This window comes from Nostoc sp. (assembly GCF_036917315.1).
Lineage (GTDB): Bacteria > Cyanobacteriota > Cyanobacteriia > Cyanobacteriales > Nostocaceae > Nostoc.
The window spans coordinates 173,015-230,685 of the sequence record NZ_JBALDR010000050.1; the positions used below are offsets into that span (position 1 = coordinate 173,015).

A 57,671-nucleotide genomic window follows, 5' to 3' on the forward strand; every position below is an offset into this window, starting at 1 on the left:
ATTAACCACCAACCGTGTGGTACAAAACAGAATAGCCCATACCATACCTGATTCGGCCACATCCACAACCAAGGCATCAAAAACGCGCCCCAATTCCAACCGATAATTTCCTGTGGGACTGTTTCATTCTGATTACTTATGCCGCATCCAGAATTGTTGATTATTTCTTTTAGCGGTAAAAGCTGATTCTTGTTTGCAGATGTGACAGTCAAACCAGATTTGAGAGCATTTAGCGCTTGGTTAGCACTAGTAAATCTTTGTTCGGGAGCGGGTTCTATCAACTTTTGTAGCCAACTGACAAAACTGGGACTGAGGTTAACTCGGTCTGTAAATTGCAGTCGCAAATCCTGCTGGGGTAAATCAGAAGGAGAAGTTCCAGTGAGCAAATGAATCAAAGTCGCTCCCAGTGCATATAAGTCTGAAGCCGCAACCGCTCGACCACCAAATTGTTCCATTGGGGCATAACCATAAGTACCGACAACAGTAAAAGTAACGCCCTCTCTTGCCGCTTTATCTTGAACTGCGCCAAAATCAACTAAATAAATCCGATTATCGTCGCCCCAGATTAAATTACTTGGTTTAATATCTCTATGCAACACTCCAGGATTCAACTCATGTAAATAGGTGAGAATATTTAAAACCTCAACAGCAATTTTTCTCGCTCGTTTTTCACTAAACCTTTTGCCAACAGCAAGTTTATCCTTAAGCGACTCACCAGGGATATATTCTTGGATTAAGGCAAACCAGAGTGTGCGATCGTCGATACAAAAATAATCTATATATCGAGGGATGCGGGGATGATTTAACTGTTTAAGAATTTGTGCTTCCCTCTCAAAAAGTTTCAGGTCATCCCACTGTACAGTACCGCCAAAGGCCAAAAGTTTGACCACAACGATAGAATTTTCGCCATCAGAGGCTTGTAAATCCAATGCTTGCCAAGTTTGGCGAATTCCATTGTTGCCGAGTTGGCGCTGGATTTGATAACGATCTTGTAATATCTGTTCTGGTTGCAGCATCTTAACACCTGCTGGCAATTTACGTTGATCTGATTCCCTTATATTCAAGGATAGTCATTATCTAGAGAAACTGTGGGAGCCAGAGAATTTTATTAAAAAAGGAGTATCTCAGCCGTGAGAAAATTTAGAACACTTGATGAATTTGAAGAAGAGTACTTACGCAAGCACCCGGAAGAAATTGACGATTATTTGACCGAGATATTTCAGGAATATGCACAATATAAGGATTCCGGTGCATTGTTGGCATCCTTGCGCGTCGTTGCTACTGTGCGGGAAATTAGTGACACTATTGGGTGAGGAAGGTGGGTTACAAATAATTTTTGCGATAGTAAGCTTGATATTCCGCAGACAGCAAAGGCTCCCACCAATCACGATGATTGAGATACCATTCAACTGTTAAACGTAAACCCTCCGCAATTGTTACTGAAGGTGTCCAACCAAGCTGAGTTTTTATTTTGTTTGCATTAATTGCATATCTCCTGTCGTGTCCCTGTCTATCCTTAACAAAAGTAATCAACTGCTTTGCTGGATGTATTGGTAAATCAGGTGCTAATTCATCCATCATTTGACATAAAAGTTGGACGAGGTTAATATTTTCTACCTCATTGTTGCCACCAATATTGTATGTTTCTCCTGGTTGACCATGATTGATTACTACATCTAAAGCACGGCAATGATCGCCCACATAAAGCCAATCCCGTACATTTTTACCATCACCATAAACAGGTAATGGTTTGCCGATCAAAGTGTTGATACACATTAGGGGAATTAGCTTTTCGGGAAACTGATAAGGCCCGTAATTATTAGAGCAATTTGTGATAATGGTTGGCAGTTGATAAGTATGATAATAAGCACGGACTAAATGATCGCTACCCGCTTTGGAAGCTGAATAGGGACTATTGGGAGCGTAGGGTGTGGTTTCACAAAAAGCTGGGTCATCTGCGCCCAGGCTACCGTAAACTTCATCAGTAGAAACGTGCAGGAAACGATAATCAGATGGTTGTGCTTTTGCCTCCCAATGTTGCCGAAAAGCTTCCAGCAGAGTGAAAGTTCCGACTACATTAGTTTGCACAAAAGCAGCTGGGCCAAGAATCGAACGATCGACATGAGATTCAGCGGCAAAATGGGCGATGATATCAATATTTTCCGTTGATAATAGGTTGTCTATGGTGGTGCGATCGCAAATATCCCCCTGCACAAACCGAAAATTCTCTTTTCCCTCAACCAGCGCCAAGTTCAGACGATTCCCCGCGTATGTCAGAGCATCTAACACCACCACGCGATCGTCTGGATAAACCTGACACCAGTGATGCACAAAATTCGCCCCAATAAACCCCGCACCCCCAGTAACTAATAACCGCCGATTCATTCAATTTCCTCTCTTCTCTCTGTGTTGCGCCAGTTGCTACCCTTCGGGAACGCTAAAAGCGAACAAGTCGGGGAACCCGCCCAACGCACTGGCTTCTCAGTGCCTCTGCGGTTTATCTATGATGATTTATACTACTTAAAATATTTCTTCCTCAGCTTCCCATATATCCTCTGAGTGAGTAATTTCGCCATCCGTATTTTAGTCAAACCCTTAATATTAGATGGCTGCTGAATCTTGTGATCGAAAAACTCATTTAACTCATTCAGAATAACTTGGAAACGCTTAATAATATTTTCAGTCCGATGCTCAACCAAAAAATCTTCAGACAAGCTAAAAACTACTGAAGATTCAATCACCTTCATAATACGTTGCACATCATACTCTTGAGAATATCCAGCAATTTTATAACAATTAAATCCAGGGTCTAAGTAATCAGCTAGTCCACCGTTGACACTAGAAAATACTTGACAACCACAAGCAAGAGCCTCCATTGGTTGTAGACCAAATCCTTCACTAACGCGCTGTTGTGCCCAGTACTCAGCAGAATCATAGAGATAAACTTTAGCTCGGTTGAAGAGTCCGGGTAAATCCTCTACATAAGAGTCAACAACCAATACTTTACAACGTTTTTGCAACGCCGGAATCAATTCTTTAATTAAATACTCAGAAGACTTCCGAGCTTGAACTAAAACATCAATATCCCGTTCCAAACCTAAATTTTGAAACTCATCAGAAATTTGATTGGGCAAATAATAAATCAGAGAATTGGGTGATTTTTCTCCCCAATATCCCATTGTATAGCGGCTAACAGTCATGATTGGAATACTTGCAGGTAGTCTAAATGAATAACCTGGACTATGTGCATGGTAAACGACATTATATTGCTTAAGTTTAGCCACGAGTTGAGGTATATCAAATCCCCAACTGATTACAAAAATTACATCATTTAAATTTTTCTGTTTTAGCAAATCATCAATAAAAAGCTTATCTTTCTCCCGTTGACGGTAAGTTACAACTTCAGCGCTACAGAAATTCTGAGCTAGATTAAGTGCTTTTAACTCAGCCCAAAGACCACCACAGGCAAATTTGCTATCTGTACCGGGAAGTAAGAAGTAAAGTTTTCTCATAATTTTTTAGGGGAGTGGGAGTAGGGAGTGTGGCGAGATGGGGGAGACAATAGAGAAAATTTTATCTTGTCCCCTTATCTCTTCTTACTCTCTTCATTCTTGCCAGCCCACTCTAACAAAATGTGCGTCACGCCCCCAAACGTCGCGTGTACGGGTAATATTTTCAATTGCTAGGTTAAAAGGAATGGCAGTTGTTAGGTAACGCTGTGCCATAGAACCTACATCAGGTGCAAGTTCTGCGGCTGTCGTTGCCGCTAACCCCAAACCTATAAGTTGCTCGATTGGTCGAAATGGTAACAATAGATGCACACCGACAGCTAGTCCAGCCGTTAAGAGCATTGCTACTGATAAATTTGTGCCACAACGGGGATGTACAGCCAAATCCCATTCTCCACTGGTGATGCGATGTCGAGCAAGTGTGACTGCACGCCGCAAATCACTAATATTTACCTCACCATAAAGGTAGAATCCCTGCTCAGTAGATAAACCGCCTAATAGTTCATTATCTAGTTGAACATTAGTGGATTCTGCTAGAGCAGAATAGGTGCTTTTTGATTCGCTAAGAACCCAAACAGTGGCATGTTCTAAAGCATGAACCTGCCGCAGCATCAAAATTTCTTTCAATCCTGGAATAAACGATAGCTGTCTGAGTAAGTCGGCATCTTGTGTGGGTTGCGGAAAGTCTGAAGATCGATCTTCCAGACTTGGAACCTTTTCAGATACAGGTATCGTAAAATCAAAGTTAAAAAATTCAAAGGGAGACGAGCTACCCTGAAAAGAAGCGGAAGTATTCATTGGAACACTACTCCCAAAGCCGATGGGGCAACATAGATTTCTTTCAAATGTAACGCTTGCACCACTGAATTGTTGCTAATTTTTGTAGATGATTGTTTAGTTAGGGCATAGGGCATGGGGCACTTGTACTGAGCGTAGTCGAAGTATTGGGCATTGTAGATGCTTCTCCCCAGTCCCCAGTCCCTAATGCCCAATCCCCCGTCCTATATCTGTTCTGCTGAATTTGAGAAGGAATTCCGATCTTTATAGTTTCCGAGTCCGAGGGTCAGCTGGCTCCACTTACATAAACTCCGGCTGAGTGATGGACTCGGAACTTTTGGTAGAGTGTTCACACTGAAAACTTAGGCGTAAAAAGGGGAACAATCAGTAAAACTCAAAATTGGCTTGTAATTTACTAGACCAAAGCAATTACGCTTCTACTAGTAAATTGTTTATTCAATCTGGTTAGGCAGAGTACAGCAATTGACATCATTCAAACAGACTTTGCCCCACTGTAAAGCCCAGCGGACAAGAGCTACTCGATTATCTGTCTCAGTCTTCGTGAGAATATTACTGATATGGTTATCAACTGTACGCTTGCTAATCTCCAGTTTTCCTGCAATCTCTTGGTTAGTTAAGCCAGCGGCCACTAGGTCGATAATTTGCAGTTCTCTGTCTGACAGACTAACGGGGGTCTCAGACTTGCCACCAGCCATGACTATTTCTATCCTCCCTTGGTATATGTACTTAATCGCTCTTTCTAATTCTAGAAGATTCTTTTCTTGGTAGGGGTTTCAAGTGTTAGCAGTAATATGATTGTCAATATTTTCTTTGGATTTCAAGTTGGCAAAAATATAACCTACGTGACCTTCTAAGTAACAAATATAGCTAATTTTGAGGTACTTGTCATCTCAGCACTGAGATAAAATAAGCGGACATTAGAAGCACCTACATGCTATAGGAGTAGTAAAAATTGCTATTTAATTCTATGAAGGACTGGCGACAGATTAGTAGAAACTATTGTAGATTTTATACTGTAAATTCCTAATCCCAAATCGAAATCTAAAATTGAAAATGAGATGAGCAATCCCCGTGTTTTGTGCCTTGGTGAAATTTTGTTTGATTGTTTAGCCGATCAATTAGGGCTAAAGCTGGAAGAAGTGAAATCTTGGACTCCTTATCCAGGAGGAGCACCAGCTAATGTAGCCTGTGCTTTAGTCAAGCTGGGAATGTCAGCAGGATTTGTCGGAGCTGTTGGCGAAGATGAGCCAGGAAATGCACTGGTAAATTTATTACAAAATGTAGGCGTAGAGACTACAGGAGTACAACGCCATCCCACAGCACCAACGCGGCAAGTTTATGTTACACGGGATCTAGCTGGCGATCGCACCTTTGCCGGATTTGGTCAGTACGATACCGCAGAATTTGCCGATACTCGCCTGCAAGCTAAACAATTGTCAGATTCGCTGTTTCAACAGGCAGATTTTCTAGTTTTGGGTACTTTGGAATTAGCCTATCCTGAAAGTGAAGCGGCAATTCACCGTGCTTTAGAGTTAGCAGAACATTACGACTTAAAAATTGTGCTGGATGTCAACTGGCGTCCTGTATTTTGGAAAGAGCCAAACATCGCCCATCAAAAAATTCCAGAATTAGTTAAGCGAGTCGATTTCCTCAAACTCTCCAAAGAAGAAGCTGAATGGCTATTTGAAACCGCAGATCCCGGAGCCATCACTTATCGCCTAGCTTCGATTGAGGGGGTACTAGTGACAGATGGGGAAAACGGCTGCACTTATTGTCTGGGTGAGAACGAAGGCAAATTACCCTCGTTTTCCATCCCTGTAGTTGATACAACTGGTGCAGGAGATAGCTTTTTGGCAGGATTCATCCATCAACTGAGTCAGTATGGTATCCACAGCTTGCGGGATGCAGAAACAGCCAAACGCATTGTTACTTATGCCAGTGCTGTTGGGGCACTGACTACTATTAAACCAGGTGCGATCGCTTCTCAACCTACTGCTGCTGAAGTCGAAGCTTTTCTAGCCGCACATCAACTCTAGAAACTAGCATCAGTAATATCATGTCCGCATAATTAGTTATGCTAACCACAGTCATTGCACCCCACACGCCAGTCGCTCATGGGGGAAACCCCCAAGACCGCGCTGGCTCCCCTTAATCCCCTCCCCGCAAGCGGGGAGGGGAGACAAAGCGTAGCTTTGGCGGGGGTGGGGTTCTTCGGGTTTAATAAGCAATCAAGCGGACATGATATTACTGGAATATCAGCCTTTGGTGGCTGATACTCCCAGAAAATGTACGAAAATCTTCATGCCATTCTGCGGTCATATTAAACAATAAACGCAGCTGGAGAAGTGTCGGTACTAGGTTAACGCGCTCAATTTTTACTTTTAGAAGTTCTGAATTATCCTCAGTGCATAAGAGGAATGCACTCAGGTTAGATAGATTTTAAAATTCGTTAGTTAAATACAGCAGAATTCAGTAGTAAAACACGCTTTCTACCTGGGTAACAGACGAATAGTTGTGTACCTCACTTTCCTTGAAATCTGCAACAGTTCACACGTTTGTAATTGATTAATCCATTCAGTTGCACAAACAGGAAGGTGTCGCAGTCTATGTGCAAAAAAATATTAAATCTTTACACTTTTATTATCTGCATAAACAGTAATGCTGATATCTATAAGTGAATAGAAAGTATAAGTGAATAGAAAGTTTAGATTAGCTTAAGGTATTGGTGAAGCATTATGAAAAACATCACAAAATGGCTTTTGGGCTTGGCGATTGTTCCTGCAAGTTTGGTATTAGCATCTAGTCATGCTAAAGCCAGTCAAATTGCTGGTGAGTGGTTCTTTGGTCTCTGGGATTGTAATATTGACGGTAGACCAGCGAAAATGCAGTGGAAAGTAGTCGACGATCCACAAACTAGTTGTAACGGTGATGTTTGCTCTACTACTTCTGGTGTCCGTCTTGTCGGGCGGTTTAGTGATAACGGTAGTGCGTGGGTTCCTCTAGGAAAACGTTTTTCTAGCAGACAAAAACAGGATTTAGGTATTCGTTATTTAGGTGCAGAGCAAGATAACTGGTATCTCAAATACAACAGTCGTACTAAAATAGCAGATGGTTGGACGACATGGCGGGGTAATCGCTATCCACTACAATGTCGTAATCGCAGATAAACATTTGCCAAATTATGCAAAATATGTAAATAAGCGATCGCTAACTTTGAGTACTAAACACGCCAGTACCACATTTTTATTTAACTTGACAGGCTAATACTTTAGTTAGCCTGAGTTTGCTGCCATAGAGTATCAACAGTTACAAACTGATAACCTTGTTGTAGCAGTTGTGGAATGAGAATTTGAATTGTGGCAGCAACATCTTGTCCACCGCAAGCACCATCATGCAAAACAATTATTGAACCATTTTTCACCTGCTGCATAATTCGCTGTACCACGGTGGCGACACCTGGACATACCCAGTCTTCTGGGACAACGCTCCACATAACTGGGCGGTAATTCCACTGAGAGAACAATTTTAAAGTAGCAGGTGTAAAGAAGCCATTGGGGGGGCGGACATCTCGCACTTGTTGAGGTTGCAGGTTGCAGGCATTGTAGATGGCAGCTTGGGTTTTTTCTAAACTGTCCTTCAAGTTATTTGGGGAAAGCATGGGAAAAGAGCGATGATCGTAGCCATGCAATCCGATCCAGTGTCCGCGATCGCTAACGGCTTTAGCAATGGCAGGCGAACGGTTAACGCAGACACCCAACCAAAAAAAACTCGCTGTAATCTTGTAACGGTCTAACACTGCCAAAACTTCGGGTGTGTATTGCGGATGAGGCCCATCATCAAATGTGAGTGCGATCGTTTTAGTATCGGGATTTCCACGCCAAAGGCAGTTGGGAAAACTCGGTTGGAGAATGCGGTAGAAAATTGGGAAGAGGGGAGCTAGTTGCATTTTGCGTTTATCTACTTTGTAACAAAATTTGTAACAGCAATACTATTTGAGCTATTACTCGTCTAGATTGATGAGAAATCTAAGGGTAATCCCTGAATTAAGGGTTAATGCTGCTAAAAGATATACGAGATTATCAGATTTTATTTCTGGGCTTATTCTTAGTCTTGGGAATCGGTACACGAGATTGGACGCTGCGACCAGAGTTGATTGGGGTAGCGATCGCCACAAGTCTAGCAACTCAATTGATATTGTCATTGGTCACTTGTACTGAGCGTAGTAGAAGTATTGGTCATTGGTCATTAGCAAATGACAAAGGACAAAGCCCAAATTTTCGCAGTGCTTTAATTACCTCACTGGGACTCAGTTTACTGTTGCGGGCTGACCACTGGACGACAATGGCAATAGCCGCAGTTCTTGCGATTGTCAGCAAATTTATCTTCCAAGTCGGCGATAAGCATTTCTTCAATCCCGCCAATTTTGGCATCATATCTGCCTTGATTCTCACCCCCGATGCTTGGGTTTCGCCGGGACAATGGGGTGAAGAGTGGTGGTATGGGCTATTATTTCTCGGTACTGGCGGCATGATTTTGCAGCGCATTGGTCGCTGGGACACCACAGCAGCTTTTTTGGGTTCTTATTCTTTGCTGGAAGCCATTCGCAATTTATGGCTGGGTTGGACTTGGGATGTTTACTGGCATCGATTGATGAGTGGATCTTTGCTGCTGTTCGCCCTATTTATGATTACCGATCCGCGATCGATTCCCAATTCCCGAATTGGGCGTATAGTTTGGGCAGTTTGCATCGCCGGATTAACCTTTATCCTGCGAAATTATTTCTTTGTTTCCACAGCAGTTTTTTGGGCGCTGTTTGCCCTTGCACCGTTGAGCATCTTGCTAGATGGTTTCTGGTTAGCCCCAAGGTTTACTTGGCAAGAGAAAGATAAAGAAGCAGGGGTAGAACTCCTAACTCCTAACTCTTGTACAGACGCGATTCATCGCGTCTCTAGTCTCTAGCACTAAAAAAGTAGAGGTATAAAATGAAGTTTTTCCGACTTTTAACACCATTATTGTTAGCAATTGTAGCTGTTTTGTGCTTTGCACCCGCAGCTTGGGCATTTTGTGGATTTTATGTAGCCAAAGCTGATACAAAACTGTATAACAAGGCTTCTCAGGTGGTTATAGCGCGGGATGGCGATCGCACTATCATGACAATGGCAAACGATTTTCAAGGCGAAGTCAAAGATTTTGCAATGGTAGTACCAGTACCAACGGTGCTGCAAAAAGAGCAAGTTCGCGTTACTGAACCCAAGATTATCGAGCGGCTAGATGCTTTTAGTGCGCCGCGATTGGTAGAATATTTTGATCCAGATCCTTGTGCCCCAGTTTACGATAGAGAGTTATCAGCAGCACCAGCGCCAGCAGCAGCGAGAAGTGAAGCGGGGGGTGCAAGGGACGATGCTAGTTTGGGTGTGACAGTCGAAGCACGTTTTAACGTTGGCGAATATGACATTTTGATCCTCAGTGCCAAAGAATCTGGTGGATTGGAAACTTGGCTTAAACGCAATGGCTACAAAATCCCCAGAGGTGCGAAACAGTTACTTCAGCCTTACATTCGCTCCTCAATGAAATTCTTTGTTGCTAAAGTCAATTTGGATAAATTCGAGCAATCTGGCTACCAGTTCCTCCGTCCGTTACAAATTTCCTATCAATCACCTAAATTCATGCTGCCAATTCGTTTGGGCATGATCAATGCTAAGGCAGAACAAGATTTGATTGTCTACATTCTCTCGCCCGAAGGACAAGCAGAAATCACTAATTATCGGACGGTAAAAATTCCCTCCGACGCGAACATTCCCTTGTTTGTCAAAGATGAATTTGGTGAATTCTACAAATCCATGTTTCAAACTGTCTACACGAAAGAAGACAGGAAAGTTGGTTTTTTAGAATACGCTTGGGATATGGGTAGTTGCGATCCTTGTTCTGCCGAACCCCTGACTCCAGAAGAACTCAAGCAAGCAGGTGTATTTTGGCTAGATGATAATTCTACAAGTAATGTGCCAGTACCCCCTAGTTTTCGTCGTCCCTCTCCTAGAAGTAACGTCTTCATCTCTCGATTGCATGTTCGCTATACCCGCGACAAATTCCCTGAAGACTTGATATTTCAACAAACTGCCAACAGTGAATCTTTTCAAGGACGCTATGTTTTGCAACATCCGTTCCAAGGGGAACTCAAATGTCAGGCTGGCAGACAATATAAGCAGTCTTTACCCAAACGTTTTGAACAAGAGGCGCAAACTCTAGCTAAACTAACCAACTGGAAAATCCAAGATATTCGCAACAAAATGAAATTGAGTGTAGGTAATCTGCAATATTCTTGGTGGGAAAATGTCCTATCCTGGCTGGGATTATATTAAACAGAGTCAGGAGTAAGATAAAAATCAAATCTGATACAGCAGAATTCAGAATTCAGGAATAAAACCAGCTTTATATTTGAGTAATAGACTGTGTACCTCCCTTTCCTTGAAATCTGCTGTAATTTACTTACCTTACTTTTTCTCAACTGATAAAAAGTAAGGTGTTGTTAGAAATACTCTTTACAGAACCTCTAAAATCCCAAATTAGCTAATCTTAGTTATTCATATCGCTCCGTTTTTTCCGATTGAATAATCCAGACATACTTATCCCTGTCACCAGTAGACCAATCAATCCCAATCCATTAAAAATTGGGTAAATTGCTTCTAGATGTAAAATTTCTCCTGTATGAATTCTTAACAGCAAACTAGAAGAAAGCCCAGTATTAATTGGCCATTCTCTAACAATAGTCGTCAACATTCCCGTCAATACAGTTAACATTAAAGGTAGACAAATTATGATGCCAATCGTGCGGTGATACTTGCGAAATGCTCGTTTCATAGTCATTTGCTACAAAGGTTATTATTTTTATACTAGTGTTTATTAAAATCCGACGCTGCTGAATTATGGAAAAATCATATTTTTATCCTGCAATTTGAGTTTTCGATGTATATTTTTACTTTTGCAAACTTATTCTATAAATAAGTATAGGGTTAAATGATATATTTATCTAGGAAAAAGTAGCTCCAGAAATGTTGCTATTAATGCTGGGAAACAGCAGACTATTCACTTTCGTCAATTACAGCTTAATAATGAATGGAGGAGTTTTACAATGAAGAGTTTTCAACTAATGTCGAGCGTTGCGGGTATAAGCTTGATAGCTTTGCTAGGCTGCAACAATCCCGAACAACCTACTACCCAAACTACCCCAGCGGTGACTCCTAATGCTAGCGCAGCATCAGCCCCAGCAACAACATCTACTACAAGTAATAGTAGTTTATTAACTATAGTATCCAAAACTAAAGCCGCAGTTACATCTGGCAACTTTGTTCAAGCTAAAAAAGAATTTGACAAATTTGAGGATGCTTGGGAAAAAGTTGAAGACGGTATCAAAGTTAAGTCTCGTAATAATTATGAAACTATAGAGACAAATATGGATCGGGTTACAGGAGAACTTAAAGCTTCTAAACCCCAAAAAGAAAAATTATTGACAACATTGCAGTCATTAGAAAAAACAATTACTGCTGTTTCAAAATCTTAACTAAATGTGCATTCAAGTCATTTTGAATGCATCGCTGTCCTCCCTACCCCCAATCTACGGTGTAGGTGCAAGTCTTTCTGACCCGCTCTAACTCCCCTGATGCCTTGGCTACGGTGTACACACAAGTCTGAAATAGCTGATTAACCAAGGTTTTACCCCACCCTAACCCTCCCCGTATGTATTGGCTACGGTGTACACACATCTTTTTGCTGGGTGCAAAATGTGTATCGATCCCCCTAAATCCCCCTTAAAAAGGGGGACTTTGAGAGCTTTTTGCCCCCCTTTTTAAGGGGGGTTGGGGGGATCAAAAGCTTATGGGGCAACTCTTAAAGACTTGTGTGTACACCGTAGGTATGTATTGGGGAGGGAACAAAATATCTGATTTCCCCCCAATATATCGGGGGGATTAAGGGGGGTAATTCGACTTGTGTGTACACCGTAGGATGCCTTGGGAAAGAACTGGATATTTCCTCCCAATGCATCGGGGAAATTAAGGGGGGGTAAATCCAGAGTTTAGCCTTCATTACCAAGATATGTGTACACCGTAGCTACCCTGAATGTACTCATAGGGTAGGGATAAGAGCGGTAAATTGAGTGTATAACCAAGCTCTACGAGCAAACGTGGTGAGTTTGAGAACCCAAGCAACCAGGATATTAAGGCGCTCGATGTCTTAAGAATTTCCGTCGCTGAGGAACAGAGAGTGTCAAATTTAAGTACAGCTTTGCATAAAAGCGTAGCATTAACAATCCAAGCCAACGCATTAACATTGTCGTGTATTGCCAATTATAATTCGGTACGGATTAATGAAATGCTGTACTAAGTTCTATTTACTTCAGAACCTCAAATTTTCCAATAGTCTATGTCCGTTCTCCACTTCCTTTTCAAAAAGATGCAGTATCTTGAGGAAAGGTAATTCTTCGGGTGTTGTTATACGCAATACTAAGATATTCTTGCTTTCTTCGCCAAGATTGTCATGGTTCAATTCGATGAACAGCTACGCCGCTTAGTTACAGAAGCCTGTGGACACCAACCTGGAAGCCCTCAGCGTCAGAAGCTGCTCACGCAAATTATTCGCTTGACAGCAAATAGACTCTGGAGAGAAACTACTCCCTACTATCAAGACGCACTGCAACAAACTTGGTTGTATTTCTGTCGCAATGTTTGTGAAGGTTTGACAGGTCAAATCTACGATCCAAATTATGGCAGTGTGATCACCTGGCTGAATGCTTACCTAAAACGGAGACTACAAGACTTTTACCTTAATCAGAACCGAGAACAAGCCACAACAGTCCCTCTGAGAATTCGTCAGTCTACATCGGGTGGAACAAGTGAAACCATCGATCCTGTAGATAATCTACCGGCTAGCCCCCAAGCACCTCCGATTTTGGAAGACTTAGAAATATGGGCGAAGACAGATTCGGATGGGGAACTGTGCCGTACTTACATTAAAGGGCGTCCAGATGTGAATTGTCAGGTGTTAATTCTCAAACGCTTACCCCCAGAAGTTAGCTGGAAAGATTTATCACAGGAATTTGGGTTGTCAATTCCGACATTAAGCAGTTTTTATCAACGCCAATGTTTACCGCGTTTGCGTAAGTTTGCAGAATTGGAGGGATTATTATGATCGGTACTGTTTCGGTGAGTTTTTGGTTAAGGTTCGCGATCGCCTTTTAACTATAGCCAATCAAGTTTCACTGCGATCGCCATAAATAAGAAAATTGTGGAAGCTCAAAGATTGATGAGGAATGGGAATGGTAACATTAGCCTGTTAGCCTATGTGTTTCTGGTTATCACCTACCTCTCGTCATGCTTATGGCTAAAACAACTAGGATTTTTGGCGCGAATTCTCTAAAGTTTAAAAGCAGGGGTCGGAAAACGGCAGGGACGCGCTGGCTCACTCCCCTAGCTCACTGTTTACGTTTGCCTTTGTACTTCCTGATCGCTTTGCTATGCATTGTCGGTTCACCAGTGCTAGCAAAAGTTCCTAGCTCTATCAATTCTTTATCCCAATTGCCAATAAATAGTCTAACATCGCTGGCTGTGCCCACTGATGCCGCTTCACTCCTACAGCAGGGCAAAGTTTTATACAGTAATGGCAAATTTGCCAAAGCTGTAGAAGTTTTACAACAGGCTGTCCAAATATATAAGCACACTTCGGCATTGCTCAGTGACCAGCAAGGGGAGAGTCTTGCACTAGCAGCCACATTGAGTAATCTTTCCCTAGCTTACCAGCAACTCGGTGCATGGAGTCAGGCGCAGCAGGCAATTACAGAAAGCTTAAATTTACTTCAAGAACCGGATAAAAACCAAAATCTACAAATATTTGCCCAATCACTAGATATTCAAGGTCGCCTGCAATTGGCAATGGGAAAGCCCGAGGCAGCTTTGGCAACTTGGCAGAAGACAGAAGAAATTTACAAACAAGTAGATAATCAAAGTGGCGTGGTGCGATCGCTAATCAATCAAGCACAAGCGTGGCGCACCCAAGGATTTTACCCGCGAGCGTTCAAAACACTCGATCGAATAAGTCAGACGTTAAATTCTCAACCAGATTCTCTAGAAAAAACAGTGAGTTTGCGATCGCTCGGTGATGCCCTTTTGGTATTGGGCGATTTGAAAAAGTCACGCCAAGCATTAGACGAAAGTCTGATAATTGCTCAAAATCTCCAATCAAGCGCTGATATTGGAGCTAGTCTGTTCAGCTTGGGGAATAATGCCCGTAAACAAAATCAAAAGGAACAGGCGATCGCCTATTATCAACAAACAGTCGCAGTATCTCCCTCACCCCTCACAAAAGTCCAAGCACAACTCAATCACCTCGGACTACTGATTAAAGATAGAGAATGGGCAAAGGTTCAAACTCTTTTGCCGTCGATTGAGTCCCATCTTAAGCAACTTCCCCTCAGCCGTGGGAGTATTTACGCTCATGTTAACTTTTCACAAAGTTTAGCAAAAGTCAAGAGTGGTGTATTGCAAGCATCAAGTCACAAGTTTTACTCAGGATCGAGTACAAAAGACTCAGCAAAATTACTCGCTAGTGCCATCCAGCAATCCCGCAGTTTAGGAGACAAGCGGGCAGAGGCTTATGCTTTGAAGAGTTTAGGCGGCTTGTATGAAGAAACCAAACAGTGGTCAGAAGCGCAAGACCTGACCCGGCAAGGATTAGCTTTGGCACAGAGTAGCAATGCACCAGAAATTACCTATAGCTTGGAGTGGCAGTTAGGTAGATTGCTTTGGGCACAACAAGATATTAATGGTGCGATCGCCGCTTATGATGCTGCTGTAGACACTCTTGAGTCTCTGCGCAGAGATTTAGTAGTCAATAAAGATGTCGTGAACCAGGATGTGCAATTTGACTTCCGGGACAGCGTAGAACCTGTCTACCGCCAGTCAGTAGAGTTACTGCTGCAATCTCAAAAAGGAAAACCAAATGAAAAAATATTGGAGAAAGCACGTCAGCGAATTGAAGCACTTCAACTAGCGGAATTAGACGACTTCTTTCAGGAAGCTTGTCTGCAAGGTCAGAAAGTAGCCCTCGATCGAGTAGTAGACAAAGGTAATTCCAAGGCTGCCATCCTTTATCCAATTATTCTTCGTGACGAACTCCAGGTAATTGTCAAAATTCCTCAACAACCTCTAGAAAGCTACAGTACCAAGATTTCCCAAGGAGAAGTAGAGAAACTCTTAATAGAACTGCGAAGAAATCTTGTCGATCCAACTGCTACTAAGATCGTCCAAACCCAATCGCAACAAGTTTACAGTTGGCTGCTTAAACCCATTGAGTCACAATTGCAGCAAAGTGGCGTCGATACGTTAGTGTTCGTCCTAGATGGGCCATTACGCAATTTACCAATGGCAGCTCTCTACGATGGTAAACAATATTTAGTAGAAAAATATGCGATCGCCCTGAGCGTCGGTCTACAACTCCTCGACCCCAAACCGCTGGTAAAACAGCAGCTGAAAGCGCTAACCGCAGGACTGACTCAGCCACCGCCAGGATTTCCCAAGTTTGCACCATTGCTGGCGATCAAATCTGAATTTGACGGTATTGCGAAAGCAGGAGTTTCGACAACCAGCCTACTGGATGGAGATTTTAAGAAAAAGAATTTGGAAAGTGAAATTGGTGCTGCTTCATTCAACATAGTGCATTTGGCAACCCACGGTCAGTTTAGCTCCCGCCTGGAAGACACTTTTATTTTAGATTTCGATGGTCAAATCAATGTTAAAGATTTTGATACTCTCTTCCGCAGCCAGGGTAAAACCGTAGTTGAATTATTGGTTTTGAGTGCTTGCCAGACAGCAACAGGAGACAGCCGTGCAGCACTCGGTCTAGCAGGAGCAGCTGTCCGAGCTGGGGCGCGTAGTACCATCGCTTCCCTGTGGCAAATTGATGATGAATCAACAGCGATGTTTGTTAGTGCCTTCTATCGAGAACTCAAGAGTGGCAAAATCACCAAAGCTGAAGCAGTCCATCGTGCCCAACTACAACTGCTGAAACATCCCAACTACAGAGCGCCAAGCTTTTGGTCTGCCTATGTATTGATTGGTAATTGGTTGTGATTTGGGGAGCCAATTTTCGTAAGCGATCGCTCAAATTGTCCGCTCAAAATTTGGCAACCTATCTGCTAGTTGATAAGCCGCTTTTAGCAGCTTTAAGCTATGTTGATAGAAGTATAAATACTCAAAATCTCTATCTCTCAGATGATTTCAATATACAATCTTTTAATTTTATGGGATATTTTTACCTAATCCCCAGTCCCCAATTCTCTTTTTCCAGTATTCAGTTTTTTTTTCCAGTGTTCAGTTTTGTGGCATAAATTTATTGAATGCGGGTGATATATACATAGCAGCATTGAACCCTAGAAATTGACTTATGAATAACTCCACCTATCAGCTAGATGATTTCGCTTTAACATTGCCGATTTCCCAAACAGCCCGCATAACTGCCCAGCAATTTGCTAACCAGCAACCAAATCTTGAAAAAGCAGAGCAAGTCCGGCTGAATACTTTAGCTGTATGGGTGGTGAATGACTACTTGCAGATGATGGATATTCCTACCGATGTTCAAGCTAGTGACAGTTGGAACGCCATCATGCGCCTTTGTGGAGATGTCGCTGATTTAGAAGTGCCCTCAATTGGCCGTCTGGAGTGTCGCCCTGTCCGTCTGCATCAGCAGATATGTTTTATTCCTCCAGAAACTTGGGAAGAACGGGTGGGTTATTTAATAGTTCAATTTGATGAATCGCTCGAAGAAGCAAGGCTGCTTGGTTTTATCCCTACTGTAGCAACTGAAACAGTTCCTTTAGCGCAACTGCAACCATTGGAAGCGTTTATTGACCACATCTGGCAACTGCGTCAATCCCCAGTTAATTCATTAGTGAATTTGAGTCAGTGGTTTACTGGTATATTTGAGACTGGCTGGGAGACTATTGAATCGCTGTGGAACGTGCCGGAACTCAGGTCAACTTATGCCTTTCGCAGTGTTGAAACTTTGGAATTAGATACCCTCAAACAACCAGAATCAATTACTAAACGGGCAAAAGTGATTGATTTAGGTATCCAAATCCACAACCAACCTGTGATGTTAATTGTGGAAATCAGCCCCGAAAAAGATCGACAAACTAGTATTCATCTGCAATTGCACGCCACTGGAAATCAAATCTACTTGCCACCAGGAGTTCATCTCACTGTTATAGATAGTTCAGGAGAAATATTTCTCGACGCTCAATCTAGAAAATTAGACAACTACATTCAGTTGCAGTTTCGTGGTGAACCTACAGAGCAATTTAGTGTTAGGGTAGCCTTGGATAATACCAGTATTACCGAATATTTCCGAATTTGAAATATGTAGCTATCTTCCTGCTTTGTCGGTAATTTATTAAGTCATAATTCATTAATTGAAAATTGAAAATTAAAAATCCAAGCTAGCTTTTGGGGATTTGGAAAAAATCTGGAGACGCTTGCGATCGGACATTAGAACAGGGCACGATCTTGCATGGGGAAATAGCGACGGTTATGGGTAAATTAGTGGCGATCAAATTTGGAGAGGGTAGTTTTGAGCAGGGGTTTGCTGTCACCCTCCAAATTGGTGAAGAACGCGAGCGTGCTACAACCGAAATCACCGGGAGGCTCCCTTCATTCCCGGAAATGCCGCTCTATTATAGTCATTGGCAGTCTAGTTATCGGCAGATAGGCAATCGTTATCGCCTCCATGCTGACAAAATGCAGGTGACGAATGTATCGATGGTGCAAGACTGCGAAAACGCTTCTCATATTTTGCGGGCACGCTTTAATACTTGGTTGCGAGCAGAGGAGTTTCGCCCGTTGAGGGAAAAATGGTTAGAAAGATTATCCTCCAGCGACGAAGTACGGGTGATTCTGCAAACAGAAAATAGCCAATTGCAGCTATTACCTTGGCATCTGTGGGACTTGTTAGAACGCTATCCCAAAGCTGAAATTGCCCTTTCCTCACCATCTTACGATCGCATTCACAAGCCCCGCACTCTCAATAAATTAGTCAATATTTTGGCAATTGTGGGCAATAGTAAGGGAATTGACACCCAAGCCGATCGAGCTTTACTGCAACAGTGTAGTAACGCAGAGGTGAGCTTTTTGGTAGAACCACAACGTAAGGAATTGACCGACCATCTCTGGGGAAAAAACTGGGATATTCTTTTCTTTGCCGGACACAGTTCCAGTCACAAAAATGGAGAAAGCGGACGAATTTACCTGAATAGAACTGATAGTCTTACCATTGGTGAGTTAAAGTACGCTCTCAAAAAAGCCATTGAAAATGGTTTGCAATTAGCTATATTCAACTCCTGTGATGGATTGGGGTTGGCGCGAGAATTGGCTGATTTGCAAATTCCTCAAATAATTGTCATGCGCGAACCCGTCCCAGACCAGGTTGCGAAGGAGTTTTTAAAATATTTTCTCCAAGGCTTTGCCGGTGGCGAGTCTTTATATCAAGCGGTACGCCAAGCGCGGGAACGCTTGCAAGGACTTGAAGATAGATTTCCTTGTGCGACTTGGCTACCAGTAATTTGCCAAAATCCGGCGCAGATACCACCGACTTGGGATGAATTAAGGTCTACAAAATCTGAAGGTGAAGAGCAAGCAAGTTTACCTTTGTCTAACAGACGCAAATTTAAGAGAACTGTATTATCCAGCTTGGCAGTTACAGTCTTGGTTTGTGGCGTGAGATTGGTGGGATTGCTAGAAAATCCAGAGATTCAAGCCTTTGACCTAATGATGCGATCGCGCCCTGCCGAAGGTCTCGATCCCCGACTGTTGATTATCACAATTGACGATGACGATTTAGCAATTCAAAGACAAAATGGCGAGTCCTTAATTGGAGCTTCTATTTCTGAAAAATCTCTGAATAAACTCTTAGCAAAACTGAATCAATACCAACCCCGCGCGATCGGCTTGGATGTCTACCGTGATTTTCAGGCCAAAGAGCCAGATTTAATTACTCGTCTCCAGCAAACTCAGAACTTGGTTGGCGTATGCAAGGGGAGCGATCGCACAGGAAATATCAAAGGTATTAAGCCGCCACCAGAAATCCCCCCAGGAAATCTGGGCTTCAGTGACTTTATTCACGATCGCGATGGAGTTATTCGTCGGCATCTTCTGTTCATGAATCAGGAGACGACATCATTGTGTTCTGCTCAATATTCCTTCAGTTTACAAGTAGCATCCCTTTATCTGCGCCCTTTAGGAATTCAAACAAAGTTCACCCCTGAAGGAAATTTGCAGTTGGGTAAGACTATTTTTCCAAATCTGAAGTCTCGTACTGGTGGCTATCAAAATATTGATGCTAATGGCGGTCAAATCTTACTCAACTATCGTTCTTCAAAAGAAATAGCCGAACAGGTAAAGCTAACGCAATTTTTATCTAGTCCAATTAACCCCAACGCCATCAAAGACCGGATTGTTCTCATTGGTGTGACTGCAAAGGGGGATTCTCCAGACACCTGGCCTACACCTTATGGCATTCCTTTAGATGAGCAAATGCCAGGAGTACTGGTACAAGCTCACATGGTCAGCCAGATCCTTGGTGCAGTCCAGGATGGGCGGCCTTTGCTGCGCGCTTGGTCATGGTGGGCTGAGGTCGCCTGGATTTGGATCTGGTCTTTGATTGGGGGAGTCCTAGCTTGGCGCAGACTTTCGTTACCCTGGTTGACATTGGCAATCGGTATTACTTCTAGCCTTTTGTATGTAGTTTGCTTTGGTCTGTTAATTTCGGGTGCTTGGGTGCCTTTCGTACCGTCGGCTTTATCGCTTGTAGCTATGGCGAGTTTGATGTCAATTTATAATCATTCAAAAACAAAAGTGCGGGTGGGGAATGGGGGCAGGGAAGCAGGGGGGCAGGGAAGCAGGGGAGCAGGGGAGAAGTTGCAGTAAGTTTTTCCCCTCTGCCCCTCTGCCTCTTGCGCCCAATCTAAAATCTAAAATCTAAAATCCTATGAGGTCAGGTTTCTATGAATTTAAATTCACAACCGATAAAACTATTTTTAGCAGTAGCTTTTAGCTGTACAAGTTTATTAGCTAGTCTGACTCCAGTACTAGCGAAACCAACCCCTAATCGCTCTGATACTAAAACGATCCTTGCTCAAGCCAAAATCTTTAATCAACCGCCAATTCCAGCTGGCTCCCCTCCTGGAGGTCGCGTTCGTGGTGGAGCGAAGCGCACCGGGCCGGAGGGATGTCCACTTACTAAAATTGACTTGACTGCTTTAGTAGCCTTTACTCAGGAAGCTAACTCTGTAATTAATGTCTGGGGACAAACAACAGTAGAACATCCAAGTTGGTTTTTCTATGTGCCATATACTAAAGATTCGCCATATACAGTTGAATTTGTGTTGCAAGATCCAGACGCTAACGAGGTATACAAAAAAGCGATCGCTTTATCGGATAAGTCAGGAGTCATCCGCGTTTCTTTGCCTAGCAATGCACCCGGTTTAGCAGTAGACAAACAATACCGTTGGTTTTTCACCATTAACTGTGACAAGCAAAAGAACTCGCCTCCAACTTTTGTTGAAGGGGTAATCAAACGAGTTAATCTGAGTCAATCAACAGTCAAAGAAATAGAAACGGCTGAACCTCTAAAACGCTATGCTATCTATGCTCAAAATGGGATATGGTACGAGGCACTGACGACGTTAGCTGAACTGCGTCAACAAAATCCTCAAGATGCAGCCCTGAAAGCAGAGTGGCGAAATTTGTTAGGCAGCATCCGCTTAGATGATGTTGCCGGAGAACCTATTCTTCCAGGAACACCTTAAACTAGGAAAAATTTTCAGTTAATACCAAAAATGCAACAAATAGACCATTTGTAGAGACGCGATTCATCGCGTCTTTACGCAAGGATGTGTTGCAATCATTAATTGAATTAGTATAAGCAAAAATTGATGTAGAGACGTTGCAATACAACATCTCTACAGATGTGTTGTTTAGTTTGCAGCAGCACTTACTAAACCATTGTGCCTGAGCAAAGCGATCGTACTTGGTTCGCGACCCCGGAAAGTTTTAAACACCTCCATTGGATGCTTGCTACCACCGAGTGCTAGCACCGTATCACGATACCGCCGACCTGTAGTTTTTATAGCTTCTTCATTTTCTAGCCCAGCTTCTTCAAAAGCGGCAAAAGCATCAGCACTAAGGACTTCAGCCCATTTGTAACTGTAGTAGCCTGCTGCATAACCACCCTCGAAAATGTGCCCAAAAGAACACAACATGGAATCTTCTGGGAGTGGTGGTAAAACAGTAGTAGTCTTAGCTATGCGATGACGCACATCTGCTGGAGTTTCATTGCTGCCAGAACGATAGCGGTAATGTAGTTCTAAATCAATACTGCTAAGGTGAATTTGCCGTAACATACCAGTACCACTCATATAATTACGCGCCGCTAGCAGCTTTTGATAATAATGCTCTGGTAGGGCTTCTCCAGTTTCGTAATGTTTAGCCATACCAAACAAAGTGGGTCGCTCATAACACCAGTTTTCCATAAACTGACTGGGTAGTTCCACTGCATCCCATTCCACATTATTGATACCTGCGGCTCCCGCATAGTCAACCTTGGTGAGCATGTGATGCAATCCATGACCAAACTCGTGGAACAAAGTCTCTACTTCATAGAAAGTCATCAAACTCGGCTTGCCATCTACTGGGGGAGTTTGGTTACATATCAAATAAGCCACAGGCAACCGGATGGCAGTTGCACCATTTTCAGTTTTGGCACGATTGATGCATACATCCATCCAAGCACCGCCGCGTTTTTCTGCTGGACGGCTATAGGGGTCTAAGTAGAAGTAAGCGATGGGAAAACCAGTTTCATCGGCTATTTGGAAATAACGGACATCCTCATGCCATACTGGGGCTTTACCATCGGCAGGGGTTACTGTAACACCAAACAGCCGCTTAACAAGCCCAAACAAGCCATCTAGCACTTGGGGAAGAGGAAAGTAGGGACGTAATTCTTCAGCGGTAAAGGCAAATTTGGCTTCTCGTTGGCGTTCTGCCCAAAAGCTGATGTCCCAATGTTTTAAATCTTGATATTCTTCTCCATGTGATGCAGCAAAAGCTTGAAGTTCTTTTAAGTCTTTGACAGCAGCATCATAACTGGCCTGGCGTAGTTCTTCTAATAGTGCTTCAACTGCCTCAACATTAGGAGCCATTTTACTTGCAAGGCTCAACTCGGCAAAACTCTTAAAGCCAAGTATATCTGCGAGTTCTTGCCGTAACTCTAAAATACGCACAATTAACGGGTTATTATCTAAATCGCCACTAGAAGCGCGAGTAATATGAGCTTTGTAGAGCTTTTCACGCAAATCTCGACGGGTGCTGTGCTGCATGAAAGGGCCGTAGCTGGGGAAGTCTAAAGTAATGCGCCAAGGTCCATTTTCTGGTGTGGCGTTCTCTTCTTTTGCTGCACGTGCAGCTTGGGCAGCTAAACTCACCAAACTTGGTGGTAAACCGTCAATTTCTGCTTTTGTTGTCAGGGTTAAGCTAAAGGCTTTCGTAGCATCAAGTACATGGTTAGAGAATTTAGTAGAAAGTTCTGCCAACTCCATCTGAATGGCATTGAAACGGTCTCTTACCTCTCCTTTTAAGCCAACACCAGAAAGTTCTGCATCTCGAATGGCGGCTTCCACAATGCGCTGTTGGGCTAATTCTAAAGTTGCCCAACTATCACTGCTACGGAGTGCCTTAAAAGCATTGTAGATGGGTTGGCTTTGACCGAGTTTGTTGATAAATTGTACAACTAGTGGCTGTACGATTTCATGAGCTTCGCGCAGTTCCGGGCTATTTTTAACACCCATTAAATGATTTACCGTCCCCCAACTCCAGGTAAGCCGTTCTGTCAGCTTTTCTAAGGGTTCTACTAAATCACTCCAAGTAGGCTGTACACTAGCCTCTAAGGTGGCAAGTTGCTGGTCAAGTTCTGCTAGCAACTGATTGAAGGCGGGTACTACTCGTTCTGGTTTAATCTCTGTAAATGGAGGTAAACCAGTGCCTTGGAGTAAGGGATTATCAGAAATAATGGTACTTGCACTCATAGTTTTGTGTGAACTGCGAACGAATAAAAATCAACAATGATTTTTAGTTATATATCTTCTAATGTAACGATCGCTGTGCTATTTATTATTACCATTGTGGCAAAAAAGTAAAAAAAACGATAATTCCTCACAAAAGTATCCTGATATGACTATTTTGTTTAGTTTATGAACTTTGCGATCGCATATCATAGGTACTTCTAGGTACTTCGCATCGGGAACAGGGTGTATTCACCTACCTGAATCTGACTAAAGGCGATGCCTATGGCGGGCTACGCCTACGCAAAAAGACGCGATCGTGTATTATGTCAAAGAGGTAACTCCTCCATCAGCATGGGCGTTACCTAAAAAGCAGAGTTTCAGCCCGATAATTGCACGTTTTCAAGGCGTAGAAGCGTACAAATTAACTGAGCGTCAGCGAGCGTCCTTAGCAAACCGAAAAGGAAGGCTCCAGATTTCCATATTTATGATATTATTTGGCAACTCATCTTTTTACTCGTAAAATCGAAGACAAGATCAAGGTCAGTAGAAAAGAGTCCCTAAATTAATGAATACGTTAATCAGTCAGGGTGGAAGAGCTATCACTAAATTTCAGGTGGTAGACCGGATAAACGATATAGCTTGGCAAGCTCACCAAGGCAGCGTTGCGGCGATTATTCAGCTATTGAACGAAAAGCTAGCCCAGTCGTGTGTCAGAACTAGAGCCATTTTTTCTGATGGTGTCTTACAAATTCTGTGCGAGGCAGCTAGAGTAGAGCAACTAGAGCAATCTCCCCTGGTAGAACAAATCCAGCAAATTCTTGAGTCTATCGCCCCGCGTTACATTCGCCGCGTCAAGATCAACAGTCGGATTGTTCGAGAACAACAATTGCTGTGGTTAAAAGAAATAGATAGCGATCGCGAAAACCAATTGCTTTGGTCACAGGAAATTACATTAATTCAGCCGAATATTGTAAAGCAATTAATTAAAGATTTCACAGAAGCTCAAGCTGAACTAGGAAAACCAAATTATCCTAAAACTCAAATCTCTCGTCCTTTAGTACTCATTAACAAAGAAAAATACAAAAATAAACCTAAAACAAAGATATTAGCAGCAGCTGGTTTATGCTCGCTGTTATTGCTTAGTTGGGTTGTTTATGCCCAGCTAGGTAATAAATTGAAAAACCTCATACAACCAGAAACTTCCAAATCTTTAACTACAGAAAATACTAACGATAGGAAAGCCCAAACACCATCCCGCGCTCCTAATAATAACTTTTCTGAGCCATCTGACGATCCATTTCAAATATCTGTGCGAATTGCCAACCAAGCTTCTGCATCTGGTAAAACAGCTACAACCTCAACTCAATGGTTAGAGATCGCTGCTAAATGGCAACGTGCTTCAGATTTAATGAGTACCGTACCACAAACTCACAGCCGTTATCAAGAAGCTAAGATTCGTACTCAACTATATAAAAAATACAGTGAGGCGGCACAGAAAGAAGCCGATAAGAGCAAATCTTAGTTTTTTTTGATTGGAAGACTTCGATTAGTGATTAGTATTCCAGCAGTAGGAAATGGATTATTTACTTTATTTCTCGCGCTTCACCCAAGCGCTTAAAACGAATTTAAATGCGTCGCTGCTTTTCTTGGGGAATGGGAGTAAATTCCCCACTTGAGAATATTAGTTGTGCCGCCGAATAGTCGCAAAAAGATTCTAGCTAACACATACAGCAGCTTGTAAGTAAGTGAGAGACAAAATGTAGAACTCACGCATCAGATATAAGGGACTTCCAAGAAATAAATTATCCAAATAAACGAACCACAGAGACGCAGAGAACACAGAGAGAACAGAAATAGAGAGGATTTTTGCGTCAGTTTTGGGATATTTTTTTATTTGGAAGTCCCTAAAGAGTTTCTATCTCCTACCTCAAAACTCATAACTTTCTACTTTATGTAAAAGAAAACTGCTGTATTTAATTTCTGGAGATGTCTATGAAAAAATCGACCTTATTGTGAATAAAGTCGATTTAATCAAGCAGATTAATTTGTAGGGTCAATCTAAAATCCAAAATGTGTATGTCGCCTAACTCAGGAGTTCTCCTGTTTCTTGCAGGGAGTGCAAGCGGCGGTAAATACCCTCGTGACGCAAGAGTTCATCGTGGCTACCCACTTCTACAATCTTTCCTTGCTCTAAAACGACAATTTTATCAGCTTCCCGGACTGTGCTTAAACGGTGGGCAATAACAATGGTGGTGCAAGTGCCCTGAATCGATCGCATCGCTAGCTGAATTGAACGCTCAGACTCATAATCTAAACTAGAGGTGGCTTCGTCAAAAATCAGCACGTCTGGTTCCACTAACAACGCCCTAGCAATTCCTAAGCGTTGTCTTTGCCCTCCAGATAACCTGACACCTCGTTCTCCCACAACGGTGTAATAACCTTGGGGTAAGTGCTGCACTACTTCATCGACTCTGGCAATTCTACAGGCTTCCTTAACCTGCTCCAAACTGGCATTTGTTCTGCCATAAGTCAGGTTATCCAAGATAGTACCGTTGAAAACGTCTACTTCTTGGTGAACGATCGCTAGCCTTCGTCTATACTTACCTACATTCAAAGTGCGAATATCTTGACCATCAATCAGAATTTGACCTTCTTGAGGTTCAAAATATCGCAACAGCAATTTCACCAAAGTAGACTTACCAGAACCGGAACGCCCCACTAATGCCACTGTTTGGTATGGCTCAATCAACAAGTTAATATCTTCCAAAACTTGACGGGTGGCATCATATCCAAAACTGATGTGCGATAACTCGACTTTTCCAGTAAATTTATAAGGTGATTCTGTCTGGTTACTCTCTTCTAAAAGACTAGCTGAATCAGATGTAGTTGGCTCTTGGAGAAATTCGTGAAACCGCAACATTGAAGAATAACGACGAGCAAAAATTTCTGCTAAATTGCTAATAGGTTCTAATTCGGCATAAGCCATGCTAGAAAGAGTTAAAGTCATGACAAAGTGACCGAGAGAAATTCTACCGTCTACTGTTGCTGCGAGAGTCATACCCAGAATAGTAAAGACGCAAAACTGAATTACAGTTCTTTGCCAAGTAGCCAGTTTCGTATAACCATTGTGGACACGATACTCAACCACCATTAGTTCGCGATCCAAACGTTGCTTTTGCCGCTTCAGTTCCTTAGCTTCTGTGGCAAATGCTTTCACCGTTTTGATGTTGGTGATCAGTTCAGAATTGCGACTTTCAGTATCCTCCCCATATTTATCCAGAATAGTTTCGTGCCAAATTAGCTGCTTTAAATCCTTCAAGGTAAAGCTAAGAATAAGCACAAAGGAAATCAGATATAAAATCGCAATTCGCCACTCAATCGCTAAGATAAAAACGAAAATTCCCAGCACCCGAACTAGTTTAGGAATCAACTGCCCAGCAATTTCGGGGTATGTAAAAGTGTGGTTAGAAATACCTCTAGCTATTCTTCCAGCGATGCGTCCAGGGTTATTTTCATCATAAAATTCTAGTGGTAGAGTGAGAATTTTTTCTATGGCTGTTTGGGCTTTTTGCCGACGCAACCTTAAGGTTATACCCCAGTGAAACCAATGAGTTAACCAAGGTTGTGTTGGCGCTCTCACTACGGTGACAAGGAAAACTAAACCCAGTAATACACTCAAAGATAGAGTTTTGGTAACTGGATAATTGGTGATTTCCGAAAAAGTTGCGATCGCACTTTGAAGTGGTTTGTCCAAGGGTTGAGCAGACAAAACGTTTAATATCTGCCCGATCGCATAAGGAACAACCAAATCAATAATTTCGTAAACGCTGGATGCTGCGATACTAAAGAGACTCAGCTTCCAATCAGAGCGAAAGTAATTGACAATATCTTGAAATTTTGCCATGATGCACACCGTCCAAGAGCGCGATCGTAAACTTGGAATTTATATACTACAGACGTATTACAAAGTAGTCAAGAGCTAGATGACAAATCACTCTTTGGGAGTAGTTGGTAGTTCTTGAGGAAAAAATTCGAGGCGATAGCGGTAGAGAGCAACTGGTCGAGAACCGGCTTTAAAGTAATCTGGATCTTGGGGTGAAAGATAAACAGCAGTAACTTGATCTGCTTCAATCGCCGGATTAGATGTTGGAAGTTGATGATAAGCAGTGGTAGATTCTACAGAGTTTAAATAGGGAACTGAACCACCTTTAAATAGTTGTTGAAACACTTCTGTGGTGATGAATTTGCCATCAGGGGTAGTTTCTCTGGCTCGTGCAGTCACAATAGAAACTAGTTGGCGACTGCTACGCAAGAACGTAATTTGACGATTAGGTGAATCTGGATCTACTTTCACTAATAACACTGCTTCATCCCCTAAATAAGCCCTTGCCAAATTCAAACTATTAAATGCTCTATCTGCTATTAAGTTGGGGAATTTATCATCTGTTTGAGGTAATATTTTTAACCAAGGAGTATGTGGTTGCTCTTTCACAAATCTTACTACAAAACTCACAGGCTGATTTAATTGTCGGCGATTACCTTCAAACCCTGGAGTTACAATCTCTGGTGCTAAAGGCGCAGCTAAATCTACTAAAGTACTTGTAACTTTCCAAGTACCAGCCATCCATTCAGGGTAAACCAAATCACCCGAAGCCGGTTGCACTGAAGTTAGTTTTTCCCATTGGGGGAAATTTGCTAACCTTTCAAACAACTCTCCTGCAAAAGCTTCACCACCCCAGAGAAGGAATAAAAACAGCAAGCAAAAACTCCAAATTACCTTGATTACAAGCATTAGCAGTTTTGTATTTAATGGTTATTGTTTATCGATTAAAAATTAAGTAATTTTCTGTAATAAATTAAAACTTTGTAGTGAGATAATTAGCCCTATCCTGAATTTATAGTGATAGCATGACATTGGCATTAGGCATGATTGAAGTTTATGGCGTTCCCACAGCAGTGGAAGTGGGGGATGCCATGTGTAAAGCTGCCCGTGTAACCCTTGTTGGTTATGAAAACACTGATTTAGGACGAATTACCGTGTTAATTAGAGGAGCTATAGGCGAGGTGAATGTAGCAGTGACAGCAGGATTAAAGGCGGTGCTGCGAGTTGACGGTGGCGAGGTACTTTCTAATCACATTATTCCCCGTCCCCACGAAAATTTAGAATATATTTTACCGATTCATCGCAGCGTTAATATCGAGCATTTCAGTGCAGATATCCGATTTCCTCCACCTTTATCAGTTTAGATATATTAAAGTTCTGCTGGTAAAGGTTCCCAAACTTCCCCATACTTTTCTTTTAGAGTTTCCCAAGCTTCTACTTGTCCTGGTTCATATTCTCCTGGTTTACCCCATTGCAAAAAGAGGCTTAAAGCAGCTTCTTGCTTATCATCTAAAAACCGAATAGCATAGGTTGTAAAGTTACCTCTCTTAGCTTCACCTGTTTCAAATTTCACCTGAGTGATTTTATCCATATTCAAGTGAAACTCAAAGCCTTCAGTATGCATATTCGCATACTTACCTTTAGGCAATTCTGCATAAAACAACTTTTCTAGTTTGCCTCGTGCTTCTAAAACAGCAGCACTGCTAGTAACAATTAAACGCAAAGTTCCTAAAGTCTCGCAAGTTGCTAAAAATTCTTTCAATGTTGTGGTCATTTGTCATTTTTCCTTTGTCATTTGTCGTTGGTTAAACGATGATTCATAATACCAATTCAATTAATGATTGCAACATATCCTTGGGTAAAGACGCGATGAATCGCGTCTCTACAAATGGTCTATTTGTCGCATTCTTTTTTAAAATTGGTATAACTAATGCCCAATACCCCATTCCCTATTTTTCGTATTGTTCATAAGCCGCAACAATGCGCTGAACTAGGGGATGGCGCACGACATCTTTTTGAGAAAATTCGCAAAAGGCAATGCCTTCAACGTGTTTTAGAATTTGTAAAGCTACTCCTAAGCCCGATTGTTGGTGAAGTGGTAAATCAGTTTGTGTCATGTCGCCTGTAATCACCATCCGCGAACGGAAACCCAAACGAGTTAAAACCATTTTCATCTGAGCGGGTGTAGTATTTTGAGCTTCATCGACAATTATAAAAGCGTTATTGAGAGTGCGTCCCCGCATATAGGCGAGTGGTGCGACTTCAATCACACCGCGTTCCATTAAACTGGGTACTTTTTCTGGGTCGATGAATTCATAAATAGCATCATAAAGTGGGCGAAGATAAGGATTAACTTTCTGCTGTAAATCTCCAGGCAAAAAACCGAGTTTTTCACCGGCTTCGACGGCAGGGCGAGTTAAAATTAGCTTTTCCACTTGGTTGGCAAGGAGTGCTTGGACGGCGACAACAACAGCGAGATAAGTTTTACCAGTACCGGCAGGGCCAATCCCAAAGGTGAGATCGCGTCTGCGGAGTGCGTCGATATATTGGCGTTGGCGAAAAGTTTTGGCACGGACTTCTTCACCCCGGCGACTTTTGGCGAGGACATCTCGCTGTAAATCTTGTAGTTCCCCTTGCCGATCGCTATCTATGGCTTGACGGGCTGTTAAAATATCGGCACTGGAAATAGTATGGCCTTTAATCCAGAGGTCTTCAAGCGATCGCACTAATCGAGAAGCCAGATCGATTTGCTTTTCAGTACCAGAAATCACTAATTCTTGTCCGCGTAGCACTAAAGTGGCCCCTGTTTGCCGAGATAGGATTTTGAGATTTTCTTCTCCATCTCCGGCTAGAGCGATCGCACTGGGAATATTCGGCAGCTGAATTGTTAAGGCACCTGCCATAGTATTTCTTAATTGGTGAGGATCTGTATTTGACAAAGGTTAATTTTTCTCGCTAACGGCGAAATTATGCTTTTATTACTTACATCTTGAAAAATTTTTGTAATAAATGAATCGTTTGTAGGGGCGTACAGCTTGCCCTCATCCCCTAACCCCTTCTCCCAACATGGGAGAAGGGGAAATGGAGAATTTACTCCCCTCTCCCAACATGGGAGAGGGGCTGGGGGTGAGGGCATAGCCCCTACTGGTGAAGAGTCCAAAAAAAGATTTTTAAATCTTTTTGCTACTTTCCATCGTTATAAAAATTCTGAGCGGAGGTAACAACAACCGCTCAGATTTGCTCTTTAGTTTTAACCTAGCGGAGGCGCGGTTTAACAATGGGTTTAGGCCCATCATTTGCACGCGGTTCTCTCTTAGTCGGTGGTGGCGATCGCTCTTCTGTCTCTTCATCAAAAGACATACCCTCGCGGCCCGGCGTGGTGCTGCCGTAGATATCCAGGTATGTTGATTGCCCAGCTGCGGTTGCGGCTGCGGCAATTACTGTACGGATCGCCTGAATATTGCGTCCCCCTCGACCAAACACTTTTCCTTTATCTGCGCTTTCAAAGGCGATGCGAACCCAAACCCGGTTGAGGGCCTGAGAAATTTCACAATCGACACTTAATGTCTCTGGAGATTCCAAAAACGGCTGCACCAAGAACCGAACCAGCTCAACATAGTTGGGGCTAGCTGTTGGGAGTTTTGTTCCGAAATTATGATGCGGCTGTTGCACTGACCTGCTCAAAAACATTAGCTTTTACTAGAATGCGACGAACGGTGTCAGTGGGTTGAGCGCCTTGTTGTAGTCGCTTGACGATACCGGGAACGTCTAGTCGCACTTCATCAGTTCTGGGGTTATAAAAACCCAATTCTTCTAAGGGACGCCCATCGCGGCGAGCGAGGTTGTTAATGGCGACAATGCGGTAACTTGCTTCCCGCTTTTTACCGAATCGTTTCAAGCGCAGTTTGATCATGGTTGAAGAATCATTCTCCTGTAGTTAGATATTAATTAGCAAGTAATTGGTGAGGAAGTAACCTAAATCTGGCTGCTGCCGATAAATTAAGGGTTAGTTTCCTCTGCTAATAAATTCTGAGGTCGAAATGCTAATTTTAGCACTGCCTAGCATTTGCTGCTATTTGTCATTAGTCCTTTGTCATTAGTTCTTAGTTAATGACTAAAGATTACCAAAGCCTTTTTTCTTTTTATCTTTGGGTTTTTTCTTTTTCGCGGCTGGGGCACCATCATAACCTCGCCATCCGGGGGCTGCGGGACGATTACCAGCACCTGCGAAGGCGTTGCCCATACCACCGCCACCGCCGAACATTCCCGGCATTCCAGGGAAGCCACCTTGACCCATTTGCTGCATGAGCGATCGCATTTTTTGGAAATCACCCACCAGTTTCGTGACATCTGACTCTCTATAGCCGGAACCAGAAGCAATCCGCCGCCGCCGACTGGGAGAACTGGCTAATAAATCGGGGTCGTGGCGTTCTTGGCGAGTCATGGAGTTAATCATCGCCTCACAGCGCTTTAACTGGGTTTCTCCCTGCTTGAGTTGATCGTCTGAAAGCTTGTTCATCCCTGGAATCATCTTAATCAAGCCTCCCAGAGAACCCATGTTCTTTAGCATCCGCAACTGCTTGAGAAAGTCAGTAAAGTCAAACTTTGCTGACAAAATTTTCTCCTGCATTTTCTCAGCGTCGGCTAAGTCAAACTCTTCTTGGGCTTTTTCTACCAGGGTTAGCACATCGCCCATTCCCAAAATCCGCGATGCCATGCGATCTGGATAAAACGGTTGCAGTGCCTCAACTTTCTCACCCACACCCACAAATTTAATCGGCGCTCCCGAAATTTTTCGCACTGAAAGCGCTGCACCACCACGGCTGTCACCATCCATCTTGGTGAGAATCGCCCCAGTAATTCCGATCTGTTCGTGGAAAGTGCGGGTAAGATTTGCCGCCTCTTGACCAGTCATCGCGTCCACCACCAACAGAGTTTCATGGGGTTGGACAGTTGCTTTGATGCGGGCTAATTCCGCCATCATATCTTCGTCAATTTGCAGGCGTCCAGCAGTATCAATAATTACTGTGTTGACACCTTCTGCCCTGGCGCGTTCTACACCTTGTCGGGCGATTTCTACGGGATCGGCGTCGCTTCCTAGTTCAAATACTGGTACCTCAATTTGCTTACCCAACGTTAGCAACTGATCGATCGCGGCTGGGCGATATACGTCTGTCGCCACCAACAAGCAGCTACGCTCTAATTTACGGAGATGTAAGGCTAACTTAGCGGTAGCTGTGGTTTTACCAGTACCTTGCAACCCAGCCATCAGAATAATAGTAGGCTGTTCCTCGGCTTCTGCAATGGGAACATTTTCTTCTCCCATCACCTGCACCAATTCATCATGAACAATTTTGATGAACTGTTGGTCAGGTCGCACGCCGGTAATCACCTCGGCTCCCTGTGCCTTGGCTTCGACTTCGCTAATAAAATCTTTGACTACCTGGAGATTGACATCTGCTTCCAACAGGGCGCGGCGCACTTCGCGCAATGCATCTTGAATGTTGGATTGAGAAATTTTGTCCTGTCCCCGCAGTTTTTTCCAGGCGGATTCTAAACGGTCAGATAATGCATCAAACATAATGTAATTACAGGTAGTTCGCCAATTGTGGAATTCTAAACCGCCGATGAATGCGATTTGGAATTTCCGCTAAAGTTTAAACGTGCTATCTACCAGCTTAGTATTTTTCACCGCGACTGTAGCAACCAGATACGGATTGGGGAAGAACCAGGGGAGCGGGGGAGAAGTTGCAGTAAGTTTTCCCTCTCTTCATGACGATCGCGCATTTATATGTAGCGCTTATCCGATGCGATAGATTTAGACTGAGCGAATCGCACCACTTATCTCGACAAGACACCAACTATACAAAGATAGAACTTTTTCTGGAGAAATATCAATGAGTATTTCAATGTATCAAGCTTCAGTACCAGTGTTTATTCACACACTAAAGAGCCTTGTAGGTATTCTTGAAAAAGGTGCTACATACGCAGAAACAAAAAAAATAGATCGGTATGTGTTGGTCAATAGTCGTCTATTCCCAGATATGTTTCCATTGTCAAGACAAGTACAAATTGCCTCTGACATCGCAAAGAGAGGCGCCGCACAATTAGCAGGGGCAGAAGCACCCAAGTTTGAGGACAACGAAACTACATTGCCCGAACTTATTGACCGCGTTCAGAAAACTATCTCTTATTTAGACACATTTAAACCCGAACAAATAGATGGTTCGGAAGATAAAACAATTACCATTACGCAGGGTGACAAGAGCCTATCTTTTGAAGGAATGCCATTTCTGCTATATTTTGTTTTGCCAAACGTTTATTTCCATGTCACAACAACCTATGACATTCTCAGACACTGCGGTGTAGAGCTTGGCAAAAAAGACTTTCTAGGCAAGCCTTAACGCTCCGCAATATAAGAGCGAATTGATTTCCATTCTCCGTATCGGGTGAGCGTATAGCGGCTAAATCGTTGCGTCGCCCGATAATTCCTATTATTTTTATCCAACACAGTGGGGATTGGTGACTCTGATGATTGAATATTGGCTACTGCTGCGATCGCTAATTCGTAATATTATCAGTTAGGTAGCTACGGTAGCCAAGATGTCGCAGCGAATCAAAGTATACTCATACTCGATATATCACTCGTCAAATTCATATATTGGTATCGCTCTTGCCGAAAAAGCATTGCAGGGTTTACCTGTTGATATTGAACGACGACCAATCTACATACCGAAGGAACGAGGTATAAAGGTAGCTGACCTACAAGGACGAAGTGAAAGCGCCGTGTTATCGTCCTATCACAAAGAAGATTGTCTGCGGTGGGCAAAAAAGTACGGCATTGAAATACGGCTCAAGGAATTTGAAGAATTTGGTAGGTGGGTCAAGCGCTGGGAGAAAATGAAGTTTGGTCGCGAAGAACTTCCCGCGAGAGCCTATTACGCTGCTTGTGGAACAGGGAAGGAGCATCTGCTTGATGCAGCTTTTTTTCGAGCGACGTACATTGACCTACTTGATGTCAACGATGAGTCTGTGATTAAGAAAGTTGCAAATGATGTTGGGTTGAATGGCGATCGCATTCTTGAGTTAATCTACGGGGAAGCAGCAAAACTTGCAGCAGTGGCAGCTTTGGCAGAATATGAACAATTTGGTTGTCCCGGAGTGCCGACTTGGGTAGTCGAAGGCGAGAGATTTTGGGGGAAGGATCGTGTCGATTGGGTAACAGAAAAGGTAAAACAATTATGTAATACCACTGTTACTAAAACAGTAGTGAGTGCTGAGTAAAAAAGTGATAATTTTTCAGTTTAACTGGTAAAAATCATCACTTTACCTCTTTGCTTATACCTGGTCTAACACCTTGACTTTAGCTACTGATTTTCTAGCTGCGACCTGATGAATCGGCAACTCAACCACAAACTCTGTACCTTTGCCAAGTTCAGATTGGCAGTATATCTTGCCGTTATGTTTTTCTGTGACTATCTGATAGCTGATAGACAGTCCCAGTCCTGTGCCTTTACCGACAACCTTGGTAGTAAAAAATGGATCGAACAGTCGAGAGAGGACTTTTTCATCTATGCCGAATCCGTTGTCGGCGATGCGAATGACAATCCAATCTTTATTGAGCAGAAAGGTAGAAATTTTAATTTTGCTGGGGTTTTTTGCCAGTGCTTCAGAAGATTCCTGCGTGGTTCGTTCTTCTAAGGCATCAATGGCATTGGACAGCAAATTCATAAATACCTGATTCAACTGACCGGGATAGCATTCTATTAGAGGTAAAGTGCTATAATCTTTGCTCACATGAATGGTGAGGGTATCGGCTGAGGGCTTCAAACGGTTTTGCAAAATCATTAATGTACTGTCGATGCCTTCGTGAATATTTGCTGGTTTGAAGTCAGCTTCGTCTAGGCGCGAGAAGTTCCGCAAAGAGGTGACAATTTCCCGAATGCGTTCAGTACCTACCTGCATGGACTGGAATAATTGAGGTAAATCCTCGACCAAATAAGCTATTTCGGCTTTTTTGAAGAACTCTTGGATTTCTGGTGCGGCATCAGGATAATGATGCCAATAAAGCTGCACGTAGCGAAGCAATTCTTGCGTGTATTGGTGGGCGTGTTCCAAGTTGCCGTGGATGAAATTAATCGGGTTATTAATTTCATGGGCAACTCCCGCCACCAGTTGCCCCAAACTGGCCATTTTTTCAGCGTGGATAATTTGCATTTGGGCAGTACGCAGTTCATTCAGTGCTTGGGCGAGTTGATTCGCTTCTTCACGAGTTTGACCCAGCAAACTGGATTGTTGAAACAAGTTGGCTTGACGCAGTGCTACGCTGAGTTGAGCCGCCACTTGGGTGACAAATTCCAATTCCGCTTCTTCCCAATGACGTGTATGGGTGCATTGATGAATGCACAACAACCCCCACAGTTCATCACCTTCCATCAACGGCACAATAATCTGTGCTTTGACTTGGAATCGCTCAATTACATCCAGATGAGGGACTTTGGAGCCAACGCTGTTGACATCAGATATTACTTGCACTTGCCCTTGACGATATTGGGGTGCGTATTGATCGCCGAAGCAATAGTCTTGCACCTTCACGGCGAGGGCGGAATCGAACTTGGGTAAGACATCTTCAGCAATAAATTCACCGCTGCAAAAACCGACATTCGGATCGAAGCGGAAAATGCCAACTCGATCTGTATTTAGCGATCGCCGCACTTCCTGTACTGTAGTCTTAAGGATCGTCTCTAAATCCAAGGATTCCCGAATTTTGACAACCAAATCAAATAAAATCCGCCGCTGTTCAGCCGATTGTTGCAGTTCATCAGCGCGAGTTTGAATTTGAGTCACCATTTGAGAACTTTGCAGTGCTACACCCAGTTGGCTAGCAACCTGTCCCAAAAATTCCACTTCCACGCTATCCCACTGGCGCGGTGCGGAATGTTGATAAGCAGCCAATAATCCCCACAGATTCCGTCCCACAAAAATTGGGATTAGGGCATAAGCGCGAATCTTGAACTGCTCCAAAATATCGAGGTGACAGCGCGAGTGTCCAGCTTGATAAATATCCTCTACAGCAAAATTTTCGTTGTTGCGGTAGCGTCCACCTTTGGTTTCTTGGAGATGAGTATCTTCCCAAACGAGATTTTTGCCAAAAGGATTGATGCTGTCCCACTGTGCCTCAACCATGCCGAAATTACTGACGAATTCGCCACTCCAGTCTTCATTGAAGCGATAAACGCCAACTCGCTCAACTCGCAGCAGTTTACATACTTCTTGGCAAGTAGTTTTTAGGATTAAATCAATATTCAGGGAGGAACGAATTTTCCCAACCACTTCAGTTAATGCTCGTTGCCGAGCGATCGCATCTTGTAGGGCAGAAGCTTGTTGTTTTGACTGAGCTAAATTCTCGGCTTGCTGAATCGCCACTCCCAATTGTGCCCCTACCTGTCCGAGAAACTCCACTTCGTAATTTGCCCATTGACGCGGCCCGGAGTGTTGATAGGCTGCTATCAGTCCCCACAGTTTTGGGCCGATGAAGATGGGCGCTAAGGTATATGCCCGAATCTTGAATTGCTCCAGAATGTCGATGTGACAACGTGCGTGTCCGGCTTGGTAGATGTCGTTGACAACAAAACTTTCGTTATTGCGGTAGCGTCCACCTTTTGTTTCTTGGAGGTGGGTATCTTGCCAAACTAGATTTTTGCCAAAGGGATGGATTCTATCCCACTGCGCCTCTACCATCCCGAATTGGCTGACAAATTCGCCGCTCCAATCTTCATGAAAGCGGTAAATTGCTGCCCGCTCTAACTTCAGGAGTTTGCAGAGTTCTTGACAGGCAGTGTCTAGAATAATTTCGGTATTTACAGACGAGCGAATATTTCCTACCACTTCCGTCAAAGCCCGTTGCCGCGCGATCGCATCTTGCAGTTCTGCTGTGCGTTGTTTAGTCTGTTCTAAATTTTCTGCTTGCTGCATTGCCACACCAAGATGGCTGGCAGCTTGAGCGAAGAATTCGACTTCGTGAGGATACCATTGCCGAGGAGCGGAGTGTTGATAGGCTGCCAGCATTCCCCACAATTTTGCACCAATAAAAATCGGTGCGATCGCATACGCCCGAATCTGAAACTGTTCTAATACTTCAATATGACAACGAGCGTGCCCTGCATCGTAAATGTCAGCCACAGCAAACGGCTCATTTTTGCGATATCGCCCTCCTTGGGTTTCTTGCAAATGCGAATCTTCCCAAACCAAATCCTCTCCAAAGGCAGTCAATGCATCCCAAGGATGTTCTGCAAAGCCAAAACGATTGAGAAAACTACCGCTCCAGTCAGTGTTAAAGCGATAGATTGCAACTCGCTCAATCTTCAATTGCCGACAAATATCTTGACAAGAAGTCGAACAGAGAGATTCGATGTTTACAGATGCGCGAATCTTAGCCAGAATCCTCGCCAATATTTTTTGATATTGAACCGTGAGATGTAACTGTTTGTGACACTCTTGCAGGTCTAAGTGGTTCGACGCTTCATAACTGTTCGTTGTCATAAAGTATAAAGAAAATACACTACCTGCTTTCAGTATTCCCTTGTTTATTTGTAATTGCTCAACTAGTCTTGGTTGGTGGAGAGTCTTGATTACTTGTAGCTTCCAGTGCGGTTTTTAGTTTCTGGATTTCCTTTCATAGCTCTACTATCAAGGCTTCTGTTGCCTCCTTTGATAGTTGTTCGAGGTCGGGCAGTTTTTGTATTTATTCAGTTAATCTATATATCGTCCTCTTGTTAAGAGTGTTGAGCGATTGCAAAATAAATTCATAATTAATTTTGGGTATAGAGCAGTGTAACTTCAATTATGAAAAATAGAAAACTAGTGAGTATTTTTATTCAGAGACACCGGGATTTATCTGTAGTTTAAAAATTACATAAAGAACTCATATTGATTGCGTGAAAAAGCTCAGTATAATTCAAAAAACCTTCTTGCTCTTGCCTCTTACCTACTAAACCAAGTAAGTTCTCCAAATCAAAACGGATTCCGATATTTCTCTCTTGCTGCCAACAGAATTCAAAATATAGAAAGCCTGACTACTACTCAAGATGTAATAAATATTAGGGCGCACAGCTAGCTGTGCGCCCCTACGAATTACCTATATTCCAACCTAAGAAAGTTTTGGGTTATGAAATCCAGATTACTTAGTAATGATTCAGGTTAATCCCAGCTTCTTTTGCCATTGCTTCTAACCCATTAATTTGTAGGGTTTTAATTGCTTTGGTAGACAACTTTAATCTCACCCAGCGATTTCCGGCTTCCCACCAAACACGCTTGTTTTGCAGATTAGCGTGCTGAAGGCGTTTAGTACGGCGGTGGGAGTGGGAAACAGCAAAGGCGTTATTTGCCTTCTTACCAGTTAGTTCACAGCGACGGGACATAGCAAGTATCTCCAGATTGTTATTTTAATACAGCCTTTCCATTTTAGGTCTTAGGCAGCAGAAGTGGGGAGATGAGGGGGAAGGGGAGCAAGGGAGCAGAGGAGCAGGGGAGGCAGGGGAGGCATTGGTTCAATAACTATTAGTTATTGAACCAATGCCCAATGCCCAATACCCACTCACCACTATTTACTCGCTTGTTCCGTCAGCTTGGTGAGTACCTCATTCGATCGCTCGACGAAAGATTTCATTCCCTCAGCGTCAAATCCTTTCTGAGACATCAGCGCTAAATCGTAAACGTGTTGGCAAATCAAGTTGACTAACTGATCTGTAGACGATTCACCGTCACCTTGGATAATACTACCTTGGTTCAGATTTGCCAGATTTTGAATTAGCGGGTGAGCTGTATTCACCAGCAAAATGTGATCTTCGGGAAACTCTGCTGTTCCCTGCTGCATCATGGCGTTCATTTCACGCAGGCGGCGGAGAATCTCTGGTAAAAGCACGATCGCAGGTGGTGTACCTTGAGGATCGTCTGATTTCAACGCTTCGGTACGGATGTTGAGTTTGGGTTTGTTGAGAGATTTCTCAAATAACTCTTTGATCGTCTCACTCCGAGTTTTATTCGTCTTGGGATCGACAATTTCCTTATCTTTATCTTGTTCCAGCAGGGTATTGTCTAAATCTGAGTCTACCCGCGTAAACTTGACATCCTGATATTCCCGCTCTAGGAAGTTGATAAAGTGGGTGTCAATGAAGGAGTCCATAAACAGGACTTCCAAACCTTGATTTTTGTGCAGTTCTATGTATGTAGATTGGGTTGCTTCATCGGTGCTGTAGAAAACTCGGTTTTCGTTGCGTTCTTTGTTGCGTTCTAGATACTCTTTCAGCGTAGTATAGGGAGCGCTGGGTGCTGAGTCAGAACTGGGTGAAGGAGTGACATCTTGCCAAGCATCGCCGTCTGAAGACTGTACTTCAACCACTGGCGTTTCAGCCGCAACTTTTTCTGTCAATTTGGCGGTGGTGCAGAAGACGATGATATCTTCGATTTGTTTTTTGAATTTCTCGTCGTTGAGAACGCCGAATTTTACAAAGGTGCCGAGGTCTTTCCACGCGCTAATGTATTGTTCGCGGTTGTCGCGGAAAAGTTCTTTGAGGCGATCGCCTACTTTCTTGGCAATGTAGTCACCAATTCTTCGCACGGTGCGATCGCCTTGCAAGGCACTCCGCGAGACGTTTAGGGGAATATCGGTACTATCAATCACACCCCGCATTGGCATCAGAAATTGCGGGATAATTTCTTCGCAGTTGTCGCTGACAAAAACTTGATTGCAAAATAGCTTGATCTGCCCTTTCGTAACATCTACATCCGGTCGCATTTTCGGGAAATACAGAATCCCGTTAATGATAAAGGGATAGTCTGTATTTAGATGTACCCATAACAAAGGTTCTTCCTGAAAAGGATACAGGTAGCGATAAAACTCTAAATAATCTTCTTGAGTAAGATTACTCGGAGACTCTCGCCACGGTGCTTTTTGCTTATTTATTACTTCGCCATCTAGTTTAATTGGGACTGGCAAAAAGTCGCAGTATGTCTTGACAAGATTCTTAATTCGTGCTGATTCGAGAAATTCCTCTTCTTCCCCTTGCAGACTGAGAATAATAGTAGTACCGCGAGTTGTCCGGGAAGATTCTTCGAGAGTGAAAGCTGGAGAACCATCACAAGACCAGTGAACCGCCTGCGCTCCTTCTTGGTAGGATAGGGTATCAATTTCTACCTTTTGCGCCACCATGAAGGAAGAGTAGAAACCAAGACCGAAGTGGCCGATTATTGGTTGATCTGATTTGCCTTCATACTTATGAATAAATTCTTCAGCACTAGAGAAGGCAACCTGATTGATATATTTCTTAACTTCATCTGCGGTCATCCCGATACCGTTATCGGAGATGGATAGAGTTTTCTTATCTTTGTCAATGGCAATTTCAATTTCTGGTTCGCCGATGTCTCCAGCATAATCGCCGGCGCGGGATACCATTTTTAGCTTTTGGATGGCGTCTACAGCGTTGGATACCAGTTCCCGCAAGAAGATTTGATGATCTGAGTAAAGCGACTTCTTGATGATCGGGAAAATATTATCAGTATGAATACTGATAGTGCCTTGTTCTAGCATAATTGGTAGTTTTCGATGTTAGTATCTGAAACGATGATAGTAGGTAATACAACCTAGCCATCTGTTTTCCAGGATAAACCCGGAGAACACAGAAGGACATGATACCAATTAGGATTTTAAAAGCATAGCTGAGGCGATGTCTACGACGGGCTGCGCCTACGCACCTTTTTTGAGCATTGTTTGCCGCCATTTTCTGATTCGGATTCCCCTACTTCCGACTTTCCACTCCCCACAGATTGCTGTTTAAGTATTACTAGAATTTTTCTCCAACACCAAAAAATAATGGTATGGATAAGTGGGATCGATAAATTCTTGCTTAACAGTTAACCCAGCTTTGGCAACAGAGTTTAAAATCCGCGTTTTCGGATAACCTTTTAAACCCATTTCCCAGCAGTGTTCGTCACAGACTGGCGTTGTACTCCAGAATTTGGGAACATTGAATAGTAAATGCCTTGGTCTGCCTGAGAAAGAGGTTTTGACCTGAAACGAGAGGTATTGAGTGCAATAGGGAATCGAAATCACCAAAAATTTCTTAGTTGCAATAGCAAGTTTTCTCAATGCTTCTTCTGACTGTTCGTAGGGGAAGTGTTCTAGCACTTGAAACAGGACAATCGCATCAAATTTATCTTTTGGTAAGGAAAAATCTGTAGTCAAATCCAAAATTATTTCTGGTTTGAGGCTGGGGTCAACATCAGCAGTGGAGACGTTGTATCCATTATTCTTCAAGATGTCTGTTAACAGAGAATTAAAAATCCCAATTTCCAGAACGTTTTTTACCTGATTACCCAGCGAAAAAATTAGACGCAACTGGTGATGGTAACTGATGAGGCGATTTTTGGATAAATATTCTGAATTTCTAATATCTAACGAGCTGATGAGTTGCATAAATAAGCCTACCTAAGCTGAGAGATTAATAAATTTGGTGGGTATACAACTACAGGATTCCCGAAACAATCATCAAAGTAACAGTACCTTGTTTCGTTTGTATACAATACATCTCCTAGAAGGCTACGGTGTACACACATCTTAGTAATGATGCCCAAACCCTGGATTTACCCCCCTTAATCCCCCCTTGTAAAGGGGGGAAATAATCCGGTTCTCCCCCTTGGCAAGGGCAGGGCTGTTTCATTCCCTAAAAGACTCTGATTTACAAGCGTTTCAAGCAAAAAAGTCAGGTGACTAAAAAATCTGATTGGGCAATAAAATCGCGATCGCACTTAAATTTACTCGTTGAGGTGGTAGCTTTTATTTTCCCCAATCAAGCAAATTTCTGACTCATACTCTTGACAAAATCTTTAAGAGATCGAATGAAACAGCCCTGCTTGGCAAGGGGGAGTTAGAGGGGGTGAGAAGGACTTGTGTGTACACAGTAGCCTAGAAAGAGAGAGGCTTTGAAGGCGGATCTTTAAGGGCAAAATATCACTAACACCAAGCGTATTGGGTTAACGAGTAGGATTCTACGCGCTAAAGTATTTGGCTAACGGGTGATAGGTAATAATCGCAGTGGTAGACTGTTCTGGATAAAGTTGTTCGCTTTCATCCATATACAAGTTAATCCTGTCAGTCTGCAATAACTCCAGTTGCTTGTATTGGTCTTGAATATTTGGACAAGCTGGATACCCAAAACTATACCGCGAGCCACGATAGCGTTGTGCCAACATATCCCGAATATTGTCGGGTTCTTCAGCAGCAAAACCTAACTCCCGGCGAATTCTGGCGTGTGTCCATTCAGCTACAGCTTCCGCTACCTGCACCGCCATACCGTGGAAATACAGATAATCGGTGTATTGATTGGCGGCAAACAGCTTTTGAGCGAACTCTGTGGCAATTTCCCCTACAGTCACCGCTTGCATTGGGAAGACATCAATGATTCCCGATTCCTTCGGTGCAAAGAAATCTGCTATGCACAGCCGCCTTAAAGACTTCTGTCTGGGAAACTCGAAAGTCGTAACCTGCTGTGATTGATTCTCTGAGTCATATATGTGTAGAGAATTTCCCTCAGACTGACAAGGGAAATACCCATAAATCACCTGGGGATGCAACAGATTTTCTTCAATAATTCGCTGTTTCCAAGTTTCTAAAACTGGGTATACTTTCTCAGCCAAGAAAGCCTGATATTCTTCCTTAGATTGTTCCTTTGGTTTGCGGAATTGCCATTGTCCAGCAATTAAAGCTTGTAAATCTAAATGCCAGAATATTTCCTCGATGGGAATATCGCTAGGCTGCAACAATTTCGTTCCCCAAAAAGGTGGGGTGGGACGTTCAATATCTACAGCCACAGCTTCGGAACGTCTTGTATCTACTACTTTTGGTTCAGCAGATGTTTCTTCAGCAGTTGTAGCTTTTGGTTCTTTGTGACCATTTGTCGAAACTTCAGCCGTTTCAACTTCGTTCAAAAATCCTTGCAAATCTTGCCAGTTATCAGCAGCTTTTGCTGGCATTAATTTATCCATGAAGTGCAAGTCAGAAAAGGCATCTTTGCCATAAACAACTTTACCTTTGTAGGTATTTTGGCAATCTTCATACACAAATTTGGGAGTCAGCGCCGCACCACCTAAAATCACGGGGACACTAATTCCCTTTTCATTGAATACCTCCAAGTTCTCTTTCATGAAGGCGGTGGATTTCACCAACAAACCACTCATGGCAATACAATCAGCTTTGTGCTGTTCGTAAGCGTTGATGATATTTTCCACCGGCTGCTTAATTCCCAGGTTAATCACCTTATAGCCGTTGTTGGACAAGATGATATCTACCAAGTTTTTACCAATGTCGTGGACATCGCCTTTAACTGTGGCAATGATAAAGGTTCCCTTGGCGTTGTTGCCTGATTCTGATTTTTCCATGAAGGGTTCGAGAAACGCCACCGCCGCTTTCATGGTTTCCGCAGATTGCAAGACGAAGGGTAGCTGCATTTGTCCAGAACCGAATAATTCCCCGACAACTTTCATGCCATCTAGCAAAAAGGTGTTGATAATTTCTAAGGGGGGATGTTCTTCTAAGGCTTTTTTCAGATGTTCTTCTAAGCCAATGCGTTCGCCGTCGATGATGTGGCGTTTCAGGCGTTCTGGGATGGGGAGACTTTCATCTAAGGAGCGATCGCGCTTAGTTGTCACCCCGGCAAAGGCTGTGGTAAGCTCTCCCAAGGGATCGTAAACGCAAACATTACCTTCAAATTTCCGCTCATCATAAATTAACTGCCGACAGATTTCTTGATGGCGCGCGTCAATCTTCGAGAGCGGTAAAATTTTGTTAGCGCTGACAATGGCTGCATCCATTCCCGCCGTCGTCGCCTCGTGTAAAAACACCGAGTTCAGCACCATCCGCGAGGCTGGATTCAAACCAAAGGAAATATTGGAAACACCCAAAATCACATGACATCCAGGCAATCCTTCACGAATCCGCTGGATAGATTCAATTGTGGCTTTACCGTTTTCTCGGTCTTCTTCAATCCCGGTGGAAATTGGTAACGCGAGGGTATCAAAGAATATTTCTGTGGGTGGTATGCCGTATTCTACAGCTTGACGGTATGCGCGTTGGGCGATCGCAAATTTCTTATCTGCTGTCCGCGCCATTCCATCTTCATCGATAGTACCAATGACTACACCAGCACCGTACTTTTTGGCTAAATCCAACACTTTCAAAAAGCGCTCTTCCCCATCTTCGTAGTTGGTGGAGTTCAGCAAACACTTACCACCGGCAACCTTTAAACCCGCCTCCATCTTTTCCCATTCGGTGGAGTCAAGCATTAAAGGCAATGTCACATTATTGACAATGCGCGAAACTAATTCGTGCATATCTCGCACGCCGTCGCGTCCCACATAATCGACGTTGACATCAAGGATGTGTGCGCCTTCTTTGACTTGCGCCCTCGCCATTGAAACGAGTCCATCCCAATCTTCGGCATTTAGCAAATCGCGGCACTTCTTGGAACCACTGGCGTTAAGACGTTCGCCAACAATCAAGAAAGAATTATCTTGATCGTAAGGCTGAGTGGTGTAAATTGATGCTGCTGCTGGTTCTAAGCTAGGTTGTCTAACTTTTGGCTTCAGGTCTTTAGCAAGTTCTGCCAATTGTTGAATGTGTTCTGGACGCGTCCCACAGCAACCCCCGATCACTTGGACACCCAAATCTTCAACAAAATGCATCAGCGACATCCGTAATTCTAACGGTGTTAGGCGGTAGTGCGCTTGACCGCCGACGTTCTCAGGTAAACCCGCGTTGGGTATACAAGAAACTATAAAAGGTGAATGTTCTGCCAAATACTTGATATGTGGTTTCATCAAGTCCGGACCTGTGGCACAGTTTAGACCGAGAATATCAATTGGGTAAGGTGCCAAAATTGTCAGCACCGCACTGATTTCTGAACCAACCAACATTGTGCCCATGCTTTCCATTGTCACAGACACCATCAACGGACGGCGATCGCCTTTTTTGGCAAACACTTCTTCAATGGCATTCAGCGCCGCCTTAATTTGCAGCACATCTTGGCAAGTTTCCACCAGGAATAAATCGACACCACCATCCCACAGCGCTTCTGCTTGTTCGGCAAAAGTAGCTTTCATAGTGTCAAAGTCAATATGTCCCAAGGTAGGGAGTTTCGTTGTGGGGCCGATGGAACCTGCCACAAACCGGGGTTTTTCTGGCGTGGAAAATTCCGCCGCTACACGCTTCGCCAATTCTGCGGCTGTCTTACTGAGGTAGTAGGCTTGGTCTGCCAAGTCATATTCTGCCAGCACCAGGGACGTACTGCCAAAGGTATCGGTTTCAATGACATCAGCACCAGCAGCGAGGAAGTCGCGGTGAACCTTAGCGACTGCTTCGGGTTTCGTGTGGACTAAGTATTCGTTACAACCTTCATACTGTGCGCCGCCGAAGTCTTCAGCAGTCAGGTTTTGGGTTTGTAAGTTAGTTCCCATCGCCCCGTCGAAGACGAGGACTGGGCTATCTGGACTACGCAGGCGTTCAAGGAAAGGATGAGTCATATTTTCCTAGAAGAAATGAGGATATCAAGTGAGTCTTGTGATACTCGACTTACTTTATTATTTTCCAAGATTGTGATATTTTCGGCATCTTTTCATAAAGTCTGTTTTGCTGAAACTCACTATTCGCTCATTTTGACCTGATTTCTCAAGATTGACGACGACAGAATTATGCAAAAGCCGTCAAGGAATAATTGATGAGTCCATTCTTTGTAGAGACGGCGATTTATCGCGTCTCTCTAACGTGTCAGTTTTTTAGACGCGATAAATCGCGTCTCTACATGAGGGGTTTCTGGCTTATCCCAAGCGTATTGGGATAAAACTGGTGACTTGTGTGTACACCGTAGCCAAAGCATCGGGGGGTGGGGTGTAATGACTGTGGCTAGCATAACTAAATTATGCGGATATGATATCACTCTAGAAGTCGCTGGCTCACAAACAAAGTCCTGAAAATGTTGAGTTGAGGAAGGAAACGCAACCTACATTGGAGTTATTTTTTAGGCAAAACCTACACAGTATTGGCACAGGTGGGGTTTCACTTGATTCTACATATAGTCAGATGAAATATTTCCGCCAAGTTTCTTATCTTGGAATCACAGCTTAGAGTTGTCACTGCGTTCAGCTCAAAGATGGAAAAAACACCAGGAGTATAACTTGAGTCCTACTATGGATTTAAATTCTTTGTTTAATCTAAATACATTTATTGAATTATTACTGGGGATTAGTTTGAGCGCGGCGGCTGGCTTCAGAGTATTTGTACCACTGCTAGCATTGAGTGTGGCTTCAGTTTTTGGACATTTAGATTTGCCGACTAACTTTGATTGGGTAGAAACACCTCAAGCTGTAATTGTTTTTGCAGTCGCTTGTTCGCTGGAAATTATCGGGTATTACATTCCTTGGTTGGATCATCTGCTGGATATTGTAGCCACACCTGCGGCATTTATCGCCGGGACAATTGTCACAGCATCTGTTGCTCCAGAGATGAATCCACTGGTGCAATGGACGTTAGCTTTAGTTGCTGGTGGTGGAACCGCAGGATTAACTCAGGGATTAACGAATATATTGCGGATAAGTTCTACAGGCGTTTCCGGTGGATTAACCAATCCAGTTGTGTCAACCATTGAGTTGGTCATTGCAATCGGACTGTCTTTGCTGGCGCTAGCTTTACCAGTGGTAGCAGGAACGATCGTGATTGGTTTACTGATAATAGCTATTCAAAGGCTCTGGAATTTCTTCTTGAATAAACCATCTTCTCAAATTAACGAAACCGTCTCTCCCTCAAGAGAATTGGGATAAGTAGTTATGGATTGATTTCATAGCTGCGACACCGAATAGCCCGTCGTAGACATCGCAATTATAAAGCGATCGCAGTCTTAGAGTGTGTTAGCGCGAAAGCGTAACGCACCTTTGATACTCGTGAATGAACCTCAGAGCTTCGTCGATGAACCTCAGAGCTTCGTCGATGAACCTCAAAGCTTCGTCGATGAACCTCAGAGCTTCGTCGATGAACCTCAAAGCTTCGTCGATGAACCTCAAAGCTTCGTCGATGAACCTCAGAGCTTCGTCGATGAACCTCAGAGCTTCGTCGATGAACCTCAGAGCTTCGTCGATGAACCTCAGAGCTTCGTCGATGAACCTCAGAGCTTTGTCAATGAGTCTTTTATCTCCGTTAACGAGTCTTTTATACTCGTGAATGAGTGAATGTTATTGCGAGGGTAGTGATGTCTACAACGGGCTACACCTACGCACCCTGCTAATTTAAACATTACAGCCCTTTCTATGCAGATAGAACACATTAATCTAGCCCCACTCCCCATAACCTGCGATACACTAATCTGGTAAATATCGCTACAGAGTTGGTGAGGTTTGCACGTGACAAACGAAGAACTGTTGCAAATTATTGAACGAGCTGCAAGGGAAAAGGAAACGGTGCTAGACCTCTCTTACAATCAACTCAACAACCTGCCGTCAGAAATTAGCCAACTCTCCAACTTGACTGAGCTATGCCTCTATCAAAATCAACTCAGTAGTCTGCCGCCAGAATTCAGCCAACTTTCCAACTTAACAAGGCTAGACCTCTCTTACAATCAACTCAATAGTCTACCGCTAGAAATCAGCCAACTCTCCAATTTGACTGAGCTATTCCTCTCTGGCAATAAATTGAGTAGCCTACCGCCAGAAATCAGCCAACTCTCAAACTTAACAAGGCTAGACCTCTCTTACAATCAACTCAATAGCCTGCCGCCAGAAATCAGCCAACTCTCAAACTTGACAAGCCTATCCCTCAATAACAATCAATTCAGCAGCCTGCTACCAGAAATCAGGCAACTCTCAAACTTGGCTGAGTTATACCTCTCTTGCAATCAATTGAGTAGCCTGCCGCCAGAAATCAGCCAACTCTCAAACTTGACAAAGCTAGTCCTCATTCACAATCAATTGAGTAGCCTGCCGTCAGAAATCAGTCAACTCTCAAACTTGACAAAGCTAGTCCTCGATGAAAATCAACTCAGTAGCCTGCCGCCAGAAATCAGCCAACTCTCAAACTTGACTTGGCTATGCCTCTATAAAAATCAACTCAGCAGTCTGCCGACAGAAATCAGCCAACTCTCCAACTTGACAAAGCTAGTCCTCTCTGGCAATCAATTGAATAGCCTGCCGCCAGAAATCAGCCAACTCTCAAATTTGACTGAGCTATTCCTCTCTAATAATCCACAATTAAGCTCGCCGCCGCCTAAAATTGTTGAGCAGGGAACGCAGGCAATTTTGAACTATCTTCGAGCCAGGTTAGAAGCTAAAGGATAATATCTTTCTAAACTGCTAGTAGTTGGTGAAGAGAATGTGGGTAAAACATCATTAACAGCGCTACACGATGAAGATTTTCACACCCACCAATCCACTACCCACGGCATTGAAATTAAATAGCTTTTAACAGCACCATTGCAGGGATTATCAAGGTATATTTGACTAGAATTAAGGTATTATAGCGATTATTATTTGGATACTATAAGCGGTAGGGGTTTACGGAAGTGCGCCTCTACAACTGACACGCCAGTTTAGCTATAAATTAATATCTACCGTTTTACGGGTATTATAAAAATGAAGTTTACAGACTGGGTGACTAGGGTACTACTAATCTGGCTGATGTTCGCCACTTTAATTGCAGTGCTGCTAATTGGACGAGCAACAAAATTACACAACAATCCGACAACCTCCCGTGCATCCAATCCACAGGTTACAGCTTTCAGTAAATATCCCCAGGCGCAATTTCAATCAGCGAAAGAGCCAGAGAAGAAATTTCAAAATGTTATCAAGTCCCCAGTCAAGACTAACCAGCCTTTAGCAAGGTACATAACCACTCAAGCTTTTGCACAGTACAGACCTAATTATCAAGTTGCTTCAGTCGATCCAAGTAACTATGGTGAACGTTACACCCAAGATGTTAATGGCATTCCTCTCAGCAACCAACCAATTATCGTCATCCATGAAACTGGTTATTCTGCTTCTAGCGCCATCAATTTCTTTCAAGTAGCCCATACTGATGAAGGTGTGCAAGCAAGTTACCACGCTTTAATCAAGTTAGACGGAACGGTAGTTTATCTAGTACCACCAGACAAGCGGGCTTTTGGTGCAGCTAACTCTGTGTTTGATGGTTCTCAGGGAGTGGAAACTGTGCAGACTAATCCAACTTTACCCGCGTCTGTAAATAATTTTGCTTATCACGTCTCTTTGGAAACACCGCCAGATAGTTATGACAGTGGCAGTCAACAAACCCATAGCGGCTACACGGAGGCTCAATATCATTCTCTTGCTTGGTTAATTGCTCAAAGTCAAGTTCCAGACGATCGCATCACTACGCACCATTTAGTAGACCGTTCTGGTAAAAAAGTTGACCCGATAAATTTTGATGGTCATAAATTTCTCAGCTTACTTAATACTTATCGTCAGGTTAGACCAATTTATCGAGTCAGCAAATAATTCAGATGAATAAGAGATCCCCCAACCCCCTTAAAAAGGGGGCTTTTTATATCCCCCCCTTAAAAAGGGGGGTTAGGGGGGATCGAGTTTTCAGGTTTTTGAGTGCATAAGTCCTATTTAATTTTGAATTGTTAACTTGCTCAAGAAGGCGCGATCGCGTCAAAATAAGAGTTAAGACGCTGTAATCTAACTTAACAATGACCATAACGCAGCTTGAGCAAATTTCCCCTCAACTAACGCCGCCAAATGAGCGGGGATATGAATATGATTTGGTAATTGTCGGCGGTGGGATTATTGGGTTAACTCTAGCCTCTGCTTTAAAAGATTCTGGCTTGAGTGTCTTGCTGATTGAGGCGAAAGTGGCATCAGCGGCGGTAGCCAAGGGACAAGCTTATGCAGTTCACAAACTTTCGTCGCTGATTTATGAAGGTATTGGTGTTTGGGACAAAATGTTGCCGCAAATCGCCAAGTATTGCCGAGTCCGTCTTTCGGATGCCGATCATCCCGATGTGGTGGAATTTACCACAGATGATATAAATACAGCAGAGTTGGGTTATGTGGCGGAACACCAAGCCCTGTTGCAGCCGTTGCAAGATTTCGTCCAAAATTGCCCCAATGTGACTTATCTGTGTCCGGCGGAAGTGGTAAATACGCAGTACCAGCAGAATATAGTCGCCATTGAGATAAAAATTGCCGATCGCCTAAAGATAGTTCGCAGCAAATTAGTTGTAGCAGCAGATGGATCGCGATCGCCAATTCGGCAAGCTGCTGGAATCAAAACTTCGGGCTGGAAATATTGGCAATCTTGCATTGTGGCATTTGTCAAACCAGAAAAACCCCACAATAACACCGCTTACGAAAGATTTTGGTCTAGTGGGCCTTTTGCGATTTTACCTTTACCGGGGAACCGTTGCCGCATTGTCTGGACTGCCCCCCACGAAGAAGCAAAAGCTTTGTGTGCTTTAAATGACGAGCAATTTTTGGCGGAACTAACCCGCCGCTATGGCGATCAGATGGGTAAATTGGAATTACTAGGCGATCGCTTTGTTTTTCAAGTACAACTCATGCAAAGCGATCGCTATGTTCTCCCCCGCCTAGCATTAATTGGTGATGCGGCGCACAATTGCCATCCCGTCGGCGGACAAGGTTTAAATTTGGGCATTCGGGATGCAGCGGCTTTAGCGCAAGTAATTCAAGCAGCGCACAAGGCGGGTAAAGATATTGGCGATATTAAGATTCTCAAAAGTTATGAACGCTGGCGCAAGCTAGAGAATTTGACAATTTTAGGTTTCACCGATTTGTTAGATCGGATGTTTTCTAATAATTTCTTCCCTGTGGTGGTAGTTCGTCGCTTGGGTTTATGGTTCTTGCAGCGAGTACCGATATTAAAAGTATTTATGCTGAAATTGATGATTGGCTTAAAGGGGCGGACTCCAGAATTAGCAAAACGCTAAGACTTGAGAACGCGATCGCTGATATGTTTACTTGATTAAATTTGCAAAAAGTTAGCGATCGCTTGCGGTAATGGCAGAATAATTACAATCAACAAAGCCATTGCCAGTAACCCCCAAACGTCACGTTTGTTATCCAGTTCAGTGACATCATTCAGCGCAGGTTCATCAATCAACGGCATAAATAATAAGATAATCGCCCACACCAAAAATTCTTCCCGAACTAAAGAAAGTAGCAGCAACAACACGCGAGCAATTTGACCAATTACGATCGCAGTTCGTTGTCCAAACATTGCATGGACAATGTGACCTCCATCTAATTGTCCCACAGGCATTAAATTTAAGGCTGTGACAATTAGTCCTAAAAAACCTGCTACTGCAACTGGATGCAAATCGAGGGCTGATTTTGCTGTTAACTGACTTCCCAAAGCTAACTTCGAGAGTATAGCCAGTAAAATTGAATACTTGGGATTGAGAGCATCAGGATTTAAAAGTCGGGTTTTTTCAGTCAGCGAAACTATATCAGAATGAGCTAAACCCCATATTAGTAATGGCAAGGTAATAACAAAACCTGCAATTGGCCCAGCGATACTAATATCAAATAAAGCTTTGCGGTTAGGAATAGGACTACGCATCTGAATAAATGCGCCAAAAGTTCCCAAGAAGAAAGGCACGGGAATAAAGTAAGGCAACGTCGAGCGAATCTTGTAGAATTTAGCTGTCAAATAATGCCCAAGTTCGTGAGTACCCAAAATAGCCATCAGCCCTAAAGCATAAGGTAATCCCTTGAATAGGACCTCTGGGTTAGATAGAAGTTTGAACAAAGATCCAATTTGCCAGATAGGCGGCAGAGTAACACCAGCATTTTCCACTCCCACCAAGGTAGTGGTGATCAAAGTAGCTGCTAGCAGTATCAGCGCTAATCCTGGCCGAGTTAAGCGTTCTTGGTCGCGTCGTGGTGTATTTCTCTCTTTAGCAGCTTGAACGTTAGGAACCAACACAAAGAAAGGTTTCTCATTTAAACCTTCTTGAAAAATCAGCAAGAAGCGATCGCCAAATTGTGCTTCAATATTAGTTTTAATCTGCTGGTAAGCGTTGCTGGCTTGAGTTCGCAACTGACCCCGGCAAATCACAGATTGTGGACGATACTCAATATTTTGAACGTAGTATACAGACCAAGGAAAACAATTTCGCAGTTGAGTTTCTTCGCCTGGTTCAATGGGACGCACTATTGGTTCTGGGGTAGGCTGGATAGTCGGTTGTGATTCTGAGGCTGGGGTTTGGGCTTCGGTCTGTGTATCTCTTGGTACTTGACGCCCCCATTGAAACAACATCCAGTACAAGACTGTGCAGACAAATACCGACCAGAGGATCAGCCCTGGTGGTGGAGGTTGTTTCGCCCCGTAGATTAGCGTCCATCCACTCAACAGGAATGCTGGTGTCATTAAAACCAGCCACAACAACCATACTGGTGTGCGGGTAATGAGAGCAACACTGCGCTGCACCATTAGATAAGTAGCTAGCCCCAGCAGGAGGATAAACAGAAACCAAAATGCCATGTTCTCTTCAGTAATTTTGACAAAACGCCCCACCAGTAGCTTCAGCACCATAGCATTAACTACAAGGCAGACCTCAAATCCCAATTTTCTTCACAATGGTTAACAGTGCTGGTTAATGCTCAAGTTGCAATTCTTGAGAATTTCCGCACTGTAATCAAATTGTCCACAACTCCTCAGTTTCGGTTCTTTGATTATGTGCCCTTTACCTCAACAGCCAAGTCATACAACTAAGCCACCACGGGCTGTCTTCCCGGACGAAGTACTCAGCGGAGGTTCTCTGCAATCGGACTTCGCACAAGAGAGCATTTTTGCTTTTCCACCCAATCGGGACACATTAGGGGGAACCTCTTATTTTATTGTAAGAAATGAAGGCAATATCCTCATAGATTGCCCTGCACTAGAAAAAACAAATCAAGATTTTTTGCGATCGCATGGAGGCGTGCGTTGGTTATTTATCACCCATCGCGGCGCCATTGGCAAGACTGCTGAATTTCAGCAAGACTTTGATTGCGAGGTGCTGATTCAAGAGCAAGAAGCGTATTTATTACCAGGCTTAACCGTAACTACCTTTAGGCAAGAATTTACTCTTGATGCTGCAACACAAGTGATTTGGACACCAGGACATTCTCCCGGCTCATCTTGTCTCTACTACAGCGAACTTGGAGGTATATTATTTTCTGGTCGCCATTTACTCCCTAACCAGCACGGTCAAGCAGTACCATTACGGACAGCTAAAACCTTTCACTGGCCAAGGCAAATTCAGAGCCTTCAATTATTGTTAGAACGTTTTACACCAGAAACTCTCCAGTATATTTGTCCTGGAGCTAATACAGGGTTTCTTAGAGGTAAGCGAGTTATAGATCGAGCTTATCAACACCTCGCCTCTCTAGATTTACCAGGTTTGCTGGGGATACAACCACTTTAGAGGTCGCAGGGCTATTCGCTCTCATCATAAATGTCAGTATACTGCTGGGGAGCGAGGTTTTTCTGGAGTCAGTTTAAGGCGTGTTAATTTACGAGGAAGTAACTTTAGTAACATTGACTTCAGTGGCGCAGATATATACGCTACTATTCATCCGAAAAAATGACAGCATGGTTATGCATCGGATTAAGATAAGTGGAAGTAGCTGTTTACACTAAAACTTTGGAAAAATCAGCAGAAAGTAGACAATGGAAGATAATAAAAGCTTTCAGCAGCAAGTAACAAAAATAAAACCTCCGACTAATGAAGCAAAGAGTCGAGTTCGGCAAATTGCTGCGATTATAGGCAGTGTCACTGGATTATTAGGTATTAGTGGTGTTGCAGCAGTAGGATATTATGCATTTGTACCGCCGCCCATAAAACGGTTGCCACTTTCGCAAAATCTGATTTCTTTAGAATCATCAGTAGGGCAGAAAATATTAAGTTCTACTCAGATAAAACAAGATTACACGCCACTTATTACTTATCTAGAAACTCAAAAACGTCCCGCTTATTGTGGTGTTGCCAGTGCAGTAACGGTGCTTAATGCTTTAGGCAAAGGTGAAAGTAAGTATCAGCGTCTCGATCAAGAAAGTTTTTTCAATGGCGTTGCTCAAAGTGTTCGCTCACCTTATTTAGTCACTTTTTTTGGTATGAGCCTTGATGAGCTAGCAGCACTTGTGCAAAGCCATAATCGTACTGTGGAGATATATCATGCATCAAGCACTACGTTAGAACAATTCCGTACCCAAGCCAAAGCAAATTTAAAACACGATAAAGATTTCATAATTGTCAATTACGACCGTTCGCAGATAGAGCAAACTGGTGGAGGGCATATCTCTCCGATCGCAGCTTATTCCGAGAAAATGGATAAATTTCTAATTCTGGACGTATCGACTTATAAATATCCTCCTGTTTGGGTTTCAGCCTCAACACTTTGGGCGGCGATGAATACTGTTGATGTTCTTACCAAGAAAACGCGGGGATACTTAATAGTTAAGAGGTAGGCGCATTCGCAGAGCGTCTGTCTGCGACACGCTGTTCGCGTTCGTAGAGAAGCGGCTTACCCCAGAGGAGACACAGAGAAGAAAGAAATTCTTAACTGAAATATCTTGAAGTTTAATCAAGATTTTGGTGGAGCGTGAGTGCATGGCTACAACAACTCGGTGATAGAAAATAACCGTTGTCGGTCTATTTGTTGAAGCTTGATTTTTTCAGCGTAAAAAGCCTGATAATAATATTGATACCGCTCTGGTTCCGCTTCTGGATCGGTTTGTTGCCATAGTTCCAAAAAGTGACGATAGCGTTTTTCAAGCATCACTAAATCCATACAAGCGATCGCAGCTTGAACTACTTGCGGAGTCCGCAGTATTTCTTTTTGGTTTTTTTCATCCACATGAAATAAATGGGAAATTAACCCAATTTCGCTGTCAAATTCTAAGAACCGATCTTGGAGACGGGAAATTAAATCTGGTAGAGACGAAAAATTTTGCGTCTCTCCATCACCGGATGAAATTTCTAAAATCTGTTGCCATAAAAATCGGTGGTGGGAAAGGCTAAATTGCAAATCTCGCTCTTCTAGTTCGTCAACAATTAGTTGACGCTGTTCGGGACAATGCAAGTAAATTCGTAGTAATAATGCCTCTGCGTGTTCTAAAAGGCTGCGTTCTGTAGAGAGTGGGGAGTTGGGACTTGTACTGAGCGTAGCCGAAGTAATGGAGAGTGGGGATTTACCACCTCCCCATGCTTTCTTCGCTGATACGGGCTTAGAATATGTCGCCGCAGCTGGAGCAATTTGAGTTAGCAGATTTTCGACTCTTAGGGGTATAAGTCTGGTATCTCCCAAGCTGAGTATTTCTGCACAGTAGGAAACGTAATAGTTGCGTGTATCGCTGTTAGCTATATTTTTAAGTAATTTGACTATTTGCTGAGTTACTTGCTGAAAATCAGTAGCCTGTTTTAAATCACGGTCTTGAATAATTTGCTGAATCTGCCAGTCTAGCCAAAGTGGCGCATTTTTTAGCAGTTCTCCATAATCTTCTGGAGTGTGACTATGCAAGTATTCATCAGCATCTTTGCCATCAGGTAAATTGAGAATTTTTAGCTGAACTTCCCCCTTGTATGCTAATTCAGCAATTTCACCAATCGCCCGTTCGGTTGCATTGGTTCCAGCTTTATCAGCATCAAAGTTGAGTACTAATTGTTTCGATTCGGTGTAGCGTAAGATTAACCGGACTTGTTCTAAGCTTAAAGCTGTACCGAGTGAGGCGATGGCGTTATTAATACCAGCAGCGTGGAGAGCGATCGCATCAAAATATCCCTCTACCACCACGGCTCGATCGAGTTTAGAAATTCCATCTTTGGCTCGATCGAGGGCGAATAAAGTTTTACCTTTACTAAAAAGTTCGGTTTCGGGTGAATTCAGATATTTAGGCTGTTCATCAGTTAGAGTTCTTCCGCCAAAGGCAATGACGCGCCCTTGAACATCACGAATGGGAATCATGAGGCGATCGCGAAATACATCATAATACCCGCCCCCTTCCCGGCGTGGCTTAATCAATCCCGCTTTTTCCAGTATTTGCACTGGGTAATGTTTATCTTCCACTAAATAACGATAGAGAGTTTCCCAACCTGCGGGAGCATAACCTAAACCAAATTGCTGTATAGTTTCTTCTTTAAATTGGCGGTTAGATTGCAAATATTGAAGTGCCTTTTGTCCTTGGGATTGTCTTAAGGCGTGTTGATAAAACTGGGCTGAAGAAGCGAGAACTTCATATAACTGTTCGCGCAAAGATAGCTGACGCTGTAATTCTTGACGTTGTTCGGGTTCTAGGGTTTGCACTGGTACTTGGTAACGCCGTGCTAAATCCAGTACCACATCAGCAAAAGAACGCTTTCCCAACTCCATGACAAACTTAATAGCATTTCCCCCAGCTTGACAGCCGAAGCAATAGTACATTTGCTTAGTCTGGCTGACGGTGAAACTGGGAGATTTCTCATCATGGAAGGGGCACAAACCGACAAAATCCTTTCCTCGTTTGCGTAAAACTACGTATTCCGAGACGACATCTACAATATCAGCTCGTAGTTTAACTTCCTCAATTGTGTCTGGGTGCAAGCGGGGGATTTGCATGGCTTTGTCATTAGTCATTAGTCATTAGTCATTAGTCATTGGTCATTGGTCATTGGTCATGAACTTTGGAGAAATACCAAAGGACAAATGACTTTAAACTTCTGATAGCTATTATATTCTTGTTGCCAGACCAAGAATGATGTATACAATTGCTTAGACTTAATTTTATCAGAGGAAATACTGAAAATGGGGCGTATTTTTATATCAGCAGCTCATGGAGGCAAAGAAGCGGGAGGAATAGATCGAGGTGCGATCGCAGGTGGTACAAGTGAAGCAAAAGAAATGATTCTGCTGCGGGATTTGATTGTTACGGAACTGAGGGCGCGGAGTTTGGAAATTTTGGCGGTTCCTGATGACTTGAGCGCCGCCCAAACTATCACCTGGATCAATTCCCGCGGCCGCCGGGGTGATGTCGCCCTAGAAATTGCAGCTAATGCGGCTAACAGCCCTTCTGTGCGTGGGGCTAGCATTTTCTATATTGCTAATAATAGCGATCGCAAGAGTAATGCTGAACAGTTACTAGTAGGGTTATTGCGCCGCGTACCCCAATTACCGAATCGGGGAGTCAAGCCAGATACAGATAGTGGATTGGGTAGTTTAGCATTCTGTCGTCAGACAACGCTGCCAGCTTTGGTAATGCAAGTAGGGTTTCTCAGCAATCCAGAAGATCGGGCTTTACTGCAAACTCGTCGCCGCGATTTTGCTTTGGGAATTGTCGATGGATTGGTGACTT

General features: G+C 43.3%; 47 protein-coding genes (2 of these 47 running past the window's edge). 25 read left to right on the forward strand and 22 right to left on the reverse strand.

Going from position 1 to position 57,671, the window contains the following annotated elements:
- Positions 1-1,016: the 5' portion of a serine/threonine protein kinase gene (locus V7K84_RS24145; protein ID WP_334841764.1), read on the reverse strand. Its footprint begins 178 nt before the window's first position; only the first 1,016 of its 1,194 coding nucleotides appear in the window; it begins with the start codon at positions 1,014-1,016; the stop codon falls past the left edge of the window.
- A 114-nt stretch (positions 1,017-1,130) separates the two neighbouring features.
- On the opposite strand from V7K84_RS24145, the gene V7K84_RS24150 reads away from it, so the two are divergent.
- The gene (locus V7K84_RS24150) at positions 1,131-1,313 is read left to right on the forward strand and encodes a hypothetical protein (protein ID WP_334841765.1); all 183 of its coding nucleotides are present in this window, start codon (positions 1,131-1,133) and stop codon (positions 1,311-1,313) included.
- A 10-nt stretch (positions 1,314-1,323) separates the two neighbouring features.
- Here the strand turns inward: V7K84_RS24150 and rfbB are convergent, their stop codons facing one another.
- The 4 genes from rfbB to V7K84_RS24170 form a co-directional block, all read right to left on the reverse strand.
- Positions 1,324-2,385, reverse strand: a complete 1,062-nt coding sequence (rfbB, locus tag V7K84_RS24155; RefSeq protein ID WP_334841766.1) for a dTDP-glucose 4,6-dehydratase — start codon at positions 2,383-2,385, stop codon at positions 1,324-1,326.
- Between the two features lie 131 nt (positions 2,386-2,516).
- Complete coding sequence (locus V7K84_RS24160; protein WP_334841768.1) at positions 2,517-3,512, reverse strand: glycosyltransferase; 996 nt, start codon at positions 3,510-3,512, stop codon at positions 2,517-2,519.
- 93 nt (positions 3,513-3,605) lie between these two features.
- Positions 3,606-4,307, reverse strand: coding sequence for a DUF6391 domain-containing protein (locus tag V7K84_RS24165; RefSeq protein WP_334841770.1), 702 nt, complete (start codon positions 4,305-4,307; stop codon positions 3,606-3,608).
- A 431-nt stretch (positions 4,308-4,738) separates the two neighbouring features.
- Positions 4,739-5,002 (reverse strand): helix-turn-helix domain-containing protein, encoded by a 264-nt coding sequence (locus tag V7K84_RS24170; RefSeq protein WP_099103136.1) that lies wholly within the window; start codon positions 5,000-5,002, stop codon positions 4,739-4,741.
- Between the two features lie 363 nt (positions 5,003-5,365).
- On the opposite strand from V7K84_RS24170, the gene V7K84_RS24175 reads away from it, so the two are divergent.
- Positions 5,366-6,343 (forward strand): carbohydrate kinase family protein, encoded by a 978-nt coding sequence (locus tag V7K84_RS24175; protein ID WP_334841772.1) that lies wholly within the window; start codon positions 5,366-5,368, stop codon positions 6,341-6,343.
- A gap of 699 nt (positions 6,344-7,042) precedes the next feature.
- The gene (locus tag V7K84_RS24180) at positions 7,043-7,474 is read left to right on the forward strand and encodes a DUF6006 family protein (protein ID WP_334841774.1); all 432 of its coding nucleotides are present in this window, start codon (positions 7,043-7,045) and stop codon (positions 7,472-7,474) included.
- Positions 7,475-7,575: 101 nt separating this feature from the next.
- Here V7K84_RS24180 and V7K84_RS24185 read toward each other — a convergent pair whose 3' ends face one another.
- Positions 7,576-8,253 carry a polysaccharide deacetylase family protein gene (locus tag V7K84_RS24185; protein WP_334841776.1) on the reverse strand — a complete coding sequence of 226 codons (678 nt, stop codon included), beginning with the start codon at positions 8,251-8,253 and terminating at the stop codon, positions 7,576-7,578.
- Positions 8,254-8,360: 107 nt separating this feature from the next.
- Between V7K84_RS24185 and V7K84_RS24190 the strand changes: the two genes are divergently transcribed.
- Complete coding sequence (locus tag V7K84_RS24190) at positions 8,361-9,266, forward strand: RnfABCDGE type electron transport complex subunit D (protein WP_334841778.1); 906 nt, start codon at positions 8,361-8,363, stop codon at positions 9,264-9,266.
- 23 nt (positions 9,267-9,289) lie between these two features.
- Positions 9,290-10,666: a DUF2330 domain-containing protein gene (locus V7K84_RS24195; protein ID WP_334841779.1), complete on the forward strand. Its 1,377-nt coding sequence runs from the start codon at positions 9,290-9,292 to the stop codon at positions 10,664-10,666.
- Positions 10,667-10,880: 214 nt separating this feature from the next.
- Here the strand turns inward: V7K84_RS24195 and V7K84_RS24200 are convergent, their stop codons facing one another.
- Positions 10,881-11,165, reverse strand: a complete 285-nt coding sequence (locus V7K84_RS24200) for a peptidase (protein ID WP_334841781.1) — start codon at positions 11,163-11,165, stop codon at positions 10,881-10,883.
- 271 nt (positions 11,166-11,436) lie between these two features.
- Between V7K84_RS24200 and V7K84_RS24205 the strand changes: the two genes are divergently transcribed.
- The 6 genes from V7K84_RS24205 (at position 11,437) to V7K84_RS24230 (ending at position 21,153) form a co-directional block, all read left to right on the forward strand.
- Positions 11,437-11,865: a DUF4363 domain-containing protein gene (locus V7K84_RS24205; protein ID WP_334841782.1), complete on the forward strand. Its 429-nt coding sequence runs from the start codon at positions 11,437-11,439 to the stop codon at positions 11,863-11,865.
- Positions 11,866-12,839: 974 nt separating this feature from the next.
- Entirely contained in the window at positions 12,840-13,490 is a 651-nt protein-coding gene (locus tag V7K84_RS24210; RefSeq protein WP_334841784.1) for a sigma-70 family RNA polymerase sigma factor, read from the forward strand.
- A 188-nt stretch (positions 13,491-13,678) separates the two neighbouring features.
- Positions 13,679-16,426, forward strand: a complete 2,748-nt coding sequence (locus V7K84_RS24215; RefSeq protein WP_442940988.1) for a CHAT domain-containing protein — start codon at positions 13,679-13,681, stop codon at positions 16,424-16,426.
- A gap of 313 nt (positions 16,427-16,739) precedes the next feature.
- Positions 16,740-17,708: a DUF1822 family protein gene (locus V7K84_RS24220; RefSeq protein ID WP_334841788.1), complete on the forward strand. Its 969-nt coding sequence runs from the start codon at positions 16,740-16,742 to the stop codon at positions 17,706-17,708.
- 173 nt (positions 17,709-17,881) lie between these two features.
- Positions 17,882-20,272, forward strand: a complete 2,391-nt coding sequence (locus V7K84_RS24225) for a CHASE2 domain-containing protein (protein WP_334841852.1) — start codon at positions 17,882-17,884, stop codon at positions 20,270-20,272.
- Positions 20,273-20,349: 77 nt separating this feature from the next.
- Complete coding sequence (locus V7K84_RS24230) at positions 20,350-21,153, forward strand: DUF928 domain-containing protein (RefSeq protein WP_334841791.1); 804 nt, start codon at positions 20,350-20,352, stop codon at positions 21,151-21,153.
- A 168-nt stretch (positions 21,154-21,321) separates the two neighbouring features.
- On the opposite strand, the gene V7K84_RS24235 is transcribed toward V7K84_RS24230, so the two are convergent.
- Positions 21,322-23,427, reverse strand: a complete 2,106-nt coding sequence (locus V7K84_RS24235) for a M3 family metallopeptidase (RefSeq protein WP_334841793.1) — start codon at positions 23,425-23,427, stop codon at positions 21,322-21,324.
- A 544-nt stretch (positions 23,428-23,971) separates the two neighbouring features.
- On the opposite strand from V7K84_RS24235, the gene V7K84_RS24240 reads away from it, so the two are divergent.
- Entirely contained in the window at positions 23,972-24,928 is a 957-nt protein-coding gene (locus V7K84_RS24240; RefSeq protein WP_334841795.1) for a hypothetical protein, read from the forward strand.
- Positions 24,929-25,489: 561 nt separating this feature from the next.
- Here the strand turns inward: V7K84_RS24240 and V7K84_RS24245 are convergent.
- Complete coding sequence (locus V7K84_RS24245) at positions 25,490-27,310, reverse strand: ABC transporter ATP-binding protein (RefSeq protein ID WP_334841797.1); 1,821 nt, start codon at positions 27,308-27,310, stop codon at positions 25,490-25,492.
- Positions 27,311-27,397: 87 nt separating this feature from the next.
- Positions 27,398-28,198 carry a DUF6816 family protein gene (locus tag V7K84_RS24250; RefSeq protein ID WP_334841799.1) on the reverse strand — a complete coding sequence of 267 codons (801 nt, stop codon included), beginning with the start codon at positions 28,196-28,198 and terminating at the stop codon, positions 27,398-27,400.
- 116 nt (positions 28,199-28,314) lie between these two features.
- On the opposite strand from V7K84_RS24250, the gene V7K84_RS24255 reads away from it, so the two are divergent.
- Positions 28,315-28,653, forward strand: a complete 339-nt coding sequence (locus V7K84_RS24255) for a carbon dioxide-concentrating mechanism protein CcmK (RefSeq protein ID WP_334841801.1) — start codon at positions 28,315-28,317, stop codon at positions 28,651-28,653.
- 5 nt (positions 28,654-28,658) lie between these two features.
- Here V7K84_RS24255 and V7K84_RS24260 read toward each other — a convergent pair whose 3' ends face one another.
- The 5 genes from V7K84_RS24260 to ffh form a co-directional block, all read right to left on the reverse strand.
- On the reverse strand, positions 28,659-29,063 hold the full coding sequence (locus V7K84_RS24260; RefSeq protein ID WP_334841803.1) for a ChuX/HutX family heme-like substrate-binding protein: 405 nt from the start codon (positions 29,061-29,063) through the stop codon (positions 28,659-28,661).
- 175 nt (positions 29,064-29,238) lie between these two features.
- The gene (locus V7K84_RS24265) at positions 29,239-30,192 is read right to left on the reverse strand and encodes a PhoH family protein (RefSeq protein WP_334841805.1); all 954 of its coding nucleotides are present in this window, start codon (positions 30,190-30,192) and stop codon (positions 29,239-29,241) included.
- A gap of 352 nt (positions 30,193-30,544) precedes the next feature.
- Complete coding sequence (locus tag V7K84_RS24270) at positions 30,545-30,979, reverse strand: KH domain-containing protein (RefSeq protein WP_334841807.1); 435 nt, start codon at positions 30,977-30,979, stop codon at positions 30,545-30,547.
- Positions 30,942-31,202, reverse strand: a complete 261-nt coding sequence (gene rpsP / locus V7K84_RS24275; protein WP_012409382.1) for a 30S ribosomal protein S16 — start codon at positions 31,200-31,202, stop codon at positions 30,942-30,944. Before rpsP ends, V7K84_RS24270 begins: the two co-directional genes overlap by 38 nt.
- 201 nt (positions 31,203-31,403) lie before the next feature.
- Positions 31,404-32,870, reverse strand: a complete 1,467-nt coding sequence (gene ffh / locus V7K84_RS24280; RefSeq protein WP_334841809.1) for a signal recognition particle protein — start codon at positions 32,868-32,870, stop codon at positions 31,404-31,406.
- 316 nt (positions 32,871-33,186) lie between these two features.
- Between ffh and V7K84_RS24285 the strand changes: the two genes are divergently transcribed.
- Positions 33,187-33,693, forward strand: coding sequence for a DUF1993 domain-containing protein (locus V7K84_RS24285; protein ID WP_334841811.1), 507 nt, complete (start codon positions 33,187-33,189; stop codon positions 33,691-33,693).
- 199 nt (positions 33,694-33,892) lie between these two features.
- A complete protein-coding gene (locus tag V7K84_RS24290) occupies positions 33,893-34,573 on the forward strand; it encodes a 2-hydroxychromene-2-carboxylate isomerase (protein WP_334841813.1) in 681 nt (226 codons plus the stop codon).
- A gap of 54 nt (positions 34,574-34,627) precedes the next feature.
- Here the strand turns inward: V7K84_RS24290 and V7K84_RS24295 are convergent, their stop codons facing one another.
- The 5 genes from V7K84_RS24295 to metH all read right to left on the reverse strand — a co-directional run bounded on the left by V7K84_RS24295 (position 34,628) and on the right by metH (position 45,862).
- Positions 34,628-37,831: a GAF domain-containing sensor histidine kinase gene (locus V7K84_RS24295; protein ID WP_334841815.1), complete on the reverse strand. Its 3,204-nt coding sequence runs from the start codon at positions 37,829-37,831 to the stop codon at positions 34,628-34,630.
- 641 nt (positions 37,832-38,472) lie between these two features.
- A complete protein-coding gene (rpmB, locus tag V7K84_RS24300; RefSeq protein ID WP_094350731.1) occupies positions 38,473-38,709 on the reverse strand; it encodes a 50S ribosomal protein L28 in 237 nt (78 codons plus the stop codon).
- A gap of 182 nt (positions 38,710-38,891) precedes the next feature.
- The gene (gene htpG, locus V7K84_RS24305) at positions 38,892-40,877 is read right to left on the reverse strand and encodes a molecular chaperone HtpG (protein WP_334841817.1); all 1,986 of its coding nucleotides are present in this window, start codon (positions 40,875-40,877) and stop codon (positions 38,892-38,894) included.
- 243 nt (positions 40,878-41,120) lie between these two features.
- Entirely contained in the window at positions 41,121-41,762 is a 642-nt protein-coding gene (locus tag V7K84_RS24310; protein WP_094350733.1) for a class I SAM-dependent methyltransferase, read from the reverse strand.
- Between the two features lie 572 nt (positions 41,763-42,334).
- The gene (metH, locus tag V7K84_RS24315) at positions 42,335-45,862 is read right to left on the reverse strand and encodes a methionine synthase (protein WP_334841818.1); all 3,528 of its coding nucleotides are present in this window, start codon (positions 45,860-45,862) and stop codon (positions 42,335-42,337) included.
- A gap of 663 nt (positions 45,863-46,525) precedes the next feature.
- Here metH and V7K84_RS24320 point away from each other — a divergent pair.
- The 6 genes from V7K84_RS24320 to V7K84_RS24340 all read left to right on the forward strand — a co-directional run bounded on the left by V7K84_RS24320 (position 46,526) and on the right by V7K84_RS24340 (position 51,288).
- Positions 46,526-47,155 (forward strand): DUF4126 domain-containing protein, encoded by a 630-nt coding sequence (locus tag V7K84_RS24320; RefSeq protein WP_334841819.1) that lies wholly within the window; start codon positions 46,526-46,528, stop codon positions 47,153-47,155.
- A 124-nt stretch (positions 47,156-47,279) separates the two neighbouring features.
- A complete protein-coding gene (locus tag V7K84_RS24325) occupies positions 47,280-47,552 on the forward strand; it encodes a hypothetical protein (protein WP_334841820.1) in 273 nt (90 codons plus the stop codon).
- A gap of 179 nt (positions 47,553-47,731) precedes the next feature.
- The gene (locus V7K84_RS24330) at positions 47,732-48,661 is read left to right on the forward strand and encodes a leucine-rich repeat domain-containing protein (protein WP_334841822.1); all 930 of its coding nucleotides are present in this window, start codon (positions 47,732-47,734) and stop codon (positions 48,659-48,661) included.
- A 12-nt stretch (positions 48,662-48,673) separates the two neighbouring features.
- Positions 48,674-48,781 (forward strand): hypothetical protein, encoded by a 108-nt coding sequence (locus tag V7K84_RS34325; RefSeq protein WP_442940989.1) that lies wholly within the window; start codon positions 48,674-48,676, stop codon positions 48,779-48,781.
- A 174-nt stretch (positions 48,782-48,955) separates the two neighbouring features.
- Positions 48,956-49,834: an N-acetylmuramoyl-L-alanine amidase gene (locus tag V7K84_RS24335; RefSeq protein ID WP_334841824.1), complete on the forward strand. Its 879-nt coding sequence runs from the start codon at positions 48,956-48,958 to the stop codon at positions 49,832-49,834.
- A gap of 197 nt (positions 49,835-50,031) precedes the next feature.
- Positions 50,032-51,288, forward strand: a complete 1,257-nt coding sequence (locus V7K84_RS24340) for an FAD-dependent hydroxylase (protein ID WP_334841826.1) — start codon at positions 50,032-50,034, stop codon at positions 51,286-51,288.
- Positions 51,289-51,323: 35 nt separating this feature from the next.
- On the opposite strand, the gene V7K84_RS24345 is transcribed toward V7K84_RS24340, so the two are convergent.
- Entirely contained in the window at positions 51,324-52,844 is a 1,521-nt protein-coding gene (locus tag V7K84_RS24345) for a site-2 protease family protein (protein WP_334841854.1), read from the reverse strand.
- 193 nt (positions 52,845-53,037) lie between these two features.
- Here V7K84_RS24345 and V7K84_RS24350 point away from each other — a divergent pair, with 193 nt between their 5' ends.
- From V7K84_RS24350 to V7K84_RS24360, 3 genes are all read left to right on the forward strand, one after another.
- Complete coding sequence (locus V7K84_RS24350) at positions 53,038-53,769, forward strand: MBL fold metallo-hydrolase (protein ID WP_334841827.1); 732 nt, start codon at positions 53,038-53,040, stop codon at positions 53,767-53,769.
- A gap of 13 nt (positions 53,770-53,782) precedes the next feature.
- Complete coding sequence (locus tag V7K84_RS24355; protein ID WP_334841856.1) at positions 53,783-53,932, forward strand: pentapeptide repeat-containing protein; 150 nt, start codon at positions 53,783-53,785, stop codon at positions 53,930-53,932.
- A gap of 82 nt (positions 53,933-54,014) precedes the next feature.
- Complete coding sequence (locus V7K84_RS24360; protein WP_334841828.1) at positions 54,015-54,812, forward strand: phytochelatin synthase family protein; 798 nt, start codon at positions 54,015-54,017, stop codon at positions 54,810-54,812.
- A gap of 146 nt (positions 54,813-54,958) precedes the next feature.
- Here V7K84_RS24360 and dnaG read toward each other — a convergent pair whose 3' ends face one another.
- The gene (gene dnaG / locus V7K84_RS24365; protein WP_334841858.1) at positions 54,959-56,938 is read right to left on the reverse strand and encodes a DNA primase; all 1,980 of its coding nucleotides are present in this window, start codon (positions 56,936-56,938) and stop codon (positions 54,959-54,961) included.
- Positions 56,939-57,124: 186 nt separating this feature from the next.
- On the opposite strand from dnaG, the gene tftA reads away from it, so the two are divergent.
- Positions 57,125-57,671, forward strand: partial view of a hormogonium tapered terminus morphoprotein TftA gene (tftA, locus tag V7K84_RS24370; RefSeq protein WP_334841830.1) — the start only. It continues 806 nt past the right edge of the window; 547 of the gene's 1,353 nt are visible here — the first part of the coding sequence; its start codon is at positions 57,125-57,127; its stop codon lies off the right edge, out of view.

What these genes read in the sequence shown, in the direction of transcription:
- rfbB (WP_334841766.1), bottom strand. Translation starts at nt 2,385, where the DNA reads ATGAATCGGCGGTTATTAGTTACTGGGGGTGCGGGGTTTATTGGGGCG.
- V7K84_RS24160 (WP_334841768.1), bottom strand. Translation starts at nt 3,512, where the DNA reads ATGAGAAAACTTTACTTCTTACTTCCCGGTACAGATAGCAAATTTGCC.
- V7K84_RS24165 (WP_334841770.1), bottom strand. Translation starts at nt 4,307, where the DNA reads ATGAATACTTCCGCTTCTTTTCAGGGTAGCTCGTCTCCCTTTGAATTT.
- V7K84_RS24170 (WP_099103136.1), bottom strand. Translation starts at nt 5,002, where the DNA reads ATGGCTGGTGGCAAGTCTGAGACCCCCGTTAGTCTGTCAGACAGAGAA.
- V7K84_RS24175 (WP_334841772.1), top strand. Translation starts at nt 5,366, where the DNA reads ATGAGCAATCCCCGTGTTTTGTGCCTTGGTGAAATTTTGTTTGATTGT.
- V7K84_RS24180 (WP_334841774.1), top strand. Translation starts at nt 7,043, where the DNA reads ATGAAAAACATCACAAAATGGCTTTTGGGCTTGGCGATTGTTCCTGCA.
- V7K84_RS24185 (WP_334841776.1), bottom strand. Translation starts at nt 8,253, where the DNA reads ATGCAACTAGCTCCCCTCTTCCCAATTTTCTACCGCATTCTCCAACCG.
- V7K84_RS24190 (WP_334841778.1), top strand. Translation starts at nt 8,361, where the DNA reads ATGCTGCTAAAAGATATACGAGATTATCAGATTTTATTTCTGGGCTTA.
- V7K84_RS24195 (WP_334841779.1), top strand. Translation starts at nt 9,290, where the DNA reads ATGAAGTTTTTCCGACTTTTAACACCATTATTGTTAGCAATTGTAGCT.
- V7K84_RS24200 (WP_334841781.1), bottom strand. Translation starts at nt 11,165, where the DNA reads ATGAAACGAGCATTTCGCAAGTATCACCGCACGATTGGCATCATAATT.
- V7K84_RS24205 (WP_334841782.1), top strand. Translation starts at nt 11,437, where the DNA reads ATGAAGAGTTTTCAACTAATGTCGAGCGTTGCGGGTATAAGCTTGATA.
- V7K84_RS24210 (WP_334841784.1), top strand. Translation starts at nt 12,840, where the DNA reads ATGGTTCAATTCGATGAACAGCTACGCCGCTTAGTTACAGAAGCCTGT.
- V7K84_RS24215 (WP_442940988.1), top strand. Translation starts at nt 13,679, where the DNA reads ATGGCTAAAACAACTAGGATTTTTGGCGCGAATTCTCTAAAGTTTAAA.
- V7K84_RS24220 (WP_334841788.1), top strand. Translation starts at nt 16,740, where the DNA reads ATGAATAACTCCACCTATCAGCTAGATGATTTCGCTTTAACATTGCCG.
- V7K84_RS24225 (WP_334841852.1), top strand. Translation starts at nt 17,882, where the DNA reads ATGGGTAAATTAGTGGCGATCAAATTTGGAGAGGGTAGTTTTGAGCAG.
- V7K84_RS24230 (WP_334841791.1), top strand. Translation starts at nt 20,350, where the DNA reads ATGAATTTAAATTCACAACCGATAAAACTATTTTTAGCAGTAGCTTTT.
- V7K84_RS24235 (WP_334841793.1), bottom strand. Translation starts at nt 23,427, where the DNA reads ATGAGTGCAAGTACCATTATTTCTGATAATCCCTTACTCCAAGGCACT.
- V7K84_RS24240 (WP_334841795.1), top strand. Translation starts at nt 23,972, where the DNA reads ATGAATACGTTAATCAGTCAGGGTGGAAGAGCTATCACTAAATTTCAG.
- V7K84_RS24245 (WP_334841797.1), bottom strand. Translation starts at nt 27,310, where the DNA reads ATGGCAAAATTTCAAGATATTGTCAATTACTTTCGCTCTGATTGGAAG.
- V7K84_RS24250 (WP_334841799.1), bottom strand. Translation starts at nt 28,198, where the DNA reads ATGCTTGTAATCAAGGTAATTTGGAGTTTTTGCTTGCTGTTTTTATTC.
- V7K84_RS24255 (WP_334841801.1), top strand. Translation starts at nt 28,315, where the DNA reads ATGACATTGGCATTAGGCATGATTGAAGTTTATGGCGTTCCCACAGCA.
- V7K84_RS24260 (WP_334841803.1), bottom strand. Translation starts at nt 29,063, where the DNA reads ATGACCACAACATTGAAAGAATTTTTAGCAACTTGCGAGACTTTAGGA.
- V7K84_RS24265 (WP_334841805.1), bottom strand. Translation starts at nt 30,192, where the DNA reads ATGGCAGGTGCCTTAACAATTCAGCTGCCGAATATTCCCAGTGCGATC.
- V7K84_RS24270 (WP_334841807.1), bottom strand. Translation starts at nt 30,979, where the DNA reads ATGTTTTTGAGCAGGTCAGTGCAACAGCCGCATCATAATTTCGGAACA.
- rpsP (WP_012409382.1), bottom strand. Translation starts at nt 31,202, where the DNA reads ATGATCAAACTGCGCTTGAAACGATTCGGTAAAAAGCGGGAAGCAAGT.
- ffh (WP_334841809.1), bottom strand. Translation starts at nt 32,870, where the DNA reads ATGTTTGATGCATTATCTGACCGTTTAGAATCCGCCTGGAAAAAACTG.
- V7K84_RS24285 (WP_334841811.1), top strand. Translation starts at nt 33,187, where the DNA reads ATGAGTATTTCAATGTATCAAGCTTCAGTACCAGTGTTTATTCACACA.
- V7K84_RS24290 (WP_334841813.1), top strand. Translation starts at nt 33,893, where the DNA reads ATGTCGCAGCGAATCAAAGTATACTCATACTCGATATATCACTCGTCA.
- V7K84_RS24295 (WP_334841815.1), bottom strand. Translation starts at nt 37,831, where the DNA reads ATGACAACGAACAGTTATGAAGCGTCGAACCACTTAGACCTGCAAGAG.
- rpmB (WP_094350731.1), bottom strand. Translation starts at nt 38,709, where the DNA reads ATGTCCCGTCGCTGTGAACTAACTGGTAAGAAGGCAAATAACGCCTTT.
- htpG (WP_334841817.1), bottom strand. Translation starts at nt 40,877, where the DNA reads ATGCTAGAACAAGGCACTATCAGTATTCATACTGATAATATTTTCCCG.
- V7K84_RS24310 (WP_094350733.1), bottom strand. Translation starts at nt 41,762, where the DNA reads ATGCAACTCATCAGCTCGTTAGATATTAGAAATTCAGAATATTTATCC.
- metH (WP_334841818.1), bottom strand. Translation starts at nt 45,862, where the DNA reads ATGACTCATCCTTTCCTTGAACGCCTGCGTAGTCCAGATAGCCCAGTC.
- V7K84_RS24320 (WP_334841819.1), top strand. Translation starts at nt 46,526, where the DNA reads ATGGATTTAAATTCTTTGTTTAATCTAAATACATTTATTGAATTATTA.
- V7K84_RS24325 (WP_334841820.1), top strand. Translation starts at nt 47,280, where the DNA reads ATGAACCTCAGAGCTTCGTCGATGAACCTCAGAGCTTCGTCGATGAAC.
- V7K84_RS24335 (WP_334841824.1), top strand. Translation starts at nt 48,956, where the DNA reads ATGAAGTTTACAGACTGGGTGACTAGGGTACTACTAATCTGGCTGATG.
- V7K84_RS24340 (WP_334841826.1), top strand. Translation starts at nt 50,032, where the DNA reads ATGACCATAACGCAGCTTGAGCAAATTTCCCCTCAACTAACGCCGCCA.
- V7K84_RS24345 (WP_334841854.1), bottom strand. Translation starts at nt 52,844, where the DNA reads ATGGCATTTTGGTTTCTGTTTATCCTCCTGCTGGGGCTAGCTACTTAT.
- V7K84_RS24350 (WP_334841827.1), top strand. Translation starts at nt 53,038, where the DNA reads ATGTGCCCTTTACCTCAACAGCCAAGTCATACAACTAAGCCACCACGG.
- V7K84_RS24360 (WP_334841828.1), top strand. Translation starts at nt 54,015, where the DNA reads ATGGAAGATAATAAAAGCTTTCAGCAGCAAGTAACAAAAATAAAACCT.
- dnaG (WP_334841858.1), bottom strand. Translation starts at nt 56,938, where the DNA reads ATGCAAATCCCCCGCTTGCACCCAGACACAATTGAGGAAGTTAAACTA.